The organism is Nostoc sp., from assembly GCF_036917315.1.
Classification (GTDB): domain Bacteria; phylum Cyanobacteriota; class Cyanobacteriia; order Cyanobacteriales; family Nostocaceae; genus Nostoc.
On the sequence record NZ_JBALDR010000039.1, the window covers coordinates 1 to 57,671 of the forward strand.

46 protein-coding genes and 2 pseudogenes (1 of these 48 running past the window's edge) are annotated in these 57,671 nt (G+C 42.5%); 25 read left to right on the forward strand and 23 right to left on the reverse strand.

Annotated features, from left to right (window positions below):
• From V7K84_RS17130 to V7K84_RS17140, 3 genes and pseudogenes are all read right to left on the reverse strand, one after another.
• Window positions 1-1,459: pseudogene (locus V7K84_RS17130) on the reverse strand (hypothetical protein); the annotation flags it as partial.
• Between the two features lie 23 nt (window positions 1,460-1,482).
• Entirely contained in the window at window positions 1,483-2,007 is a 525-nt protein-coding gene (locus tag V7K84_RS17135; protein WP_334839746.1) for a phage tail protein, read from the reverse strand.
• The gene (locus V7K84_RS17140) at window positions 2,007-2,246 is read right to left on the reverse strand and encodes a hypothetical protein (RefSeq protein WP_334839747.1); all 240 of its coding nucleotides are present in this window, start codon (window positions 2,244-2,246) and stop codon (window positions 2,007-2,009) included. The genes V7K84_RS17135 and V7K84_RS17140 overlap by 1 nt, the downstream gene beginning before the upstream one ends.
• Window positions 2,247-2,439: 193 nt before the next feature.
• Between V7K84_RS17140 and V7K84_RS17145 the strand changes: the two genes are divergently transcribed.
• From V7K84_RS17145 to V7K84_RS17155, 3 genes are all read left to right on the forward strand, one after another.
• A complete protein-coding gene (locus V7K84_RS17145) occupies window positions 2,440-3,699 on the forward strand; it encodes a hypothetical protein (protein WP_334839749.1) in 1,260 nt (419 codons plus the stop codon).
• Window positions 3,700-3,852: 153 nt separating this feature from the next.
• Window positions 3,853-4,842, forward strand: coding sequence for an eCIS core domain-containing protein (locus tag V7K84_RS17150; protein WP_334839751.1), 990 nt, complete (start codon window positions 3,853-3,855; stop codon window positions 4,840-4,842).
• A gap of 92 nt (window positions 4,843-4,934) precedes the next feature.
• On the forward strand, window positions 4,935-5,441 hold the full coding sequence (locus tag V7K84_RS17155; protein WP_334839753.1) for a hypothetical protein: 507 nt from the start codon (window positions 4,935-4,937) through the stop codon (window positions 5,439-5,441).
• A gap of 221 nt (window positions 5,442-5,662) precedes the next feature.
• Here V7K84_RS17155 and V7K84_RS17160 read toward each other — a convergent pair whose 3' ends face one another.
• From V7K84_RS17160 to V7K84_RS17175, 4 genes are all read right to left on the reverse strand, one after another.
• Entirely contained in the window at window positions 5,663-6,610 is a 948-nt protein-coding gene (locus V7K84_RS17160) for a LysR family transcriptional regulator (protein WP_334839755.1), read from the reverse strand.
• A gap of 235 nt (window positions 6,611-6,845) precedes the next feature.
• Window positions 6,846-7,649, reverse strand: coding sequence for a WGxxGxxG-CTERM domain-containing protein (locus V7K84_RS17165; RefSeq protein ID WP_334839757.1), 804 nt, complete (start codon window positions 7,647-7,649; stop codon window positions 6,846-6,848).
• 722 nt (window positions 7,650-8,371) lie between these two features.
• On the reverse strand, window positions 8,372-9,673 hold the full coding sequence (locus tag V7K84_RS17170) for a HEAT repeat domain-containing protein (RefSeq protein ID WP_334839843.1): 1,302 nt from the start codon (window positions 9,671-9,673) through the stop codon (window positions 8,372-8,374).
• 73 nt (window positions 9,674-9,746) lie between these two features.
• Complete coding sequence (locus tag V7K84_RS17175) at window positions 9,747-10,157, reverse strand: QcrA and Rieske domain-containing protein (protein ID WP_334839759.1); 411 nt, start codon at window positions 10,155-10,157, stop codon at window positions 9,747-9,749.
• Between the two features lie 541 nt (window positions 10,158-10,698).
• Here V7K84_RS17175 and V7K84_RS17180 point away from each other — a divergent pair.
• From V7K84_RS17180 to V7K84_RS17210, 7 genes are all read left to right on the forward strand, one after another.
• A complete protein-coding gene (locus V7K84_RS17180; protein WP_334839760.1) occupies window positions 10,699-12,324 on the forward strand; it encodes a ferredoxin--nitrite reductase in 1,626 nt (541 codons plus the stop codon).
• Window positions 12,325-12,596: 272 nt separating this feature from the next.
• Entirely contained in the window at window positions 12,597-14,099 is a 1,503-nt protein-coding gene (locus tag V7K84_RS17185; protein ID WP_334839763.1) for a NarK family nitrate/nitrite MFS transporter, read from the forward strand.
• Between the two features lie 238 nt (window positions 14,100-14,337).
• Window positions 14,338-16,572 carry a molybdopterin oxidoreductase family protein gene (locus V7K84_RS17190; RefSeq protein WP_334839764.1) on the forward strand — a complete coding sequence of 745 codons (2,235 nt, stop codon included), beginning with the start codon at window positions 14,338-14,340 and terminating at the stop codon, window positions 16,570-16,572.
• A 460-nt stretch (window positions 16,573-17,032) separates the two neighbouring features.
• On the forward strand, window positions 17,033-17,491 hold the full coding sequence (locus tag V7K84_RS17195) for a phosphate-starvation-inducible PsiE family protein (protein ID WP_334839766.1): 459 nt from the start codon (window positions 17,033-17,035) through the stop codon (window positions 17,489-17,491).
• A 189-nt stretch (window positions 17,492-17,680) separates the two neighbouring features.
• A complete protein-coding gene (locus V7K84_RS17200) occupies window positions 17,681-18,133 on the forward strand; it encodes a nitrate reductase associated protein (protein WP_334839767.1) in 453 nt (150 codons plus the stop codon).
• Window positions 18,134-18,351: 218 nt separating this feature from the next.
• A complete protein-coding gene (locus V7K84_RS17205; RefSeq protein ID WP_334839769.1) occupies window positions 18,352-18,954 on the forward strand; it encodes a DJ-1/PfpI family protein in 603 nt (200 codons plus the stop codon).
• Between the two features lie 436 nt (window positions 18,955-19,390).
• Complete coding sequence (locus tag V7K84_RS17210) at window positions 19,391-20,773, forward strand: PrsW family glutamic-type intramembrane protease (RefSeq protein ID WP_334839771.1); 1,383 nt, start codon at window positions 19,391-19,393, stop codon at window positions 20,771-20,773.
• Window positions 20,774-21,240: 467 nt separating this feature from the next.
• Here V7K84_RS17210 and V7K84_RS17215 read toward each other — a convergent pair whose 3' ends face one another.
• The 4 genes from V7K84_RS17215 to V7K84_RS17230 all read right to left on the reverse strand — a co-directional run bounded on the left by V7K84_RS17215 (window position 21,241) and on the right by V7K84_RS17230 (window position 26,960).
• Window positions 21,241-21,888 (reverse strand): hypothetical protein, encoded by a 648-nt coding sequence (locus V7K84_RS17215; RefSeq protein WP_334839773.1) that lies wholly within the window; start codon window positions 21,886-21,888, stop codon window positions 21,241-21,243.
• Between the two features lie 147 nt (window positions 21,889-22,035).
• Entirely contained in the window at window positions 22,036-23,610 is a 1,575-nt protein-coding gene (locus tag V7K84_RS17220) for a CHAT domain-containing protein (protein WP_334839775.1), read from the reverse strand.
• Window positions 23,611-23,758: 148 nt separating this feature from the next.
• Window positions 23,759-26,017, reverse strand: a complete 2,259-nt coding sequence (locus tag V7K84_RS17225; RefSeq protein ID WP_334839777.1) for a protein phosphatase 2C domain-containing protein — start codon at window positions 26,015-26,017, stop codon at window positions 23,759-23,761.
• A gap of 586 nt (window positions 26,018-26,603) precedes the next feature.
• Window positions 26,604-26,960, reverse strand: coding sequence for an NAD(P)H-quinone oxidoreductase subunit M (locus tag V7K84_RS17230; RefSeq protein ID WP_334839779.1), 357 nt, complete (start codon window positions 26,958-26,960; stop codon window positions 26,604-26,606).
• An 866-nt stretch (window positions 26,961-27,826) separates the two neighbouring features.
• Between V7K84_RS17230 and V7K84_RS17235 the strand changes: the two genes are divergently transcribed.
• Window positions 27,827-28,111, forward strand: coding sequence for an Npun_R1517 family heterocyst differentiation transcriptional regulator (locus tag V7K84_RS17235; RefSeq protein WP_094350942.1), 285 nt, complete (start codon window positions 27,827-27,829; stop codon window positions 28,109-28,111).
• Window positions 28,112-28,824: 713 nt separating this feature from the next.
• On the opposite strand, the gene V7K84_RS17240 is transcribed toward V7K84_RS17235, so the two are convergent.
• On the reverse strand, window positions 28,825-29,520 hold the full coding sequence (locus V7K84_RS17240) for a response regulator transcription factor (protein WP_251959533.1): 696 nt from the start codon (window positions 29,518-29,520) through the stop codon (window positions 28,825-28,827).
• 140 nt (window positions 29,521-29,660) lie between these two features.
• Here V7K84_RS17240 and V7K84_RS17245 point away from each other — a divergent pair, with 140 nt between their 5' ends.
• Window positions 29,661-30,236: a Uma2 family endonuclease gene (locus V7K84_RS17245; protein WP_334839782.1), complete on the forward strand. Its 576-nt coding sequence runs from the start codon at window positions 29,661-29,663 to the stop codon at window positions 30,234-30,236.
• Window positions 30,237-30,242: 6 nt separating this feature from the next.
• Here V7K84_RS17245 and V7K84_RS17250 read toward each other — a convergent pair whose 3' ends face one another.
• The 4 genes from V7K84_RS17250 to ctpB all read right to left on the reverse strand — a co-directional run bounded on the left by V7K84_RS17250 (window position 30,243) and on the right by ctpB (window position 35,497).
• Window positions 30,243-30,434 carry a hypothetical protein gene (locus tag V7K84_RS17250; RefSeq protein ID WP_334839784.1) on the reverse strand — a complete coding sequence of 64 codons (192 nt, stop codon included), beginning with the start codon at window positions 30,432-30,434 and terminating at the stop codon, window positions 30,243-30,245.
• A gap of 21 nt (window positions 30,435-30,455) precedes the next feature.
• The gene (locus tag V7K84_RS17255) at window positions 30,456-32,342 is read right to left on the reverse strand and encodes a sensor domain-containing protein (protein WP_334839786.1); all 1,887 of its coding nucleotides are present in this window, start codon (window positions 32,340-32,342) and stop codon (window positions 30,456-30,458) included.
• Window positions 32,343-33,018: 676 nt separating this feature from the next.
• Window positions 33,019-34,008: a glycosyltransferase gene (locus V7K84_RS17260; RefSeq protein WP_334839788.1), complete on the reverse strand. Its 990-nt coding sequence runs from the start codon at window positions 34,006-34,008 to the stop codon at window positions 33,019-33,021.
• Window positions 34,009-34,156: 148 nt separating this feature from the next.
• Window positions 34,157-35,497: a carboxyl-terminal processing protease CtpB gene (gene ctpB / locus V7K84_RS17265; protein WP_334839790.1), complete on the reverse strand. Its 1,341-nt coding sequence runs from the start codon at window positions 35,495-35,497 to the stop codon at window positions 34,157-34,159.
• A 312-nt stretch (window positions 35,498-35,809) separates the two neighbouring features.
• Between ctpB and V7K84_RS17270 the strand changes: the two genes are divergently transcribed.
• Complete coding sequence (locus V7K84_RS17270; protein ID WP_334839791.1) at window positions 35,810-36,508, forward strand: YdcF family protein; 699 nt, start codon at window positions 35,810-35,812, stop codon at window positions 36,506-36,508.
• Window position 36,509: 1 nt separating this feature from the next.
• On the opposite strand, the pseudogene V7K84_RS17275 reads toward V7K84_RS17270, so the two are convergent.
• From V7K84_RS17275 to V7K84_RS17290, 4 genes and pseudogenes are all read right to left on the reverse strand, one after another.
• Window positions 36,510-36,725, reverse strand: a pseudogene (locus V7K84_RS17275) (Txe/YoeB family addiction module toxin); the annotation flags it as partial.
• A gap of 89 nt (window positions 36,726-36,814) precedes the next feature.
• On the reverse strand, window positions 36,815-37,075 hold the full coding sequence (locus V7K84_RS17280; RefSeq protein WP_334839792.1) for a type II toxin-antitoxin system Phd/YefM family antitoxin: 261 nt from the start codon (window positions 37,073-37,075) through the stop codon (window positions 36,815-36,817).
• 263 nt (window positions 37,076-37,338) lie between these two features.
• On the reverse strand, window positions 37,339-38,259 hold the full coding sequence (locus tag V7K84_RS17285; protein WP_334839794.1) for a hypothetical protein: 921 nt from the start codon (window positions 38,257-38,259) through the stop codon (window positions 37,339-37,341).
• A 96-nt stretch (window positions 38,260-38,355) separates the two neighbouring features.
• Window positions 38,356-39,558, reverse strand: a complete 1,203-nt coding sequence (locus tag V7K84_RS17290; protein ID WP_334839795.1) for a 3-dehydroquinate synthase — start codon at window positions 39,556-39,558, stop codon at window positions 38,356-38,358.
• 476 nt (window positions 39,559-40,034) lie between these two features.
• Here V7K84_RS17290 and V7K84_RS17295 point away from each other — a divergent pair, with 476 nt between their 5' ends.
• The 8 genes from V7K84_RS17295 (at window position 40,035) to V7K84_RS17330 (ending at window position 48,426) form a co-directional block, all read left to right on the forward strand.
• Window positions 40,035-40,916 carry an EboA family metabolite traffic protein gene (locus V7K84_RS17295; protein ID WP_334839796.1) on the forward strand — a complete coding sequence of 294 codons (882 nt, stop codon included), beginning with the start codon at window positions 40,035-40,037 and terminating at the stop codon, window positions 40,914-40,916.
• Between the two features lie 131 nt (window positions 40,917-41,047).
• Entirely contained in the window at window positions 41,048-41,956 is a 909-nt protein-coding gene (locus V7K84_RS17300; RefSeq protein ID WP_334839797.1) for a TatD family hydrolase, read from the forward strand.
• An 87-nt stretch (window positions 41,957-42,043) separates the two neighbouring features.
• Window positions 42,044-42,976 (forward strand): UbiA-like protein EboC, encoded by a 933-nt coding sequence (eboC, locus tag V7K84_RS17305; RefSeq protein WP_334839799.1) that lies wholly within the window; start codon window positions 42,044-42,046, stop codon window positions 42,974-42,976.
• Window positions 42,977-43,123: 147 nt separating this feature from the next.
• Window positions 43,124-44,350 carry a metabolite traffic protein EboE gene (gene eboE, locus V7K84_RS17310; protein WP_334839801.1) on the forward strand — a complete coding sequence of 409 codons (1,227 nt, stop codon included), beginning with the start codon at window positions 43,124-43,126 and terminating at the stop codon, window positions 44,348-44,350.
• Between the two features lie 11 nt (window positions 44,351-44,361).
• Complete coding sequence (locus tag V7K84_RS17315) at window positions 44,362-45,735, forward strand: alkaline phosphatase family protein (RefSeq protein ID WP_334839802.1); 1,374 nt, start codon at window positions 44,362-44,364, stop codon at window positions 45,733-45,735.
• A gap of 193 nt (window positions 45,736-45,928) precedes the next feature.
• The gene (locus tag V7K84_RS17320; protein ID WP_334839803.1) at window positions 45,929-47,422 is read left to right on the forward strand and encodes a catalase; all 1,494 of its coding nucleotides are present in this window, start codon (window positions 45,929-45,931) and stop codon (window positions 47,420-47,422) included.
• 256 nt (window positions 47,423-47,678) lie between these two features.
• Window positions 47,679-47,891 carry a hypothetical protein gene (locus V7K84_RS17325; RefSeq protein ID WP_334839804.1) on the forward strand — a complete coding sequence of 71 codons (213 nt, stop codon included), beginning with the start codon at window positions 47,679-47,681 and terminating at the stop codon, window positions 47,889-47,891.
• Between the two features lie 64 nt (window positions 47,892-47,955).
• Window positions 47,956-48,426, forward strand: coding sequence for a hypothetical protein (locus V7K84_RS17330; protein WP_334839805.1), 471 nt, complete (start codon window positions 47,956-47,958; stop codon window positions 48,424-48,426).
• A gap of 239 nt (window positions 48,427-48,665) precedes the next feature.
• Here V7K84_RS17330 and V7K84_RS17335 read toward each other — a convergent pair whose 3' ends face one another.
• From V7K84_RS17335 to V7K84_RS17345, 3 genes are all read right to left on the reverse strand, one after another.
• Entirely contained in the window at window positions 48,666-51,686 is a 3,021-nt protein-coding gene (locus tag V7K84_RS17335) for a tetratricopeptide repeat protein (RefSeq protein ID WP_334839807.1), read from the reverse strand.
• Window positions 51,687-52,030: 344 nt separating this feature from the next.
• The gene (locus V7K84_RS17340; protein ID WP_334839808.1) at window positions 52,031-53,206 is read right to left on the reverse strand and encodes a hypothetical protein; all 1,176 of its coding nucleotides are present in this window, start codon (window positions 53,204-53,206) and stop codon (window positions 52,031-52,033) included.
• A 170-nt stretch (window positions 53,207-53,376) separates the two neighbouring features.
• Window positions 53,377-53,805 carry a hypothetical protein gene (locus tag V7K84_RS17345; protein ID WP_193946922.1) on the reverse strand — a complete coding sequence of 143 codons (429 nt, stop codon included), beginning with the start codon at window positions 53,803-53,805 and terminating at the stop codon, window positions 53,377-53,379.
• A gap of 510 nt (window positions 53,806-54,315) precedes the next feature.
• Here V7K84_RS17345 and psbQ point away from each other — a divergent pair.
• From psbQ to hemJ, 4 genes are all read left to right on the forward strand, one after another.
• Entirely contained in the window at window positions 54,316-54,771 is a 456-nt protein-coding gene (gene psbQ / locus V7K84_RS17350; protein WP_334839810.1) for a photosystem II protein PsbQ, read from the forward strand.
• A gap of 95 nt (window positions 54,772-54,866) precedes the next feature.
• On the forward strand, window positions 54,867-55,970 hold the full coding sequence (locus tag V7K84_RS17355) for an NAD(P)/FAD-dependent oxidoreductase (RefSeq protein ID WP_334839811.1): 1,104 nt from the start codon (window positions 54,867-54,869) through the stop codon (window positions 55,968-55,970).
• Between the two features lie 196 nt (window positions 55,971-56,166).
• Window positions 56,167-57,018: an alpha/beta fold hydrolase gene (locus tag V7K84_RS17360; protein WP_334839813.1), complete on the forward strand. Its 852-nt coding sequence runs from the start codon at window positions 56,167-56,169 to the stop codon at window positions 57,016-57,018.
• 240 nt (window positions 57,019-57,258) lie between these two features.
• Window positions 57,259-57,671: the 5' portion of a protoporphyrinogen oxidase HemJ gene (gene hemJ, locus V7K84_RS17365; protein ID WP_099103163.1), read on the forward strand. Its footprint extends 169 nt past the window's final position; the window shows 413 of its 582 coding nt (coding positions 1-413); the start codon lies at window positions 57,259-57,261; its stop codon lies beyond the right edge, outside the window.

Genomic DNA, 57,671 nt, shown 5'->3' on the forward strand with positions numbered 1-57,671 from the left:
CGGAAAGTGGTGCGATCGCGGTTTCACTAATCTCAGGCGATATGGCGCTAATTGCTGGTATTTCACCAATCTCAGGTGATGTGACGGAAAGTGGTGCGATTGCGGTTTCACCAATCTCTGATGATGTAGGAGTAATTGTTGGTGTTCCAGAAATCTCAGGTGATGTGGCGGTAAATGGTGCGATCGCAGTTTCACCAATCTCAGGCGATATGGCGGTAATTGTTGGTATTTCACCAATCTCAGGTGATGTGACGGAAAGTGGTGCGATCGCGGTTTCACTAATCTCAGGCGATATGGCGCTAATTGCTGGTATTTCACCAATCTCAGGTGATGTGACGGAAAGTGGTGCGATCGCAGTTTCACCTATCTCAGGCGATATGGCGGTAATTATTGGTATTTCAACAATTTCAGGTGGTACTAAAATGGGCTGACTTTCTGTAAACTCGCTATTAGTACTCTCAAGATAGCTGTCACGTTGTAGTGAAGTCAGATTTGCTGAGACATCTGAGACATTAACCACCATAGCAGACTGTGACTCTGAAATTACTAACGGTTCATTATTATCAGAGTTTCTGAATAAATTAGGTGTGTCTTCAATATCGGCTAAGGTAGGTGTTAACTGAATAGGTATATTAGCTAGAGTCTCACTTGAAACATTGGAATCAATTTCTTGTTGTATTACAATAGGATTTTTTGCAACGTAAGACTCAGAATTAGGTACAGCAATATACTCTCCTACAGTATTTTCATCATTCGCAAAAGGATGGAGTAAAGTAGGTGTATCATCAAGATCGGGTGAGGTAAGCGCTGACGGCAAAGCTAGAGAATTATCAACAACAGCATTATCCAGTTGCAATGTGGGTATTTCCAAATTAGCCTCAACAGACAGAGCTTCATTTGAGGCTAATAAGCTATCTTCTTGACCATTAATAGTAACATTACTTTGAATAATATTCTTAGCCACAGATGATTTGACTGCTTTTTTAGATTTGGATTTAGATTTTTTCTCAAGTGGCTTTTGAGATTTATTTATTTTTTTTGATTTAGATTTACTTTTAATACTTAGTTGTTGCGAGGTATCATCACTCGTTTTTTTATCAATTCGATTTGCCAGTATCTCTGGAATACTATCTTTTACTAGCTCACTATTATTAACATGACTAGTTTCGGATAGAGCTATTGAATCAAAAGAATCAGATTCAAATAATGGTAAATCACTATTTATATCTTGATTATCCCAACCTATTAATGGTTGTATTGATGGTTCCTGTTCACGAGATAAGAAAAATTTAGACGATGTAACTAATGGTAGTTTCGTTTGTATAGGACTAAGAAAATTACTTCGTGAATGCAGAGAATGAGACTGTTTTCTCAATACCATTCTATCAGGAGTAGATAAAGATGATATTACCCCAAGGGGATGAATATTGTTTCCTAGTGGAGATTGAATAAATTGCATAGTTATCGTTGAAAAATAGCCAATTAGCTAGAAACGAAATATCCACTTTTTTGATTCCGTTGTACAGAAGTGCCTCCTCCTGTAGACCTTGCAACTTGTAAACCCTCATAAGCTAAAGTTAATTCTTCAATGGCAACAGCCTTACCATCTGCTTGGAGTGCAGGTGTTTTCCAGGTTATAGGAATAGCACCAATCAAAGTCCAACTCATCATCGTTTCACCGGCTTGATTGAAAATCAAAATATTGACATTGCGTCGAGATGTTTTCTTTTTTTCATCAAAAACTGCATTCATCCAGTTCCAAAAACCTGGATGGTCGGTAACTCCACGTTTAAGAGTGATGTCTGCAAATTCTGTATGACCTAAATAAATTCTTTGTTGGTCGTTGACACCACCTTCCTGAAAAACATTTTTCTTAATTTGAATACTTAATCCTGTACATTCCGCAAAAGATGCAGCAATAGAACTGTCTATTTCTACATAGAAACGATTAGTAGTGACATAATTTAATTCGTGAGTAATGTTGCCATTATTAGCGCCTGTAGCCATCACAACCACCTTTGAGAATTATAATTACCTAGCCTTTCGCGCTGCGATCGCATATCTTCTAGTAAAAGTTTATATACGCGTTCTGTAAGCTGGTTCATCAGCCTTGAGTCGTTGAGATATTTACTTGCCGTTTTAGCCGCCTTGCTAGCATCAGATGCCGCCGAAACCCCGGCGTATCCAGCAGCACCGCCAACATCTCCATCAAATGTGAAAAAATTTTGTTGCTGATTTGAATCCATAAATAAAAAAACTCTCCCTAAATCAAGGCTAAAGGTACTGCATCAGAATCAAAAGTAGCCAAAAGTCGAACTTAGTTTTTGCCTGGATTTAGACTTTGGGTGAATTGTCTTGGAAGTGCGATCGCAGTACTCTAAATTGTGAGTAACAGTAAAATATTTATCTAGCTACTGCTTGGGCAACCAGGAAAAGAAAATGAGAGAACACGTCAGCCGAGAGAAAAAAACTACTACAGGCTTCTCAATTCCATCCCTGAAACACCCGACACGCGGCTTTGATTTGGAGCCGTCGGCAATTTCACGCCAAGCGGTTCCAAAAATACAACCACTCCATAAACCACTGACTCACGATATCAGTCGCATACCACTTCATACCCAAGCAAAACTCTCAATTAGCCAGCCTGGAGACATTTACGAACAGGAAGCCGATAGCGTAGCACAGCAGATAAAATCTCTGGACATACAACGACAACAAGCGCCAGAGGATGAGGAAGAATTACAGATGAAGCCGATGGTGCAGCGATCGCCGATGTTAATGATAGGTAGCGAAAAAAGAGAACCTATAATCCAGCGAGATATCGAAAATGCGACCTATGACAAATCCGATCCAACAAGCGCCGAGGCATCTAAGGCTTTCTTCACAGCCTATAATGAAACTGTTCAAAAGGCATATAACTATGCAATCACCGTACCTAGTTTAGGAGCTTATGGGGAGTTGAACGGTTATACCAAACTTTGGGTTCAAAAGTGGAATGAACATTTATCGCAAAAGCGCCCGAAGTTGATGGCAGCAGCCTTTGGATATGTAATCGAATCATTAGTGAGTGACTCAAACTCGGAGTTTCATCCCAACATATCTGGAGAGTATTCAGTGGATACACAGGTAACGGTGGGTGGAACCCGTCCTGATTTAGTTTTGCGGTTAAAAAAAGGAAGCAACTATATTGCATGGCTAGACTTAACAGCCTCAGATAGTGTTGACCATATTTACACGAAGGATAATTGGTCTTTAAAAGTTAGCAATTTTGCAGAAGTTACCTATCCTTCTCTTGATCTTGGCACTTTAGCCTTCATGCAACAAAATAAAGACAATAAGGGCGGAATCAGCGAAGCGGATCTCAAAACAAGATTGGCTGCTGCTCAGGCAGAGTATGGAAAACGTAAAGAGCAATGGAACGAGCTTGGTCAAAAGTTTGCTTTCAATCGGATTTGGAAAGAAATGAAGAAGAGTCGGGATATCTTAAGTATGATGCCAGAATATCCACGACAATTTATCTTGGAGAAACTAAAGAACGAATTCCAGGTTGCTGAATTAGATGAAAAGCTGGTGCCAAGTATCTTAATTGCTATGGGCGTATCGGCAGCACCTTGGGGCTATACAACGGGATATAGCAGCAGTGAAAAAGCAGGTGAGGCATGGCTGATAGATAATGCGCCTGCTGAAGCTTCAACTTGAATACGTGCGATCGCCCGATACTATAAAAATTGGGTTGGCGAAAATTTAGACTTTCGATGAATTGTATTAAAAGTGCGATCGCTGTACTCTAATTAAAGATATCAACTAGCATAGATATTTATCCACCGACTGATCGGGCATCAGGAGAAGTACATGAGAGAACGCGTAAGTCAGCCCAAAAAAGCAACCACTGCTTCCTTCTCAATACCTGCACTCAAACAACCGACGCGTGGTTTTGGTTTAGACTCCCCTGCTGCTTCGTCCCAAGCAGTTCCATCGGTGCAACCCTTCAACAAACCACTAATGCATGACATTAGTCGTATATCATTACGTCCCCAAACAAAACTCACTGTTAACCAGCCAGGAGATGTTTACGAGCAGGAAGCTGATAATGTAGCACAGCAGGTGATGCAGACGATGAGTGAGCCTGTTAGTAAACAGTCTGTGCAACGAGAAGCGTTACCAGAGGAAGAAGAAGAATTACAAATGAAATCTCTGGCAGATACCAATATTTCGCTGCAACGGGAAGCGTTGCCAGAGGAAGAAGAAGAATTACAAATGAAATCTCTGGCGGATACCAATATTTCACTACAACGGGAAGCATTACCAGAGGAAGAAGAAGAATTACAAATGAAATCTCTGGCGGATACCAGTATTTCACTACAACGGGAAGCATTACCAGAGGAAGAAGAAGAATTACAAATGAAATCTCTGGCAGATACCAATATTTCGCTGCAACGTCAGGGTGGTGGAGTTGCAGCCACATCTGACCTGGAAACTTCAATCCAACAGGAACGGGGAAGCGGACAGCCACTCTCAGACGATATCCGCCAACCAATGGAGCAAGCTTTTGGAACTGACTTCAGCGCTGTCAAAATCCACACAGATAACCGCTCTGACCAACTCAACCAATCTATCCAAGCTCGCGCCTTCACTACAGGGCAGGATATCTTCTTCCGTCAAGGAGAATATGCTCCAGAGAGTCATGGAGGGAAGGAATTACTTGCCCATGAGTTAACTCACGTTGTCCAACAAAATGGCAGTGCGCTTGGGCGTAAATTGCTTCCTGACCAGGAGATAAAAAAAAACAAGATCCCCAAGCCAAAGCCCTTTTTAACTCCCCTTCTGGGTATCAACCAGTAATCCAGCGTAACCCTTTTGAAAAGCTAAAAAAATTCTTTTCCAAAGACAGTGGCGATAGAGATCGCAGTGGCGATGAAATAGAAGAAATAGAGGTGAACGGGGAGGACTGGAAAAAATACTTGGAGTTAGATATCTTGACGATGCAGCCTAGCGATATCATAACGGACAGGCAATTTGGGCATAATTTATATATAAATATCAGATGGTACAACAAATCGCAGAAAAGATTGCGCCTTTTGACACCGCCACCATTGGAATATTTTGAGGAAATAACAAAGATTACGACAGACAACGGCGGCAATAGAACTACAGAAACAGAATCGCTGGATCAGTACGCAAACAGGCCAAATTCTAATACTTTCCGTAGCTACGCACTCGGAACTCAGGGCATGATTATAGATCCAGGTAAGTCGCTCACGGCAAGATTTCTCGATCCGCCGCAGATCACAATCACACAAGAGTATAAATCCCGCACTGTTAAGTTCAAAATCGGGTTACAGGGGTCGCAACAGTGGCTAACTGGTGTGCAGCGACTAACGTGCGAGAATAACAAGATCGTAGAGCATGAGTTTATCCCAACAAGACTCAGGGCTGGCTAAGAACTACGGCACAATTAGTTTTTATAAACTATTAATTATCTTGCAAAAGTCCCATCAGAAATTAAAGACCCTTGAATAATAGACCTCTTGCATAAGTCGAATAGACCTCCCTTTATCCCCCCAAAGTATCGGGGGGAAACTTGAAATCTTGCCCCCTCCCCAATACATACGGGGAGGGGTGATTCAAGGATTTTTGTAAGAGGTCTAATGACTAATAACGCTTAAGAAGCCGATCGCTGCTGGTCAATTTGCAGTGGAATATTTTCCCGCACTAGTTGCCAAAAATGTTTGATGGGGGGAATTTGCAGACGGTCTTGAGTTGTCACCATAACTACCCGACGTGTCAAACTCGAACCATCTGCTAAACCACCAGTATTATTGCTGGCTAAAGAACGAATCGCCAGGGTGGGGTCAAGACGAGCTTCCAGTAATGCTGATTGAGGTAGCAAAGCTATCAATTTCCCTTGGCGCACGACTCCCCGGAAGGCATCTAGGGTATTTACCTCTAAAGCCGACTGGAGTGTAGCTTCCATGCGCTCAAATCTATCTTGGATTAAGCGTTGCATCCCATAGCCATCTTTAAAAACCACTTGGGGATAACGAATTAGCTCCGACCAAGGGATGAATTCATATTGTGCCAGGGGATGATTGGCTGCGGTTAAAACTTCTATAGGTTCATCATAAAGTACTTCTACCACCATTTCTCTACTGGTAGTTAAAAAGCGATTATTCATCACAATTGCTAAATCTACCAACCCATCTTTGAGGACTTTCAGGGCGCGATCGCTCCCCAATGAAGTCACTCGCAATTGCACATCTGGATAATCATGACAAAATTTTTGCAACACTGGTGGTAAGTAAGATCCACATAGAGAGTGAATCACGGCAACGCAAAGTTCTGGTTGCTTTCCGGCAATTAAATCGGCTAATTCTTCTGTAGCAGTCTGCCACTCTTGGCAAATTTTGCGGACGCGGGGTAACAAACGTTCACCTCCTAGCGTTAGCTTGGCATGAGTGCTTCTGTGAAACAGTTCTATCCCCAAATCTGCTTCTAATGCTTGGATTTGGCGACTAATCGTCGATTGGGTAACACCAGATGTTCGCGCTGCTTGTTGAAAGCTGCCGGTTTGGGCGATCGCTAGAAAGGCTTGCAACTGCTCTAGGCGCATTTTTATGTAGCCTGAATTACATTTATCAGTTTTATTAAGTTAACGGATTTTTATCCACAATTTAGTAGAGTTTGTTACAGCTTTTTTTCTCCGATTGACATTTAAGTAAATCAGATTTGACCGCCTTTGTTGTCAATTAACCGCTTTGCACCGATTTTTTCGGTAAATTTCGCCAAAAAAAATAATAGAGGGCACAAACGATGTTTGTGCCCTCCTAAAGTGTGGTGAATACTATTTATTTTCTGGAGCGAGAACCTGCTACTTCATCAGGATCGCTATAAGCCCGGACTTTTTCGCGCTTACGTAGTCCAGCTAAACCAGCTAAACCTAGCAAACCTAGCCAACCCAAATTGAAACCGCGATCGGTAGTTCTTTCGGAAGTTGTGACGCCTGTATTTCTGTTAGTACCTGTGGCATCAGTGCCCGTGCCTGTGGTATCAGTGCCCGTTGTACCAGTACCTGTTGTGCCAGTTCCTGTGGTATCAGTGCCTGTTCCAGTACCTGTTGTGCCAGTTCCTGTGGTATCAGTACCTGTTGTGCCAGTACCTGTTGTGCCAGTACCTGTTGTGCCAGTACCTGTGCCTGTTGTGCCAGTACCTGTGGTTCCAGTACCTGTAGTTCCAGTGCCCGTTGTTCCAGTTCCAGTGCCCGTTGTTCCAGTTCCAGTGCCCGTTGTTCCAGTTCCAGTGCCCGTTGTTCCAGTTCCAGTACCTGTTGTTCCAGTTCCAGTTCCAGTACCTGTAGTTCCAGTTCCAGTTCCAGTGCCCGTTGTTCCAGTTCCAGTGCCAGTGCCCGTTGTTCCAGTTCCAGTGCCAGTACCTGTAGTTCCAGTGCCAGTACCTGTAGTTCCAGTTCCAGTTCCAGTTCCAGTGCCTGTTGTTCCAGTTCCAGTTCCAGTGCCTGTACCAGTACCTGAGCTACTGCCACCACTGCCAGAGCCTCCACTTTGGGCAGAAACTGAAGGAGGTAAGGAAACAGAGGCGAAACTGATGGCAAAGACAGTAGCTAAAACAGCTTTATATAAATCGAAAGGCTTCATGCTTATGGTTCCTTTTATGTTCTAGATTTGTGTGGTTAATTGATTTACAAAAGCAATATTATCTCTTCAATCCACTGCTAAATTAGGTAAATTCTGACAAGATACATTGAAGAGTGTTTTACTTAGCTTCTTCTGGAAAAGTCGAAAGAATTTGAAAATCTCACAACAACTTACTATTCGTCACATTAAGCAAAATAACTCATAATCAGTAATTACTATTTCAGGATTAAGAACCTACGAACAAACTCGCTTGTTCAGAAAAATAGAAACTAAATATTGTATTTACTTCTATTCATGCCATTTTATTTAATTACTTATTGTGAATTATTTTGTTCCTGTTAGATAGCATCAGTGTTAGTTTTTCGCCAGACTTTTACTTAACTAAAAACTTTACACAGCTAAATGCTGCTAGCAGTTGAGACTCTATTAAGAATACTTCACAATATTATTTCACCTGAGAACTTATAACTTCATACTCCAGATGTGTCTTGCTTTAGACTTAAGGAATACTTTTATTGTCAGTTAAGTAGGACGGCATAAATAATTAAACGTTTGTAGCAAGGATTTTAGTCCTCTGTTCTCTACGAAAGGCTGTACTTCTCTACGAGACGCTGCGCGTAGCTTGCTTCCACGTTCGCGCAGCGTGCCGTAGGCAAGTGGTACGACTCCGCTCAGCGATCGCGCTAACGAGACGCTACGCGATTAAAAGTTGACACTGAAATTTACCATTCGGCTAAAGCGATCGCTATTCCTTGTTTTAAATCTGGTGTGATTGCGTCATTATTTGCTAACTGCTGCAATTGTTGATGTGTAGCTTCCCTATCCAGATTTTTCAGTGCTGCGATCGCATGTAGTCTCACCGATGCATTAGAATCGCCTAGCAGCAAAATCAATGGTTCAATCGCTTGCATTTTGCCTAACTCTCCTAAAGACAAGGCGATCGCACTTTTGATGCTAGCAATCTCTGTGGCTGGATGTTGCGTTAGCAGTATTTGCAGTAAGATTTCTGTCGCTGGTGTAGTTAACTGCGGTTTTTGGACTCGTCCCAAAACTGTGACAATTTCTTGCCATACTGTTTCTGATGTACTTTGATTCAGTGCGGTTTGCAAATATTCCAAACTCGATAACGCCCCCACCCAACTTAAAGCGCGGATGGTTTCTAATTGCAGCGTTATCGGTGTCTGGGGTGAAATCAGCAAATCAAATAAGTGTTTGGCAGCGTCATCACTACCAATCCGAGAAAGGGTAACTGCGGCTGCACAACAAACATCAAGGTTAAAGTCGTAAAGTTTGGGTTGCAGTCTCGTTATTAAATCTAATGCTTGGTATAAGTCGGGGCGAAAACCTAAACCAAGCACTGCTGCACGCCTGACTGTGGCGGCTGTATCATCCAAAGCTTTTAACAATACTGGGGGTACGCGTTCGTCATCAAAACTTCCAAGGGCTTCAATTGCGGCGGCGCGGATTGCTGCTTGTGGATCTTGCACTACACTTAACAGCGGCGTGATGGTTTCTGGTTGCCGAATACAACAAAGCGATCGCACTGCTAACAATCGTGTATTTTCGTCTAATAGAAGTTCAGTTAGTGAAGTAATCGCAACAGTACCCATTTGTCCCAGTGCTGTAGCTGCGATCGCTTTGAGTTCTTCATCCCGATCATTTTTCAACAATTCAACTATTGACGCGATCGCTTCTGGGTGTTTAAATTCGCCCAAAGTTCTTGCTGCATACCAGCGCAATTCTTCTTCTGCGTCTTCATCTTCTAATATTTCAACCAGAGGTGGGATGGCAATATTTCCTAAGTTAGTCAATACTTTGGTGATTTCCCAGCGTTGCTGAAAATCCCCGATTTCTAACATGGAAAGTGTGAATTTCAGGAGATATTCTCGATTTTTAACTATCTCTGGATGTTCCGAGTCTGCCCCTAAAATTAACTGTTGCAAATATTGAATTAGTGATGACCAATCAGCGGCATTATGTGCTGCCTCGGCTTGTACCAAAAGCTGTTTGATGTTACTCACAATATCTTGCTTTAATTATCATCTCCTGCTCCCTACTCCCTGCTCCCTGCTCCCTGCTCCCTGCTCCCTGCCTCCATTAGCTCGGCTTAACCACAACCGCATTACCCTCAATTTTGGCGGCGTAAGTTTTCAGTGGATCTGTCGCTGGCCCTTTTTGCACTTTACCGTCAGCCCCAAATTCCGAACCATGACAGGGACAAGTGAATTTTTTGGCATCAGCTTTCCATGCTACAGTGCAACCTGCGTGAGTACAGGTAGGATCAACAGCAGTTATTCCGGCTTTAGATGTGCCGACTACCAACACAGGCCCAGCAGGTGAGTTTTTTGCCAACAATTGACCTGTTTTATCTAATTCTGCCGATGTACCTACTGTTTGCCAATCTTTAGATACTGGAGTTGTTTGAGAAGAACAAGCTGCGATCGCTACAGGTAGAGAAGTCGCAATCCAACCCAAACCTACCCAATTAATAAAGTCACGACGTTTCATAGCTGCTGAAATAATATCTAAGTTTTAGCTAACATCTGCAATTCAATTTTGGATTTTAGACTTCGGCTACGCTCAGTCGAACGATTTGGGATGAATCTATGGCGATCCAAAATTGCTTCACTCATCTCAAATACCGTTGATTAAGCGTTCTACATCGTTCATTGGTGACTTTAATGTAAAAAATGCATATTATTCATGCATTTTTTGGAGATTTTCCCAAAAAACGTAACAATTTATACGATTTTAACAAAAATATCATCTTAAGTTATGAGTATCGAAATTGTTACATGAACATTATCTAAACCTGCTTGACAAATTCCCAAGATGTAAATGGCCACAAGTTCCCTTTAACTAACCACGGATTTGAAGTTTCGCGTAGGAATGTTCTTGAGTAAAAATAATCAGCCGTAGTTAAATATTAAGTTTTTATTCCCTAACCCTCGTAGATACAGCACCTGATGTAACTACGGATTCATTGGTATTGGGAAATTACGACCACAGTTCCCGATTATATCAGTAATTTGCAACGAGATTCAGCCTCATGACAGACACAGCAACTACCACTAACCTTAATAAGTTTGAGAAATTAAAAGCAGAAAAAGATGGACTCGCCATCAAGAGTGAGATAGAGAAATTTGCCGCTTTGGGTTGGGAGGCGATGAACGAAACAGATCGCGATCATCGACTCAAATGGGTAGGCGTGTTTTTTCGCCCAGTGACTCCAGGCAAGTTTATGATGCGGTTGCGGATGCCTAACGGTATTCTTACTAGCAGCCAGATGCGTGTTTTGGCCCAAGTAGTGCAGCGTTACGGTGATGATGGTTGCGCTGATATTACTACCAGACAGAATATTCAATTACGGGGGATTAGGATTGAAGATTTACCAGATATCTTTAATAGATTTCACGCAGTTGGTTTAACCACTGTGCAGTCAGGAATGGATAACGTCCGCAATATTACAGGCGATCCTGTGGCGGGGTTAGATGCAGATGAGTTGTACGATACGCGAGAGTTGGTACAGCAAATTCAAGATATGCTCACCAACAAAGGGGAAGGAAACCCAGAATTTAGCAACTTACCACGGAAGTTTAATATTGCGATCGCAGGTGGACGAGACAATTCGGTTCACGCTGAAATTAACGATTTGGCTTTTGTGCCAGCATTTAAAGAAGCAGGGGAGCAGGGGAGCAGAGGAGCAGAGGAGCAGGGGAGCAGGGGAGCAGGGGAGCATTCCCACGACAAAATTTTCGGGTTTAACGTTTTAGTCGGTGGCTTTTTCTCTGCTAAACGTTGTGAGGCGGCGATTCCTCTGAATGCTTGGGTGGCTCCAGAAGATGTGGTAGCTGTATGTAGAGCGGTTTTGGAAGTATTTCGCGATCGTGGGCCACGTGCTAATCGGCAAAAATCGCGCTTGATGTGGCTAATCGATGAATGGGGTTTAGATAAGTTTCGAGCAGAAGTAGAAAGCCGTTTGGGTAAATCATTATTACCCGCAGCACCTAAAGACGAAATCGACTGGGAAAAACGCGACCACATTGGGGTATATAAACAAAAACAAGCAGGATTAAATTACGCAGGTTTGAACATTCCTGTTGGTCGGTTGTATGCCGAAGATATGTTTGAAATCGCTCGTCTAGCAGAAGTTTACGGCACTGGCGAAATCCGTTTCACAGTTGAGCAAAACATTGTTATACCCAACATTGCTGATTCGCGTTTAGCAACATTTTTAACAGAGCCTTTACTGGAAAGATTTTCTATCGATCCAGGTTTGCTGACGCGATCGCTAGTATCTTGCACGGGCGCACAATTTTGCAACTTTGCCCTCATTGAAACCAAAAATCGCGCCCTGGCAATGATTAAAGTCTTAGAAGAAGAGTTAACCTTCACTAAACCAGTGCGAATTCACTGGACAGGTTGCCCCAACTCCTGCGGACAACCCCAAGTTGCAGACATCGGCTTGATGGGAACTAAAACTCGCAAAAATGGCAAAACCTTGGAAGGTGTTGACATATATATGGGCGGCAAAGTTGGCAAAGATGCCCATTTGGGAACTTGCATCATCAAAGGCATACCATGCGAAGACTTGCACCCAATATTACAAGACTTACTCATCAACAGCTTTGGCGCAAAACTCAAGCAAGAAGCCTTACTAGTTGGTAACTGCTAGTACCTATCGGGGGTATTCGGCATTGGGCAAAACTCATACTTCAAACTTAAAGGCTTAACCTTCAACCTTAAAGGCTTAACCTTCGACCTTAAAGGCTTAATCTTCAAACTTAAAGACTTAACCTTCGACCTTAAAGGCTTAATCTTCGACCTTAAAGACTTAACCTTCAAACTTAAAGACTTAACCTTCGACCTTAAAGGCTTAACCTTCGACCTTAAAGGCTCATCTTCTCGTACCTCTTCACCGTATTTTATTCAATTAGAAAGATTGGAATGCTTAAACAATTATTTTCATTCAGCGATCGCTACCGCATCTTACATCAGACTTGGTTTGCTTTCTTTCTCACCTTTGTTTGTTGGTTTAACTTTGCCCCCTTCGCTACAACCATTGGCAGAGAACTACATCTAGCGCCTGAGCAAATCAAAACTTTAGGCATCTGTAACCTTGCTCTGACAATTCCCGCACGACTAATTATTGGGATGCTTCTGGATCGTTTTGGCCCCAGAATCACCTACTCAATGCTGCTAATGTTTGCGGTTGTTCCTTGTTTAGCGACGGCGCTAGCGCAAGACTTTAATCAACTAGTCATCAGCCGTTTGCTGATGGGAATTGTCGGATCTGGGTTTGTTGTGGGTATCCGTATGGTGTCCGAATGGTTCCAGCCGAAGGAGATGGGAATTGCTCAAGGTATTTATGGCGGTTGGGGCAACTTTGGGGCTTTTGGCGCAGAATTTGCCTTACCGATGATTGCAGTTTCTACGAGCTTTCTCGCTGGTGGTGCTTCTAACTGGCGATTTGCGATCGCATTTACAGGGATTATTGCAGCTATCTACGGCGTAATTTATTACAACAACGTCCAAGATACGCCCACAGGTAAAGTCTACAAAAAACCTAAGAAAAATGGTTCTCTAGAAGTAACCAGCATTAAAAGCTTCTGGGCGATGATTGTCTCAAATTTTGGTTTAATTTTCGCCTTGGGTTTATTGGCTTGGCGTCTGGAACAAAAAAACATTCACTTCCTAACTTTGAGCCAAATGTATCTGACTTGGTTACTATTAGCAGGATTATTTGCTTACCAAAGTTACAAAGCTTGGCAAGTAAACCGAGAACTTTTAATTGGCAAGAAAACTTACGCTCCATCCGAACGCTTCCAATTTGGTCAAGTAGCCTTACTCGAATTCACTTATATAACTAACTTTGGTAGCGAATTGGCAGCCGTGTCCATGCTCCCGGCATTCTTTGAAAAAACCTTTGCTTTAGAACATGTTGCCGCTGGGATGATTGCCGCTACCTATCCGTTCTTAAATTTGATTTCTCGTCCTAGTGGTGGCTTAATTTCTGATAAATTTAACTCACGTAAGTGGACAATGACAATTATTAGTGTTGGCATTGGTGTTAGTTATTTGATGGCACATTTTATTAGTAGTAGCTGGCCGATTCCAGTAGCGATCGCAGTCACAATGTTAGCCGCCTACTTTGCCCAAGCTGGCTGCGGTGCAACCTACAGCATCGTCCCCCTAATTAAGAAAGAAGCCACTGGACAAATTGCTGGAAATGTGGGAGCTTACGGTAATTTTGGCGGCGTAGTTTACCTGACAATTTTCAGCTTAACTGACGCTCCAACGCTATTTTCCACAATGGGTATAGCTGCACTAGTCTGTGCTTTTATGTGTGCCTTCTTCCTCAAAGAACCAAAAGGTTCCTTTGCCGCTACATTTGAAGGTGAATTACCAGAAACCGCAACGAAAAACCCTATTTTATTAACTGAAGAATAATCAATTCAAGGATGAAGTAAAAAATTCACTATCAAATCTGAATTAAAGAACTTTACACTTCATCCTTCCATAGCAATCCTAATTCATGAAATTTTTTCTCTCTGCGCTCTTGGCGTCCTTGGCGGTTCGTTAAAAAAAATTTATGAAAAACGAACCGCCAAGACGCCAAGGACGCCAAGGAATAAAAATTTAAAAGAGTTTTTACATTACACACAAATTTCTCAACCTGTCGCTAGCCATGAGTGAATTTACCAAAACCCTTTGTCCCTACTGTGGTGTTGGCTGTGGACTAGAAGTTTCACCCCCAGCCCAACTTGGCAAAGCAACTAATCGAGATAGCCAAGGAAATCCAACTTGGCGGGTGCGCGGCGATAAAACCCATCCATCCAGTCAGGGAATGGTTTGCGTCAAAGGCGCAACGATCGCAGAATCTTTAGATAAAAATAGATTACATTACCCAATGGTGCGAGACTCCTTAGATCGAGAGTTTCGCCGCGTTAGTTGGGATGAAGCTTTCGATCTGATCGCCAAACGCATTCAAACTGTACGCTTCACCCAAGGGCCAGAAGCCTTATGTATGTATGGTTCCGGTCAGTTTCAAACCGAGGATTATTACATCGCCCAGAAACTCATGAAAGGCTGTCTGGGTACTAATAATTTTGATGCCAACTCTCGTTTATGTATGTCTAGTGCTGTGGCTGGGTATATTCAAAGCTTTGGCTCAGATGGGCCCCCATGCTGTTACGAAGACTTGGAGTTAACCGACTGTGCATTTTTAATTGGTACCAATACAGCCGAATGTCACCCCATCGTTTTCAACCGTCTAGAAAAATATCACAAAAAGAACCGCAAAGTCAAAATGATTGTGGTCGATCCCCGGCGCACACCAACCGCAGAAGCCGCCGATTTGCATTTAGCCATTCGTCCCGGTACAGATATCGACTTATTGAACGGCATCGCCCATTTGTTGATGCGCTGGAACTACATTGATACGATGTTCATGGACGACTGCACCAGCAACTTTCCCGCTTATGCTGAGGTTATTCGCCACTATCCGCCGGAAGTAGTAGCTCGTCAATGTGGGATCGGTATTGAAGATTTAGAAACAGCAGCCCGTTACTGGGGTCAATCGCAGCGCGTACTGTCTTTGTGGTCAATGGGTGTGAATCAATCCTCAGAAGGGACGGCTAAAGTAAGAACGATTATTAACCTGCACCTGATGACTGGACAGATTGGCAAACCTGGAGCTGGCCCTTTTTCCCTCACTGGTCAACCGAACGCGATGGGAGGACGGGAAGCCGGAGGCTTGGCGCATTTATTACCGGGTTATCGGGCGGTGAAAAATCCGCAGCACCGTGCAGAAGTTGAAGAATTTTGGGGACTCCAGCCGGGACAGATTTCGCCCAATCCCGGTTTGACTGCTTGGGATATGATTACTGGGTTGGAAAATGATGCTGTAGAGTTATTGTGGATTGCAGCTACCAACCCAGCTGTAAGTATGCCAGATTTAGAGCGGACTAAAAAGGCATTGTTGCGATCGCCTTTCACCATTTACCAAGACGCATATTATCCCACAGAAACCTCTGCCTACGCTCACGTTCTACTACCAGCTGCCCAGTGGGGTGAAAAAACTGGCGTGATGACAAACTCCGAACGGGTGGTAACTCTGTGTTCGGCATTTCGTCAACCACCAAGAGAAGCTAAAGCCGATTGGGAAATTTTTGCCGAAGTTGGACGTAGATTAGGTTTTGAGAAAGAATTTGCCTTTGCTAACTCTGCTGAAGTTTACGCTGAGTTTGTCAAACTAACTAAAAATCGCCCCTGCGATATGACAGGTCTGAGTCACGCGCAATTACAGACAGAAGGGCCTACTCAATGGCCTCACCCAGAAGAGAGCAGGGGGAGCAGAGGAGCAGGGGAAGCAGGGGGAGCAGGGGGAGAAGCATCTGCCAATTGCTCTGGGAAAAGACTATACACTAACTTGCGCTTCCACACCCCTGATGGACGCGCTCGATTCGGGGCATATTACTCCAAAGGATTGGCAGAACCGCCAGACCCAGATTATCCGTTTGTGCTAACGAATGGACGACTTTACGGACACTGGCATACGCAGACACGCACAGGTCGAATTGAAAAAATTTGCAAAATGCATCCCGAACCGTTTATCGAAATTCATCCCCGTGATGCTGCTCGGTTGGGTATTGTCGATAGTATGTATATAGAAGTGCGATCGCGTCGGGGTAAAGCGAAGTTTCCTGCTAAAGTGACAAAAGCGATCGCGCCTGGTACAGTTTTTGTCCCCATGCACTGGGGTTCGCTGTGGGCAGACAATGCCGAAGCTAACGCCCTCACCCATCCAGAATCTTGCCCCGATTCGCTGCAACCAGAATTAAAAGCCTGTGCTGTGCAGCTAACACCAATTTCGGTAGAAGTTCCCATCAAAGATTATCAACTCCAGTCTTCACAATGGTAAGCTGCTAAATGTAGCTCGAAAGTGTTAATTTACAACCAGCAATAGGTAATTTCGTCAATAATCAATAGTCAATAGTTATTATCATTTTTTATAACTCTCTAATTTTGACTGTTACCAATTACTATATCTAAAGAGGTAAAATTCTAGCAATAAAAGGTTTTACTAGAGTTTGTTTTAGTTATGGATAAAGAATAAAACAAAGATAGAAAACTTACAGAAAATCAGCAAGTAATCTTTTTTGAATCCTCTAGATTTATCTATATAGCGGTTCTCGACAAGCGTGAAGTACAATTTTGAACTCACTTCCATTCCTCTCTCCTAAAAGGAGAGAGGCTTTGAATTGTTCCCGCTTCCCGCGACGAGTTGGGGGTTAGGGGGTTAGGTCTATTTGCATACCTGTGCCTCACCGGATTGAAAATGGCTATAGGATTTTCTTTTATTTTAGAATCGGGTGCAGCAGATGAAAAAGTTACTGAGGGAAATACTAGGGGCTACCAAAGATGAGAACTTCATGCACATTATTGAAAACATAGAAGTGCTAGTTTCTAAAGTTCTATCTATTTTTATGGTGGTGGTAATTTTGGTAGCGATCGGAGATTTAGGAGTATTTATTGTTAAAGAGTTATTTACAGCTCCTTATGCAAAGTTTAACACAACATTATATAAAATTTTTGGGCTATTTTTAAATATTTTAATCGCTTTAGAAATTTTAGAAAATATTACAGCCTACTTACGAAAACACGTTTTTCAAGTTGAATTAGTTATTGTGACTTCTTTAATTGCTGTTGCAAGAAAAATTATTATTCTTGATTTAGAAAAAGTTGGAGGGATTGATATAATTGGTTTAGGTATAGCTATTCTTGCCTTGTCAATTAGTTATTTGATAATCCGTCTGAGTAATTCCAAAAATACAGGTTGAAATAATTCGTAATTTGTAATGTGGATTTAGACCTCGACACAAAACTTGCTGCTTTTCCCATTTCCCACTCCCTATTTCCCATCAAATTTAGGTTTGTCGAACAATGACCGAAAACAAAAAGGATACAGAGCAACTAAATTTATTGATAGGGATTATTAATTTTTAATTTTTAATTCGGAGCGAAGCGACGTGACAGATTTTTTTCAATTTGAAGCAGACTTTGTTGATTCTCTGCGTTGCATCCCCATGCAGGTACGTTGCAAATTAGATACCTGTGGCATCAAGCTAAAATTGCCTGACTGGAATCAAATGACTACAGCCGAGCGTCAAGCTTTAGCCGAATTACCTTGCACTACAGAAACGGAAATTCAGTCTTACCGCGAGTATATCGAGCAATTAATCATACAACGCACAGGTATACCAGCTACAAAATTGCCCATCGAGCCTCATCCTGCATGGCTAGACTCTGCCACTGTACCAGCTAGCCTTCAGGAAAAAGCTCAAGAAATAGGTGTAACCCTGACACAGCAACATTGGGCAGCTTTAACGCCCTTGCAGCGTTTTGCTTTGATTAAACTCAGCCAGCCAGGACATGAAAACAAAAACTTTCCTAGAGCGATCGCAGAATTTCATCTGCTTTAATTTACCATTCGATCGTAATCGTTGAATTATGGTCGTGTTCCTATAAGATGTATTAATTTTTGTTAGCTTGCCACTCTGAAATTATACATGACAGCACAGTGATTGATGTCATGTATCAAAAACTCGTATATAAACTAACGCCGAAAAAAGCTGACTCTAAATTAATATTTACTTTAGAAACAACTATTTGATGACTTATAAGTGAGGGTAACAAATATATGGCTGCAAAGAAACTTTTGATGCTTGTTGGCGACTATGTAGAAGACTATGAAGTAATGGTTCCTTTCCAGGCATTACAAGTGGTGGGACACACTGTCCACGCAGTTTGCCCCGACAAAAAAGCTGGCGATAAGGTACGGACAGCAATTCATGACTTTGAAGGAGACCAGACTTACAGCGAAAAACCCGGACACAATTTTACTTTAAATGCAACGTTTGCAGAAGTAGAAGCCACAAACTACGATGCCTTAGTCATTCCTGGAGGAAGGGCACCAGAATATATCCGCCTCAATCAGCAGGTACTAGAAATCACCCGTCACTTTGCCCAAGCGAATAAACCGATTGCTGCCATCTGCCACGGCTTGCAGGTATTAGCGGCTGCTGATGTACTGCAAGGCAAGAGATGTACTGGCTACCCTGCTTGTAGCCCAGATATCAAGAGTGCTGGAGGAATCTATGTTAATATCCCTGTCGATCGAGCAATAGTTGATGGTAACTTAGTGACAGCACCAGCTTGGCCTGCTCACCCACATTGGCTAGCAGAATTTCTCAAAGTACTTGGAACTAAGATTGAACACCCAGAACTGACTACAGTTGTTTGAGATAAGATACCAGAAATATTTTGGTTCACTTCATAACAGTTTCTTCCCCTACTCCCTACTCCAAAAGAGCTTTGGCAAAAACAACTGACAACAGACGACTAAAAATTATATATTTTTGAAATGGAACTAAATGCAGTAAAAAATACTATTTTTTAATAAATTGCAGTGGGTTTAATTTGCAGCTACGATGTCAAAAGTACAGCATCGAGACAATCTGATTTATTCGCTTAACAAGTCAGTTTTAGGGCAAACTCTCAGCAGATGGAATACTTCTTTACATGAGGTGAAACAATTTGAAATTTTGCACCAATAATTTTAAATTTCTTAGCAGTAAGTGAAGCTATAGTGGATTTAGCAATGCTGCTGCTAATGTGGCTAAGGTTAGTCCTGCTGCCAAATTATGTGAAGAATTAGTTTAGAAACGCACTTCTTATCGATGACAGGCAAAAACGCAAGACATAATGCATTTCTGCGGCTAGTGTCTGGTAATGGGGCAGCTTTGGGAGCAGAATCTCGCTACTCGCTGCCCCCCAGTAAAGAGATGGTAATTGGACGCGACCCCAGCTGCCAAGTTGTCTTGGATGCCATGATGTACCGAATGGTATCTCGTCGTCATGCAGTGGTTCGTCCCCTCTCTCTATCCCCAGATAGCAAATTTAGCTGGGTGCTTTGTGACTTGAATAGTGCTAATGGCACTTATTTGAATGGACAACGCTTATATGAATGTCAGGAATTGCACCCAGGCGATCGCATTTCTCTAGGTGCTGATGGGCCGCAATACATTTTTGAATACGAGTATACCTCACTAACCCCGGCGACGACAGTCAACCAAATTACACCACTGCCTTCGGCAACTAACTACCACAACCACACGCAATTAAAGCAGCCAGATTCTGTTAGCTTCACCCAGCTTTTTCCAATTATTTCCACTGGTAAAGATTTAACTAGTAAAGCTTACCTCGTACCGGGAATACTGACCGTAATTTTTGTGGTGCTGATGTTCGCTACAGTCGGTCGGCCCCAAGCTAATCAAGTGATCGTCGCAAGTTACATCGCTTTTGCTGCCTACTATTTTGTTTACCAGCTTTGCGGTAAACAGAAGCCTTGGTGGGTGCTAATGGCTACCTCATTGGGTACAATCCTGATTTTGCTCAGTCCGCTGTTGGATCTATTTATTTTCGTATTTCGCGGCATCTTGCCTGGAAGCTTGCCCACACCCCAAGAATCTATCACCTTCACAGAGTTGCTGGTGCGGATGTTTTTTGGCGCTGGGTTGATGGAGGAATTACTCAAGGCATTACCTGTACTAGGGGCTTTTGCCATCGGTAGAATGTTGTCTTCACCTTGGCGAGAACGCATCGGTATCTGGGAACCTCTAGATGGTATTCTCCTGGGTACGGCTTCTGCCGTTGGTTTTACTCTTTTGGAAACCCTCGGTCAGTATGTGCCTGATATCACTCAAAATGTCACGCAACAGGTGGGTATAGGGGCTGCTGGTCAACTGGCAGGTTTACAACTGCTAATTCCGCGAATTTTAGGCTCTGTAGCCGGACACATGGCTTATAGTGGCTACTTGGGTTATTTTATCGGGTTGGCTGTCCTCAAACCTAGTAGAAGTTGGCAAATTCTGTCTATTGGTTATTTGAGCGCCTCTGCACTCCACGCTCTCTGGAATGCTACAGGGTCAATCAATGCCTTGCTGTTGGTAGTTGTTGGAGTGTTATCTTACGCCTTTCTGATGGCGGCAATTCTCAAGGCACGGGCGCTGTCACCAACGCGATCGCAAAATTTTGCTACCCGATTTCTTGGCCCAAAATAGCGGGAGCAGGGGAGCAGCACTTCGGCTTCTTTCGACTTTGCTACCTCGGCTCCGGTTCCATCGACCGACTTGTCCTGAGCTTGTCGTAAGCGCAGCCTCTCGCAGAGAAGGGCTAGTCGAGATGCTCGGCACAAGTCAAGGCAAGTCGCTCTGTAACCGAGGAGCAGGGGGAGATGGGGGAGAACAACCAATGCTTGAGTATTTACGTCTTGGGATAGATGGCCTAATTTGAAAATCAGCGTACTGTTAACCTATTGTGGAGTAAATATACTTACAAAAATAAAAATCATTAAACTTCTTGCACAAAGTCTTGATTTTCGACTCTTCCTTTGCGTAAGTCAAACCAGCATCTTTGCAAAAGACACCTCAAAATAGAGTAAATAGCAAAGCGCGGGTTACACGAACACAATGCATAATGAAAACTTTTCTTATCCCCTACTCCCTACTCCCTAGACCCTACTCCTCATTCATACTTCAGACTGAGACTTGTTAAGTTCAGTAAAAGCATAAGAAGCGATCGCTAAACTAACTTTTGCTTTATCTACTTCTGATAAAGCTGTCCACTCGCTATTTTGAAGATTACTGAGTGCAGATGCCGCGTTTTGCGATTCGCTGCTTCGCATAGCGTAAGCAAAAGGACGAGCCAAAACAATAAGATCCTCAGTTCCCCAAGCAGGTAGCACTGTCTGAACGCACTCAACCAGTTGCTCGCTGATTAATTGGCGAGCAGCAAATATCTCAGCAGCTTTGCTGGCGATGGTGTTGAGCAATATTTGGGGGACACAGGCAGAAAAATTAGTACGTAATGTTTCTTGGAGGTTAAGCACTACTGCCTGTTGTAGGTTATCATTTTGGTCAGGTGTAGGAGTAATACTAGACCAAAGTGTATCTAGATGTCCGTAAAAATCTTGCGATCGCCTCATTAGTTCAACGCCCTGCAAATCTTCCATTCCGAACTGTTGTTCTAGTTCTTGAAAATAAGCTTCTGATTCCTCATCACCTGGATTCCAGGGATAGTTCGCATCTTCTGGTTCTAGTAACGCTTCTAATAACTCTAAATCTACTTGAGATGGCAAAGATGGGAAAGTGTCTGAGCCGTTAATTTTGTGAGCCATATTTTCTTCCCTCATGATTATTTGGTGGTATTGACAGCTACAAGTTCTAAGAGGAGATTTCCGCAAAAACTGTTGATTTTTTCTCCAAAAAAAACAGATTTTAAAAGCTAATGCTAAAGACTCAAATTCATTTATGCAATAGCTCCGCTAGGAGTCTTCAATCACAAACTCCCAGGTTTCCCCTCTAGCACTTCCAAACTTTAACTGCATCCCCGATTTCAAAGGGACTTCCTCCCGGAGGATTTGTTGCCAGCCATTAGGGCCTAAAAACCAGGTTGTCCCGTAGGTGGAAAAATCTTGCAAGTAATAAGTTCGCATCAGTGTAGCATCTGTAAGAGTGTTGCGGCAGAAGATTTCGGCGTGGCGTTTGGATACAGATGGTTCGGGGATGACAATATCATTATCTTTCGTGCGGCCGATGCGGGTAACTCCATAACGCAGTAGCCAGGTTTTACCTTTTGGAGTCAGCGATCGCAAACTTGCAGTCGGAAGTGAGGAACCGACCTCAGGAATGGCTGTATCTGGAAGTTCGGTAATACCTTCATCCAGATTTTTAATCAGTTCGCCATTAAAATCTGGATGCAGGTAGAGAACAGGCAAAGTCCAAGCAGGTTGATTAAATTTATACAGTGTTAACAACTCTTGCCTAGCCTGTGCTACGGCTTCATCAATTGGCTTGTGCGATCGCAAAGCTTCGGTAAAAGCTTGAATAAAACTGTGGCTTTCATGGTCAGCGATTTCATCGCGCATCCCCAAAACCGCAGGCACACCATGACGAATCAATACTTCTGCTAAACTACTGGCAGGGATAGCTTGATGATTGATTGCAGCTGGTTGTGCGCCCCAACAAGCGTTGAAAACCGCTAATTTCACACCCGTACGGGTCAATGCTTGCGCCAATTCTATCCCATTGAGGGGCATATCTGCTCGCAAAAACAGTAACCCTCCGTCTGGGTCTGGCAAACCATGTCCAGCGTAAAAGAAAACATTGTATTCTTTGGTTTCTAATTCATCAATCAACTGTTGTGGAGTTGGTTGAATGAGTTGATTCACTACACAAGGTGCATATCTTTGGGAGTTACCAGGCGTATCTGCAAGAGCTTGCTGTAAGATAGCGCCTTCTTGTTCTAGTTGCAGCTTGTCATCATGACCTAAAACCAGCAAAATACTTAAAGCTTGGTCAGTTCGCAAATGCGGTAAAGCGTCAACTTCTGTGGTGGTGCGACTAAATAACAAATCTTGCGAGAGAGACATCGCCGATTGGCCAGGCTCACGCTGCATAATTTCCCAAGGGAAAGCGATCAGATCCGGGTCGCGAATTTCTAGTCGAAAGCGCAAACGTGTATGCTGACCCATAGCAATACCGCGACTGCGTTCTAAACTACCAAGAATTTGTCCGTCGAATACCCAGCGCCATAAATTCATTCCCAAGTATTGCATCAGACGACTGCTGTAGGGACCAGTAGGTTGACCTGAAGGGGATGAAATCCAATCTATGGGAAATGGGTTGCTCTTTTGAGATGTTGAGTTAGGGGAAATATCTAAGCGACCATGACCAGCAAACATCTGCTGCCATTCGTGCCACACTTGGGTAAGTTCAACAGGCCATACACAGTCATGTAAAACGTAGCCACTGGGATACGGAGCCTTGACCACCCAAATGGCGAAGTTGTCAGTGCCAGTGTTTAAGAGACGGGCGATCGCCAAATTCAGGGATGGCATGGATTCATTAAATTAAAAGTTAAAAAAAATAATTTCAAATAACAATTCTCCAAGGTGAAAATTTTCTACTTTTTTGACCTTGTAAGTTTTTTAATCTGATTGTTACCTGTTATTATTCCAGGTTTTTACCAGTTTATCGAGTATTTGATTAAGTTGGACTGGTGTCAGCTGGTTCGGTAACTGGCGGTTGCGTGATAGTTCTACATGGATTTGGTGCGTCTGATTGTAAAACAATGCCAAAACGGTTGACTTGGGAGGAGTTTAGCAATACTGTTGCTGGCAAAGGGTTTGAATTTGGTGGAACTGAGGTAGTTACAGCTGGGCTATTAGTATTAGCTGGAGTTTGTGTACTTTTATTAGCACAGACTCGCATAGACACCAAAAAACTCCCAGAAGCAGGATTTGGATTTGATTTTTTCTCAATAACTTCTAAAAAAGCCCCACGGGGAAGTGATTGGTTGTTTCCCAAGGAGATGTCATTATTGGTTTTAATTACCCAACCAGGAGAAAGATTAGCCAGCGATCGCGGTGTAGGTGTCGCTTCGATGGTAGGATTTTGGGTTTGTAAGGGATTGGAAAAAATTGGAGAGGTTCCTCGCAGTTGCCTGACGAACAATCCTAAAAAACCTGCTGCTAGCACAAATATTAATGGAACTATCCACTGTAGGGGGAATTGACGAGTAATAGCCGGTTCAGTGTCTGGAATTACCTGAGTCTTGTGGTTTGGACTGCCTAAAACTGTCGCATCTGTGGCCCTGGATGCTAAATCAACTGTTTTGGCAGAATGACTCTGAGGAATTATTGCTTGGATGGTGATTTCTGGTTCCCAATATTGGACTTGATAGTGAACTAAAGCGACGGTGACATTATCGTGTCCATTTTTAGTATTAGCAATTTCGACTAATCGATCGGCAACAGTTGCTATATTTGCTTCCCCAACTAAAATCGGCAAGATTTCTGTTTCCCAGTACTCCTCTACCCGATCGAAGTCACTCAAACCATCGGATGTGAGCAGAAAAACAGCATCTTCATCGAGCATAAACCGTCCCGATGTGGGATGCAATGAAGTGCTAGAACCCATCCCCAAAGCTTGGACGAGAGAGCCAGCGGCACTTTGTTGCACTGCCTCGCGGTAAATGGCATAACCTAGCCGCACTTCGCGGGAGGCGACATCATCATCAAGGGTAACTTGATAACAGCCGTGGCGTGTAATCCAGTAGGCACGACTATCGCCGACGTGGGTAATGTACATTTCATGAGCAACAGGCAATGCCATGACTAAAGTCGTGCCCATGCGTTGACGCCCTTGGCGATTTTCACTGTCATTGCGTTGACTGATTTTGTCATTGGCCATTGCCACTGCTTTATCTAGGTCATTCAGCAGCATTGCAGGGTCTATGTGGTCGTAAGGAACCTTTGTTAGTTGTTGCACCTGCTGCTGGATGGTTTCAATGGCTAAATTTGAGGCGACATTGCCGCCCTCGTGTCCACCGATGCCATCACAGACAATTGCTAAGGCTGTTGGCTGGGGTGGTTTGCTCACTGGAGTTCCACTGGGGGGACTACAGGCATCTTCGTTACGTTGACGACTGGGCCCGGTGTCGGTTTTGGTGATAATTTGGATCGTGGGTGTTTGCGATCGCCCTAACCCAGCCAGTCCCCGATCTAAAACTCCGATTAATTGATCGGTGGAATTAATCTCTCCCTGAATTAAAGCCAGACTAACGCGATCGACAAATTCCGCGATCGCTGGTTTGGCAGTGCTGACCAACTGCTGCCAAAATTCACCTAATTGGGGCAATTCTGGGGATGTGGTGCTGTCAAAACGCAATTCCAACAACCGGACTAACGATCCTTCTACCCGTAATACATAAGAGTCAAGTAAGCTAGAAGCGACACCTTCACTTACAAGAGGTTGCCACAGATGAGCTATTTGCCATAACCAATTTAGTTGGCGCATCGATGTTGCATCACGCCAAGCGGTGGTTAACTCGCTGCCTAAATGTACTTGTTGGGTAGTGTCATCTACTAATAGTGGCGGTTTTTCTAAGAGTAATATTTCTCGGTGGGAAGACCCGTCAGCAACAAAAAGCACTCCATATACCTCCGGTACGTGTAGACGGTAGGGAATCAGTCTCAGGTACGCTTTTAGAGGCTGCAAATTATCTAACTCAGGCGTTAGCGCTAATAAACCAGGCTTCGTATCTAAAAGAAGAAATTTATCAAGGATTAAATAGCGATCGGCTAATATTTCTCCTGGGCTACCCATACTTGGGCTATCTACCACAGCCCAGAGATAATTTTTGGGTAGGGGCGTGGAACATCGCTGGCAAAACTTGTGAGTCAGGGGGTTGGCAGCCTGACAATTTTCGTTTGGACAGTAGAGCGTTGCCGCGTCATTTTCCATAGTTTTCGCACCGATCAGCGATTGGCAATTTCTTTAATAGCATTAGTAGGGACAATCTAGACCGCTCATCTTTCTTAAACTTGACATACCCAGACTTCAGATGATGATTTTAGCTGGCGGATATCAGCAGGTGCTAATACTTATCCGAATCCAAAAAATACGCTCCTAACTCAACCCTACAGCCTAATCATAGCTTCTATTGCCCTGTGACTCTCCATCGCCAAAGCAACTAACTCCAACCCTGTCACCACAGCATAACCCAAGCATAACTGCGCGATTTTTTTTTGCGAAATTACCCCATCATTAACAGGCAGAGAATATTGGTATTTATTTAGTTTATAAGTAGGATAGCAAGAATTAACTTTAATTAAGAATTAAGAATAGCAAATATTAATTTTGGCAAAAGTACCTGATAAATGCAGTGACTCTAAGAATCTCTTGAGGACTGCTGTTAGTGGCAGCGCGGGGTTAGCCAGTGCTGAGTTAAAAAGTAGACTTATGAATTTTTCCACTCTCAGCCGAAACACTTTTAACTCAGCACTCTTTGTACAGAAGGGTTCAGGCAGTCCGCTACCAACTCATTGGCTTATTTGTCGTCAATGGCAACTTGAGGGACTCCCATGCTGTAATTAGTAACACGGGCAGAAAGATTGTAGCTGACTTCGCCGAGTTGCAGAAGCGATCGCAGATAATGCTCTAAGTCTGACCCCACACGGCGCAAGTTGTAGTCCGTGAGGTCTGCGCCACTAGATGCTTCTACTAGTTCATCAAATTTTCGATAAATTTTTTGCAGTGCATCTTCATTCCAATTAAATTCGTTATCTGGGTCAACATCTAAGGTTAAGACTTGTTGACTAGGAACTAGATCGCCATCTCGGTCAATTTCACCTGCAAAAATGCGGATGTGCCGGGTTGTGGACTTGAGCAGCATCGGGTTATCCATAAAAAGGTGTAAGATTTGCGTGGATTACACTGAAATTATTGTAGACCTTATATCCGAGCTTGAATGCTCCCAATTTAAAAGCTTTGAATCCTGTTTTAAAAGGGTATATTGAATGGGCATAAGTAAAAATATCACCTTTACTGATGAGTTTGCTACTTCTGTTATGAGTTGAAGATATATTTAACTGCTAGTACTGACAGTAGTCGAATTATTTTTCTGTAAAAATTAATTGGTAGAGTATTTTCATTTAGTCTACAAATCTGACTTACTGCTAATATTTTTGGACTCAATCAAGCCCAAAACACAGTAGGGCAAGGCACTCAGCATAAATAATTTGCTCTGTGTGCTTTTTTTATAGAGAACAAAAGTTTTGACATTAATAATTATGCCGAGCAATTTATCCTGAATTTTCTATCGCAAAAAACGTACATCAAGTAATTTCACGCAATAGCGCTACATCGACTGCTGGCTTTAAGAAACTCAAAAAAAATCAGCGGTTTTACTTACGTATAAACACCAAAATTAAAGTAACAAGTCAAACTGTTATTGACGTTCACATAAAGTTGATGTAAAAACCTTTAAAAAGGTTGAACAACTTCTTACAGAAACTTTATTGTGTAGAATCTTAAAAACTGAATAATAGTTATGGCTTACCATAAGCTACATCTGGCACAGAAACGTCAAAATCTAGACACTGAAAATCTAGCTTGAAAATACACCACAGGAGAGTGAAATGGAATACAAAGGTGATTGATGAAGAAAAATTCTTAATTCAAGCACTTTGGATTCAAAAGAGATATAAAGAATTTTGCTGGACATCTACCTCCTTACCCTCATAACAACCAAGTAAAGGAATCTCAATAGTTATGAACTCCAAAGCATTACCACGCCAGATAAATAATCTCGAAGTAGGTGTTTATGAGTGTGAAATACATCTCAAATTCCGGTTGATTGAGGAAAAGAGTCTATTGAGCGATCGCGAGCAACTCTTACAGGTGCTACTTGATGCTTTAACCGAAGGTTCTGATGACTTTCTAGAAACGCTCCAAGCGTCCGTTAAAGCCCAGGAGGTATCTGAGTTTAAAGCCTCGCCTCAAATGCGGCGTCAGCTAATGCGCTTGCGTAATGTAGCGGAAAATTCTCCAACCTAAAGGTGTAATTTAATTGGTGAAAAACGTGAATTGGGCATCAAATCAAATGTTGATCCCATACCCCCATTGCCATAAAAACTAAGCAGTCAGTAGATTTCATAAAATATTTTGATTTCTACCTTGTGAAAGTCTTATTTAGCAGCACAAAGTCCCAGGAACAGTTTCCGCTATTAAAAACTTTGTAGCAAAGGGTACTGGTAGAATCTGAAAGCAAATTCAGCCGGGTGCATTTTACCGAGTTTTTATCAAAACATTGCAGAATAATAAAACCCTGTGTCTTTACAGATGGGGAATTGGATAACAGGCGCAAATCAAATGAAAATCTAAAAGACCAAAGTAAAAATAAATAACCTTTCTTTTAGCTTTTTGCTTAAGCTAAGTGCCTGATTTGCTGAAATACTTATGTCTTATCTATTACTGGTAATAGGTAATGGTTTAGCAGCCAGTTAGCTATTATCAATTACCCAGAGGCAAGGGAGATGAGGGAGACAAGTCTCTCTCTTCTTCCTTGTCCACCTTGTCTAAGTTGCGATCTTCTCCATACCCAATACAACTCTTGGAGAGGCTGCGCCAATGGCTTCTCTACGGGACGCTACGACACAAACGCGGTTCTTGAGCGTAGTCGTACCACTTGCCTACGGCATGCTGCGCGAACGTGGAAGCAAGCTACGCGTAGCGTCCCGCAGGGAAGGGCAGTACAAGAATTCCCATCCCTATTTAGCAAGACCGTGTTCCAGAGCAAAACGAACTAACTCTGTACGGCTATTGGTACCGGTTTTACTAAACAAACGGCTGACGTATTTTTCTACATTACGGACGCTGGTTTCTAAGCGACGGGCGATTTCTTTGTTCATCAACCCTTCAGCGACCAAATTTAAAACACTTTGTTCTCTGGGAGTCAAATCAATTTTAAAAGGGGCTGGCGATTGGGAAATGGCATTTCTTTGAGTTAACAATGCTTTAATTTGGGCAATCTGATTGGCTAGTTCAGCAAGATCGGGGGTTTCAGCGTCATCTCCCGTACTCGCAGCCTTAGCAGCGCGGCGGGCTAGCAAATTTTCGACTATAGCCACTAATTCGTCTGGATCGAAGGGTTTGGGTAGATAGGCATCAACACCAGCGTGATAACCTTGGATGCGATCGCCTGTCATACCTTTAGCAGTTAAAAATACTACCGGTAGTGCTTGGAAACGGGGGTCTTCCCGTAGTTGCTTCAGAAACTGATAGCCATCCACTTGAGGCATCATCACATCGGAAATCACTAAGTCAGGTGTATTCAGCTGCATCCATTCCCAACCTTCAAGGGCGTTACTGGCGACTTGAACGCTGAAACCGCTCTCTTGCAAATAGTCTTTCACGGCTTCCCGTATCCCTGGTTCATCATCCACCAGTAACAATTGTGCTGACATTTAAAATTCCCTTAAGTTTACCTTTTTCCAATTTAGCGAAAGTTGACAGGCATTGAACAAAAGGATAGAAGGGAAGATGAACTCCAATCTGGTAGCAAGTTAACCATAATAGTGATAATCAAGACAGGAGAAACTGCAAGATGAATGCTATTACCCTGAACTTAGAACCATTAATCAATCTCACTTCTGAGCAGTTTTATCAGCTATGTCAAGTCAACCCTGATGCTAAACTAGAGCGCACAGCATTGGGAGAATTAGTTGTAATGGCACCAACTGGTGGAGAAACTGGTAGTCGAAACCGCAGACTAACTCAACGCTTGGGAACTTGGACAGATGAAGACGGGACTGGAGAAGCTTTTGACTCTTCAACGATGTTTCAGCTTCCCAATGGAGCTTTACGTTCGCCTGATGCGGCTTGGGTTTATTTAGAGAGGTGGGAAGCACTGGCTCCTGAACAACGAAGAACTTTTTCACCCATCTGTCCTGACTTCGTAGTACAATTGCCCTCTGAATATGATACGCTCAAGTCCCTCCAAGACAAAATGCAAGAGTATATGGAGAATGGTACGCGCTTGGGCTGGCTGATTGACCCTAAAGGAAAGCAGGTAGAAATTTATCGCCAAGGAAAAGAAAAGGAAGTGCTACTTTCACCAAATCAGTTATCGGGGGAGGAGGTACTGCCAGGTTTTGTTTTGGATTTACAAGGAATTCTTTAATAATTTTTACCCTTTAGCGAAAATAGCCGTGCGATCGCGCACAATCCATTGGCTTAAGGTTTCTAATTCAGTAGTACGTCCATAGAAGCGGGAAACGTCGATCGCCTCTCCCCAATCGATATGAGGCGTCAAGGTTGGAGAGGTGTTTGCAGCATTCCATTGTGTTGCTGTGCTGTTCGCGTTCGTAGAGAGCGTCATTACGAATTAGTTAAATAACCCTTACCATTGAGGATTTTCCATAATTAATGCCTCTACTGCCGAGCTATTTAACGGAACTGAGAAAAAATGTCCCTGGCTATATTGACAGTTTAACTTTCTTAGAAGTAATAGTTGCTCTTTTGTCTCTACCCCTTCGGCAAGCACATCCACACCTAGCTTGTGTGCCAAGGCGACAATTATCTCAATAATTTCTAAATTCTTACTATTAATGCCCATCAAACTGATGAAAGAACGGTCAATTTTCAACACACTAATCGGAAAGTTATAAAGACCACCTAATGAGGAATAGCCCGTACCAAAGTCATCAATTGATAACTCAATGCCCATCTCTCGAAGTTGCAAGATTGCGGCAGTTACGTTATTACCATTTTCCACAATTGCGTTTTCAGTAATCTCTAGCATTAAAGTGCCAGCATCAAGGCCAGTTGAGTGCAAAATTTGTCCAATCTGCTCTATCAAATCCGGCTGAGAAAATTGCTTGACGGAGAGATTAACACTAATTTTATCTAGTAATTTAGAACGATGGCATACCCGCCAAACTTGCATCTGGCGGCAGGCTTCATGCAATGCCCATTTGCCAATGGAGAAAATTAGTCCAGTTTCCTCTGCTAGGGGAATAAAATCTGCTGGATTAAGCAGACCACGCTCTGGATGCTGCCAGCGCAATAGAGCCTCAAAACCTATAATAGAGCCACTAGTTAGCGAAACAATCGGTTGGTAATAAACCCGAAATTCTTCGCGTTCAATTGCTCGGCGCAAATCAGTTTCTAACTGCAATCTCGCTAGAGCATCAGCATACATATCTGAGTTGAATAACTCATAACGCGCTCTGCCTAGCACCTTGGCTCGGTACATTGCTGTATCTGCATCCCTCAACAGTTCTTCTGGGTGTTGATAGTCTACTGTCGAACTCAACGCGATGCCAATACTTGCCGTGATGAAGACTTCTTGTCCGTCAAGCTCAAAGGGTAATGTCAGTTCCTTCTGAATCCGTTCAGCGACTTTGATGGCATCTGACATATCCTGGATTCCCTCAAGCAGGATTGTAAATTCGTCTCCCCCAAGCCGTGCTGCTGTATCTATGGAGCGTACACATACTTGTAGTCTACTTGCAATAGCAAGCAGCAATTGGTCTCCATTTAGGTGTCCAAGGCTGTCATTGATCACCTTAAACCGATCTAGGTCGATAAATAGTACAGCATATAGATAATCTGAATGCCGTTTTGAATAATTTATCGCATGTTTTAGGCGGTTCATAAATGCAACGCGGTTTGCCAGACCCGTCAGTGTATCGTGAAAAGCAAGGTGCAGCAGTTGTGACTCGACTCGTTTACGCTCTGTAATTTCATTGAGCAATTTCTGATTTGCTTTTACCAGTTCCGCTGTTCGTTCCGCCACCCGTATTTCTAACTCACTGTAAGCTCGGTACAACATTTCTTCAGCTTGTTTGCGTTCGCTGATGTTGCACAACAGCCAACGCCAGCCAAGGTACTTCTCTTCAAGATCGTATACTACAGACGCTTTCACATTAGCAGGGAAAGGCTTTCCTCTCCGTGGCTGTAAGTGAATTTCCCAGTTCACTATCTCTTGCAAATTGTTTATTTGATAGTTAAAGGACTGGCGGTCTTGTTGACCAATAAAAAGAATTAATGGTTTACCTACTAAATACTTTTGTTGGACACCGAGCAAAGTTGCTGCTACATGGTTAGCCTCTTGGATTATTCCGTGGGTATCAGTTACCAAGTAACCATCTGGAGCAAACTCGAACAAGTCTTGGTAACGTTGGCGCTCTTTCTCTACTGCCGCTCGTGTTACCTTTAACTCCTCGGAAGCTGTCAATAGTTCTTCCATTGCGGTGTTAAGTTCCTCGAAAGCCTCTGTTATCATCTCCTGTTGTGAGTTCAGCTTAGTTCCATAGCATTTTAATAGTTCCTGTATCTGTGAGCATAATTTATCTATTTGTCGATCAAATCCATCCACTTTCATGTTGCTCAACTCACAAAACTATAAAGCGTAAGTGTGAATGAAGAAAGCAGTGGAAACAAACCTCATGCTTTCTTCAAGACTTCAGACGCTATTGAGCAGGCAAGGAGAGAAGGTTACTTGAAAGAGCGGACACTCTATAAATAAATATTAAAGAAGTTGGTTTTTTGATTTACTAATTTATCTTTCAATAATCACGAAGCAATCAAATTTGTGTAGCCTCAATCAACTTTTAGCCATATTTATTGCCAACCAAAGTCCTGAGTGGCAACAAGCCCTACCTACTGAAATTTTTATTTTATTAAATACAAGGTACTAAAGTTCAAAGATTAATAACAGCATATTTGCTTTACCTGCTTTTGCAAATACTTCTTAAGATACATTCGCTTTTGTGAGCTAAGGAAAGCATAAGGTTGTCAGTCAATGCTTTTAGACTGACAAGAACGTTTTTGCTCAAGTGTTACTGAATTCAGGTATGAAAATGATTTTGCGTAATTTCAAAACCTTTCTAGAGACTAGCAATTGCAACGTCTCTATACCAAGATTTACACATCTAAATCAGCAACGCCCTTTTTCTTACTTACAGTCGAGCAATTATCTTGGCATTCTCTGGTAGCTTGGCGTCTCTTTGTCCAGCAGTACGCGCCCTAGCTGTGAACAAACCAATGGGAGTACTTAATAAATCTACAAGGGTGGCTTGGCTAGCGATGCCTGGGGCGGGCTTCACCAAAGCCTTTTTAATATCTCTTGGTACTTCCTTCAATAGCCAACGTGCCAAACGATAGCCGTATTCTCTGGGTGTCATCTCTCGCATTAAATCTACACCGTACAGTTCGTGCAGATAGCGATTTGAGCGTCCATAACGCCGCCATTGACTTTGCAGTTCTTGAAGTGTAGCGCGGTGGCGGTGCTGAACGATCGCATTTGGGGCAAATTCCAAACGCCCGATGTTTTCCCCCAAAATCCGCCAACAAATATCAGCATCACCACCAGTAGTCAGATAGGGACGAAATAAACCCACTTTTTCAAAGGCAATGTGCCGAATCGCCAAATTAGCTGTTTGACCATAGGGACGAAAGGAATGGTTAAGAGTATGCTTTTGCGATAAAGTTTCTTGACGGTCTGCGTGTTGTTCTAGCAGAGTTGTGCCTAGTAGTGCCAAAATTTCACCAGCAACAATTACTACTTCTGCGTTGACAAAAGGCTGAATTAGTGCATTTAACCATTGCGGTTGTGGGCGACAATCTGCATCGGTAAAAACCATAATTTCACCCGTAGCGGCGCGAATACCAGTATTACGAGCAGCGTAGGAGCTTTGAATTTGGGTTTCGCTTAAGGGGCGAATTGTAATTGGGCAATTTTCGGCAGATGTTTTCAGGATGGTGAGAGTGCGATCGCTACTGTTGTTGTCCACCAACAAGTATTCTACCCGGTCTTTTGGGTAAGTTTGAGACAACAGACAATTGATTAACTCTGGTAAATCTGCCTCACCGTTATAAATAGGAACAACCACCGACACCATTGGTAAAAAGCTGGTGGCGGTGGTTGCGTCAACTGGCTGATGATTCATAAATCTGAGATTTTGGAGATGGGATTAATAGCTAGTATTCCCAAACCAAAATCCTGGAACGGCATATTAAGCAGTTTTCATAACTCCAAAAATCTGGATTTGGGAATACTACTATATAAACACCTGGTAACAAATCATTCGCGTCAATTTAAAATTTCAGGTTATCGGCGCGGCTCATGGGTCGAGTCGGTTGATTTGCTGGCGGCTGGGCAAAGTTGTTATTTGATAGAATTGCGATCGCTCGAGCGTATTGGGGATCGCTCTTAGTTCCGATTAAATTTGGATTAGAAGCCAACTGCCGCTCTTGTGCTTCTGTCAAGTCTAGCTTGATATCTGGGGCAATCCCTTTATGGTTAATATCTGTTCCCGCCGGGGTGTAGTAATGGGCTATGGTGACAGCCAAGCCGGAACCATCTGCCAGTTCATGAACTGACTGCACTAGGGCTTTGCCAAAAGTTTGACCGCCTACGACTACCGCCCGCTTATTATCCTTGAGTGCCCCTGTGAGGATTTCGCTAGCACTAGCTGAATTCCCATCCACTAAGACCGCCAAAGGACGATTTGTTAAAGCAGTGCGATTAGCTTTAGTTTCCTCAGTGCCGCCCACACGGTCTACTGTCTTGACAATTCCGCCGTCATTATACCACATCCGAGCAATTTCAATGCTCGCTTGCAACAAACCGCCAGGATTTCCCCGCAAATCCAACACATAAGAATCAACTTTCTTAGTGTTCAAATCGCGGATAGCTCGTTGCATTTGTTCTGCGGCATGGGCGCTAAATTCTCGCAAACGGATATAGCCAACGCGGCGATTCCCTTCTTGCTTGAGGGTATAGCGTACCGTTGGCACTTCAATACTTGCCCTTGTCAGCTTCAAATCAAAGGCAGTTTGGCCTGGGCGTCCCAACCGTAGCTTGATGGGAGTACCCGCTTTGCCGCGGATTAGCTTAGAAGCATCATCCACTTTCATTTTGAGAGTGGGTTTGCCGTCAATTGCCAAAATTTCATCGCCTGCTTTGATCCCAGCTTTCAGTGCCGGAGAATTTTCTATGGCTTCGACAACAGTGAGGCGCTGAGTTTTTTCGTTCACTTCCATCCGAACGCCAATACCAGAGACTTCCCCTGATGTTTGGCTAGTCAGAGCTTCAAACTGTTGTGGATCCATGAACCGAGTGTAAGGATCTCCCAACTTTTGTAAAGCTTCACGGATGGCAGTGTATGCTTCTTCTTTAGAAGAGTAGTCTTTGCTCAACAGGCTTTGCCTGGTTGCTTGCCAATCTTGTTGATTAAATTTACCATCAACATATTCATGATTTACCAGTTGCCAAACTTGGTCAACTATCACTTTTGGGCTGTCTTGTAGGGCTAGAGCAGCACGGACACCACGAGTCCAAGCGGGGCCGAACACGGATATGGTAGCAGTTGTGGCGATCGCTCCACCAATCAAGGCTACTTGGAGCGGTGAGTAACTTTTCGCAGATTGGTTCATGTATACTTAGCTGGAATAATTGTGTTGTTGACAGTTTAGCAATCAGGCTTTCCAGAAATTTTTAAGTTTTTATACCCCAGAATCAACTATGCTCCTTCATCATTTTTATCTTTAAATGATGCCAAAAATGCCGCATTAGTTATTAACAATCATTTCTCAGTTTGTTAGTCTTCTCCGGAAGGCTATACTGAGTATGTGACACTTTAATTAGCGTCATCTTTGCATTCTAGATTACTTTTATAAGATAGCACTTTGCTCACTGAATTGCAGTACTGTTATACAGCAATAAAATCAGTTTTTCTTACTTAAGTCATGAAACGCAAATTTACCATCAAATCATTAATTTCTATTAAAAAAAAATCTGTTAATCTGTGGCAATTGTTACAAAAACTCAGTGGTGGATTCTATCTTGTCCTGGGTGTTTGGCTGATTTTCACTACTATAACCTTACTTTTTGCTTCTTCGCAGCCAATAGATGCCTTCTTTGTGCTGGGTGGTAGTATTCGTCGAGAAACTTATGTTGCCCAACTGGCAAAACAATACCCGCAAACCCCAATTTTAATTTCTCATGGTTCCCCAGATCCGTGTATACGGTTAATTTTTCAGGCGGAATTAGCAGAGGTACAAAACGTTTGGTTAGAAAACTGCGCGAATTCTACCTTTGAAAATTTTTATTATAGTATTCCAATTCTGCGCCGTTGGGGAGTGCATAAAGTCATGTTGATTACTTCGCCCAGTCATTTACCCAGAGCTAAATGGATGGCACAGATTCTTTTGGGCGCTCATGGTATTTGGGTAGAGCCAGAAATTGTTCAAGAATTGGGTATTCCTGGTAATCAGGAATCTTGGACTAAAACTGGATTAGATGTAACACGCAGCTTATTTTGGGCGATTTTAAGTCAAATTATTCAACCGCAATGCTCAAATGTGACAAAGCTTACTGATGTAGATATGCAAGCTTGGGAGCATCGAGGTTTTCATTGCGAACACCAAGGGGGGCTGAGGAGATAACTTACTCGTAATGCGTCCACATCCGAATTATCTTGACTACTTGCTCGGATTCGATGACCTCATATACCAACCGATGCTGTATATTAATCCTACGAGAATAAGCACCGGATAAGTCACCAACCAGCTTTTCATAAGGTGGAGGATTTTGAAAAGGATTTTCTTTAAGGACTGCGAGTAATTCCTCGGCCTTTTCCTTTAAGTTACTAGAAGCTAATTTCTTCGCGTCTTTTTACGCTTGTTTTGTGTAAAGCAACTTCCAACTCGCTCCTTCGGAGTTTGCAAGTGGCTCCTCAGAAGCTTGCTGACTCACCAATCCAACTTCCCATCACATTCTTGGATCGGGGTTGCTAGTCCTTCTTTTATAGATTCTCGCATTCCAGGGAGAGATAATAAGTAAAGAGTCTCCTGAATTGCAGACCAATCTTTTTCTGCAAGCAGAATTGCATTACCGCGATCGCCTCGAATGATCGCAGGTTTACTCTGCTCTGCAACTTGATCGACGATCTCTTGCAAATTATTTTGAGCGTCGTTGACGGGAAACGAAGACATCATAACTTTTTTACTCATGATAACTTTAATTTAGTATAAAAGTTGAGAAACTTACCACATTATCAACGAAGAAGAAGAGGAACTAAAAAGTATTTTGCAATTTGGAACCACGAAGTAGCGATCGCTTTAAAAATTAAGCTATATTTTTGCATAATAAAAGAATCGCAATTAGGCATAGTTTAAGAATTTTTCACTTTTATAAAAATAATTTAGCTATCTGCATGAAATGGGACACTTCGCAGATTTTATATCGAGCTATAGCGAATTTGGTTATTAGGCTACTAAGGGTTGTAGTCCATGTAACTCCAATACTTCAAGCCAACCCAATCTCCATGTTCAGTAAGACCAAACTTGTACCCATATCCAACATCCCAAAAGCAAAACATATATCGTTGAATTTGTTGGAAATTGTTACGCATGAATTGGGTAACAGATTTTTCCGATGAACCTCCATCATACTTAACTTTGAAATAGTAAGGATCGTCATCAAACATCTTTCCTGCTTTTAAGGCAAGTTCGATTGCGATCGCTTCGTCAGAGGAGATTGTGCAAAAAATTTGGTGGTTGTAGATGACGTAATCGTAATACCCGTAACACTCTATCGGCTTTAACTTTACTAGTACCTTACTGATTTTTTCATGTATGTCTCGTGCGACTGGCTTCGTCGATTGACAGGCAGTTAATGAAGCAAGTTCTGGATGGAAAGAGTTCGTGTATCGATTCCAAACCTGATCGGGAACCGTCGGTGCAAGGCAGATCCACTCTAAATCTGAAGTTTGACCAACGATGATAAAAATCTTAAATTCTTGTGCCCAAGAAACGTTAAGGCTCCGATTAATGCTGCGAAGACTGTAGGCTCCAAGGTTTTGTAAGCTGCTTTTGAGAAAATAAGCTAGAGCGTTGTAGTACTGGTTTTGCTGTGATTGCAAATAAGGACTCCAGGAATCATCTTTACGCTCACGCCGAGAAGAAGCGTACTTGTATCCAGGATACTCTTTTGGGTCTGTTGGCATCCCCCGACGTGCTATCCCTTTCCATGTTGCGATCGCTTGATCGAAATCAGTAGTTTGAACAAAGCCTTCGGACAATAATAAATTCCAGCAATTCAGTCCTCCCCTATTCTCTGTATTCCAGACAAACGGCTGACGATTTTCTGTATAATTTCTAAACCGACTAATAAGGTCTTGCGTTTCTGGGTGCATAAATCATCCAGGTGTAAATTTGTGCATTAACAAGCACATTTTAGTGTAATGGCTTGTTTCTAGACATCGCTTCTGCTAATTTTACCCAATGGATAATTAATGCAAAAGTTCCCAATCTTGCAGCATCAAAATAGCATCTCTATACAAAGACAAATCCACGTGATTAACTTCAATTCCCTCTCCGATTCCTTGTAGAAGGGTAATTGTCAATTTTCCTCCCAAATGTTCGCGGAATTCGGTAAGCCCCCTAAACAGACAATGCGGATGGTCTAGTCGATCTAACTGCTCTGTCAATGCCGATACGTACAAGGTAAAGCCTAATTTTTTGAGTGTAGTTAGAACCCTTTGCCACTCTGATTGCAAGAGTTGCCCTGTTAAATATGAATAGGTTGTATCTAAAGCGATGCCGATCGCAACAGCTTCACCGTGACGTAGGCTGTAATTAGTTAAATGCTCTAGTTTGTGAGCAGCCCAGTGTCCAAAGTCTAAAGGACGCGATGAACCCATTTCAAAGGGATCGCCACTACCAGCAATATGCTCTAAGTGCAACTGAGAACAACGATAGATCAGTCTTTCCATTATGTTCATGTCTCGATTAGCCAATTTATCGGCATTAGTCATAATGAAATCGAAAAAATCTGCATCTTTAATCAGCGCTACTTTCACTGCTTCTGCAATACCCGATCGCCAATCTCGATCGTCGAGGCTAGTAAGAAAATCAAAGTCATTCAAGACAGCATAAGGTGGCATGAATGTACCCAAAAAGTTTTTCTTACCGAAGGCATTGATTCCGTTTTTTACTCCTACACCCGAATCATTTTGCCCTAATACTGTTGTCGGTACTCGTAACAGCCGAATTCCTCGATGAGCCGTTGTTGCTGCGTATCCTGCCATGTCTAGGACAGCTCCACCTCCAATTGCTAAGACGTAGGAGTGACGGCATAATCCAGCTGCATTGATCCGTTGATGAATTTGCTCTATAAATCTAGAATCGTTCTTGACTGCTTCTCCACCGGGAACTACTATCGGCTCACCGCTCAGTGTTAATATATCTTCATAACATTGGGCATAGGCTGATAATTTTTTTAATAGCCCATCTTGATACTGTAAAAATCCTCCATCTACCACTGCTAGTACTTGCTTTGGGGTTGTTTCCCCATCTGCGGCGATCGCTTGTGCAAGTAAAGGATTATCTAACTCAAACAAACCTCTAGTGAAGTGAACATCATAATTGAAGCTAACACGGACACATTGGTTAATTGGTTGTAGATTAAGAGCGCTTTTTTGTTGAATAGCCATTTGAATATTATTACTTTTTAAGTACCTGTAAATAAATACACTATTGCAATTAAAATTAACAGCAATATAGACAGAATAAATTCATAACGTAATTCAATATTTAAAGGAACTACTAGACAAATCTATTTACTCAATTAATCATACTCTTGAAGTGTTTCGCCTAATAGATAAAGTTTAAAATAACATGATTTTAAACTTTATTATATTAATGCCTATACTTTATATCTAAGGTTAGTAATGGGGATCATTATTACATAAAATTCTAATTTTTTTCCGTAAGATAATTTGAGGATTTATCTAATCAAAATGGTATCTTTACAGTATCTTCTTTAAAGTCAGGAGATTTTTATAGATTCAGTGAAGTTACAATCCCAGTTAGATATATCTAACTGCTTCAAACCCAAAATATCAGGTTTAGTGCTATATTTTATACTTGGTTGTCACAAAGAAGTTGGGCAACTTATCCTGAATTTATCATGAGTAAAGTAAACAAATTACTGCATCACTGGCTGTTAAAGTCTGTTTCAGAGAAAGCTTTTACTTGGTTGGAACAGAAGCAGGCACAGATTGCTAGCGGCGCTGCTGAGAGAGTGTTTTTTACGGCTTTTAGTGCTGTGCCGCGTTATCTAGGTAAACAGGATTTGCAGCTAACATTCCAAGACTTGGAAGCAGCAGAGGATCTGATTCCCGGCTGGTATCCTGGTAATTGGAGTGTAGATCGAGCAGGTCGCACACTTTTGCTTTTAGCTTTGCCCCACGATGATGCTGAGGGTTATGTGCGATCGCTCGATCGAGTCTTCTCCACTGCCGATATGGGGGAGTTAGTTGTCCTTTATCAAAGTTTGCCGCTTTTACCACACCCAGAGTTACATCGCCATCGTACTGCTGAGGGAATTCGCAGCAATATGAGTAATGTCTTTCAAGCGATCGCACTACGTAATCCTTATCCAGCAAATTATTTAGATAATGCTGCTTGGAATCAGATGATACTGAAGGCTGTCTTTGTCGGCAGTCCGTTGCATCTAATTTGGGGACTAGATCGGCGTGCTAACCCAGAATTGGCCAGGATGTTAGCAGACTATGCCCATGAACGTTGGGCAGCTAAACGCTCAGTTACACCAGAACTTTGGCGACCTGTAGGACGGTTTGCAGATAGTACAATCATCACAGATTTGGAAAAAGTACTGGCTAATGGGGATATACACGAGCAAGAAGCAGCAGCGTTAGCTTGTGCTGAGTCTCCTTTACCCCAAGCGCAAGCATTACTTTCTTATTACCCAGATTTACAGTCATCCATTCAACAAGGTAATCTGACTTGGAGCAGTTTTAGCCGCGATGCCTGCGGCGAGCTGCGCTAAGGCCTCTTTGTTTACAAATAAAAGGGAGTGGCGAGTGGGAATGGGGGAGAAATCAATTCAAAATTAAAGTACTTCTGCCTCCTGCCTTCTGCCTCCTGCCTCCTCTTTCCCAATGCCCAATTATTAAAACCATGATGTTTATCGATCCTCACATTCACATGTGTTCCCGTACTACTTACGATTACTTAGTAATGCGGGAATATGGAATTGTCGCCGTTATTGAACCAGCCTTTTGGTTAGGACAACCCCGAACTAACGCTGGCTCATTTAAAGACTATTTCAGTAGTCTTGTGGGTTGGGAACGGTTTCGTGCTAGTCAGTTTGGCATCCAACACTACTGCACAATCGGCCTAAATCCGAAAGAAGCTAATAACGAAGCGCTAGCAGCTGAAGTTATGGAACTGCTACCACTTTATGCCTGCAAAGAAGGAGTTGTTGCTATTGGTGAAATTGGCTATGACGACATGACAGAGGCAGAAGATAAATACTTTTGTCAACAGTTAGAATTAGCCAAAGAACTCGATACGTTGGTACTAATTCATACTCCTCACCGTAATAAGAAGGTGGGTGCTAGTCGGAGTATGGATCGCTGTATTGAATATGGGTTAGATCCTTCACAAGTAGTTATCGATCACAACAACGAAGAAACTGTTGAAGAAGTATTAGGACGTGGTTTTTGGGCGGCTTTTACGATTTACCCACAGACAAAGATGGGTAACGCCAGAATGGTAGAAGTTGTCCGCAAGTATGGATGCGATCGCATCATTGTAGATAGTAGCGCTGATTGGGGTATTAGCGATCCTTTGGCAGTCCCAAAAACGGCTCAATTGATGTTAGATAGGGGCATTCCTGAAGAACATGTGCGAGCAGTTTGTTATGAAAACGCTCTAGCTGCTTACAGTCAAACTGGGCAGATGAAAGCTTCAGATTGGCTCAATCCTCAATCTATCGATCAACGTCAAATGTTCAGTGGTAATTCTGTGCTACGGGGACAAGAACCAGGAATCAAATCAGTTTCAGATTTTGTGTTGATTGAATAGAAAATTGGCAGTGAGGAGTGTATAAATATCTGGTTAATTTGTAATAAGCGGTTTATTTTGAGAAATACTAGGCACGGAGGCAGATAAGTGAATGTTGCAAGCTTAAATTTTCAAAGCTGGCGGGGTTATCTGGAATTGATGCGTCCTGCTAATATTGTTACTGCGTGGGCGGATATTCTTCTAGGTTTTGCTGCTTCCGGTTCTGGAATTATTTTTACCAAATTAATTAATGGCGAAGCAACTTTTGCCATACTAATTCCATTAGCTTGGTTGTTATTAGCTACAACTGGTTTATACGGAGGTGGGATAGTTTTTAACGATGTTTTTGATGCAGAGTTAGACGCAAAAGAACGACCAAATAGAGCAATTCCCAGTGGTCGTGTATCTCGTCAAAATGCTACTTTATTAGGAAGTATACTATTTGCGATCGGGATTTTAGCTGCTTTTCAAGTATCGTTGTTGAGTGGTGCGATCGCTATTTTTATAAGTCTTTCATGCCTCCTCTATAACTCACTCGCCAAACATCATCCTTTTTTCGGCCCTTTAAATATGGGTTTGTGTCGTGGCAGTAACTTATTATTAGGTGTAAGTTCTGTACCAGAAATAATCGGAGAACGTTGGTATTTAGCGCTGATTCCTATTCTTTATATTGCTGCTATCACCGCAATTAGTCAGGGTGAAGTTCATGGAGGTAAGAAGATTACGGGAGTACTCGCGCTACTACTGATTGCAATAGTTTTGACAGCAGTTTTAGCTTTAGGATTATTAAAAGAGTATACAGCGATCGCAGCCCTACCATTCGCTATTTTCTTAGCTATCAGAATCTTGCCTAATTTTATCAAAGCTGCGCGAGAACCGATAGCCGAAAATATCCGAAATGCTGTGAAAATAGGCGTTTTATCTCTAATAGTCTTAGATGCAACCGTTGCATCTGGTTTTGCTGGTTTGTATTACGGTTTATTCGTTCTAATCTTGCTACCAATTTCGATGAAGTTAGCAAAAGTATTTGCTGTTACTTAAATTTGAATGTATACACCCAGTAATACCATTAATCGGCTGTAGGGGCGCATAGATGTGCGCCCCTAACCATGAATATGTAGCAAGTAGTTTGAGAAATAGTTTAAGTCAAAGAAAACAGATTACATATACAAGGGATAGGGCTAGAAAATGAAAATTACAAAAAATAATAATTTTCACTTAACTTATTGCAGCAATATTCATCCTGGTGAAAGTTGGCTAGAGGTTTTCGCCAATTTAGAGAAGTATATTCCCGAACTCAAATCACGTTTATCGCCTACAGAACCTTTTGGTATTGGTTTGAGGTTAGCAGATGTAGCTGCAAAACAACTTTTAGAAAGTAATAACTTAGCTCAATTCCAAACTTGGCTGAGTCAACAAGATTTATATGTTTTCACCTTAAACGGATTCCCTTATGGCGGATTCCATCGACAAGTGGTAAAAGACCAAGTTTATGCACCAGATTGGTCTACACAAGAACGGGCTAATTATACATTAAACTTGGCACATATTTTAGCTAGTTTATTACCCCAAGGACTTGATGGCGGAATTTCTACACTACCATTATCCTATAAACCTTGGTGGGTAAAAGACCAAGCAACTTTCGAGGCTGTTCTGAAAAAGAGTTGTTTGAACATAGCATCAGTTGTTGTAGAAATGATTCGCATCTCTGAAGAAACAGGCAAGATCCTTCATATTGATTTAGAACCCGAACCTGATGGATTAATTGAAAATACTTCAGAAGTAATTGATTTCTATCAAAATTGGTTATTGCCAATTGGTGGTAATTACTTATCAGAAAAATTAAACATTGAGCAGAATTTAGCAGAAACGAAATTGCTAGAACACGTTCGGGTTTGCTATGACACCTGTCATTTTTCAGTTGAATATGAAGAACCCCAATCTGTGTTTTCGCGTTTTCAATCAGCAGGGATTAAGATTGGCAAAATTCAAATCAGCGCTGCAATTAGAGTAAAAATTCCTGCTGATGTTGAAAAGCGTCGTTTGATAGTTGAACGCTTACGTCCTTTTGCAGAATCTACCTATCTTCACCAGGTAATAGAACGTCGCAGCGATGGTACACTCCATCACTATCCTGACTTAATAACTGCATTACCACATTTAGAGCAATCTCTAGCTGAAGAATGGCGTACTCACTTCCATGTCCCAATTTTTATTCATGATTATCAGATTTTGCAATCTACGCAAGATGATATTGCTACTGTTTTACAATTACTTCAGACAAATGATGCTTGCTCACATTTAGAAATTGAAACTTACACTTGGGATGTATTGCCGTCAGAAATGAAGATAGATTTGCTGACTTCTATTCAGCGAGAATATGAGTGGGTATTAAAAGAATTCGCTGCAAATTAAAAAGTAAATTTATGAAAAAGACAGTTATTCTAAATGTTGTCGGATTAACGCCCAGCTTACTAGGAGAAAACACGCCGTTTTTATCTTCTTGGGCGGCTATTGGGCAAATGGTTCCCATCAAAAAAGTGCTACCTGCTGTAACTTGTTCGGTTCAAGCTACTTATTTAACAGGAAAATTGCCTGATGAACATGGAATTGTCGCTAATGGTTGGTACTTCCGCGATGAGTGTGAAGTGAAATTTTGGCGGCAATCTAATAAACTAGTACAGGCTCCCAAAGTTTGGGAAATAGCTAAATCAATCGATCCAAATTTCACTTGTGCCAACCTTTTTTGGTGGTACAACATGTACTCTACGGCAGATTATGCGATTACGCCGCGCCCAATGTATCCCGCAGATGGGAGAAAATTACCTGATATTTATACCCATCCTAGTGATGTGCGATCGCAAGTTCAATCCGATTTAGGAAACTTCCCTCTGTTCGATTTTTGGGGGCCAAAAACTTCCATTAGTTCTAGCCAATGGATTGCCAATTCTGCAAAATGGATTGAGGAACGCTACAGCCCTACATTATCACTAGTTTATTTACCACATTTAGATTATTGTCTGCAAAAGTTTGGTAACAATCAAACAGAGATTAAAGCAGATTTGCAAGAAATTGATGCTGTTTGTGGCGATTTAATTAAATATTTTGAAGCACGTAATACTCAGGTAATTATTCTTTCTGAGTATGGCATTACGCCAGTTTCTAAAGCTGTGGATATCAACCGTGTACTACGGGAAAATGGTTTAATTGCTGTGCGGGAAGAATTAGGGCGAGAACTGCTCGACTTCGGTGCTAGCATTGCCTTTGCTGTTGCCGATCATCAAATTGCTCATGTATATGTCAACGATCCGGCGTATATCCCGAAAGTGCGATCGCTTTTAGAAGCGACTGAAGGCATAGCCCAGGTATTGGATGAAGAGGGTAAACAAACCTACCATCTCGATCATCCTAGATCGGGAGAGTTGGTAGCGATCGCTCAATCTGACGCTTGGTTTACCTATTATTATTGGCTCGATGATGCGAAAGCGCCTGATTTTGCTAGAACTGTAGATATCCACCGCAAACCTGGTTACGATCCTGTAGAACTTTTCCTCGATCCACAAATAAAATTTCCTCAAGGAAAAATTGCTCTCAAGTTACTTAAGAAACAACTAGGTTTTCGCTACTTAATGGATGTGATTCCTCTGGATGCTTCCCTAGTGCGTGGTTCTCACGGTAATATCACCACTTCTCCAGATGAAGGGCCTTTATTTATCACTCATCAAACTCACTTAGTTAACGAACATCAAATTGAGGCGACAGATGTTTGCTCGTTGATTCTCAAACATTTAAATACCTGAAAGGTAGCATCGAGGCTGTATATTGCCTCTATATCCTCCCAAAATACAAAAAAGTTTATGGTAATTCATAATCATATCGAGTATGATTTATATATAAACTCGTTATGACTATGAATTAAATTGTTCTATCAGTAGGCAACCGTCAATCTACTGTGGGCAATCTGAGTAACTTACATGGAGAGCTTCTTTACGCATGACTGAACCCCAAAACTTGACAACTGCTGACGGTATTCCAGTTAGCGATAACCAGAACTCACTCACGGCTGGAGCGCGTGGCCCTGTATTAATGCAGGATTTCCACCTTATAGAAAAGCTGGCTCATTTCAACAGAGAACGTATTCCTGAAAGAGTTGTCCATGCTAAAGGTGCTGCTGCTCACGGCACTTTGACTATTACCAATGACATTACCCGCTACAGTAAAGCCAAACTTTTTGCTGAAATTGGCAAGAAAACGGAACTTCTCTTGCGTTTCTCTACAGTCGGAGGAGAAAAAGGTTCAGCAGATGCCGAGCGCGACCCTAGAGGTTTTTCCCTCAAGTTTTATACTGAGGAGGGTAACTGGGATCTTGTAGGTAACAATACCCCGATTTTCTTCATCCGCGACCCTTTGAAGTTTCCTGATTTTATCCATACCCAAAAGCGCGATCCCCAAACCAATTGTAAAGACCAGAATGCAAAGTGGGATTTTTGGTCACTCAGTCCAGAATCGCTTCACCAGGTGACAATCCTCTTTTCAGATCGGGGAATTCCCAAAACCCATCGACACATGGACGGTTTTGGTAGCCACACCTTTAGTTTAATTAATGCTGAGGGCGATCGCGTTTGGTGTAAATTTCACTTTAAGACTCTGCAAGGGCATCAAACTTTGACGGAGGAAGAATCCGCGAAGATTAAGGGTGAAGATCCGGATCATGCGACTCACGATCTGTTTGAAGCGATCGCTAAAAAAGACTATCCTAAGTGGCGGATGTGTATTCAGGTGATGACTGAGGAGCAAGCGGAAAAACATCCAGATAATCCTTTTGACTTGACCAAAGTTTGGAAACAAGGGGAATATCCTTTAATTGAAGTCGGGATATTAGAGCTAAATCGGAACCCTGAGAATTATTTCGCCGAAGTTGAGCAAGCCGCTTTTAGCCCTAGTGCCGTGGTTCCTGGCGTTAGTTTTTCTCCAGACAAAATGCTGCAAGCTCGAATTTTTTCTTACCCAGATGCTCAACGGTATCGCTTGGGTGGTAACTATCAGCAACTACCCGTTAACCAGCCCAAATGTCCAGTAATGCATTATCAGCGAGATGGCTTTATGGCATCGGGGAACAACGGCGGTAGCGTTCCTAACTATGAACCGAATAGTGCTGAGGGTACGCCTAAAGAAAATCCAGCTTATGCAGAACCACCTAGTCATTTGGGCGATGTCACAGTCGATCGTTACAGTCATCGTGAAGGAAACGACGATTACACTCAAGCAGGTAATCTGTATCGGTTACTAACTCCTGAACAGCAAGAGCGTCTTGCTAAAAATATTGTCGGTAGTCTCTCTCAAGCAAGGGAAGACATCCAAATGCGCCAACTTTGCCACTTCTTCCGGGCAGATATTTCTTATGGTAGTCGTGTAGCTGAAGGATTGGGCATTTCAATCGATCCCTCAATGTTTTCTCCAACTGCTCAACCTGTAGGTAACTGGTAAGCCTTATCCAATTTTGTGGGGTGGGCATCTTGCCCGCCTTAGAGGATGTTTGAAAAGTTCTCTTCTTGGTAGCAAAACGTTTTAGATCCCCCTAAATCCCCCTTAAAAAGGGGGACTTTGATTCCGGTTCCCCCCTTTTTAAGGGGGGTTAGGGGGGATCAATAAGTGCCTAATAATCACAGCCAACCACTTTTCAAACAACCTCTTAAAGCAAATTCCTTTGATTAACTTACAAACTAAATCGAGGTAATTAAATATGAAATTAACAGCAACAGAAAAAGGCTTATTAATCCCTAAAGAACTATTAGGAGAAAACCAAGAGTTTGAGATTATTCAAAAACATGGAAAAATTATTATTACTAGCATTAAACAAACATCTTCTATTTGGAATTTAGGTTCAAATCCTGTGGAATGTGATGTAAAAGATGGTGCAGTTAACCACGATCGCTATCTCTATAATCTTAGATAATCATTTTTATCAAGCTGGATTTCAAATTTAACTATCATAAATTAAGTATAAATAACAAAGCCTCGTGAACGGAGATAAAAGACTCGTTGACGGAGATAAAAGCCTCGTGAACGGAGATAAAAGACTCGTTGACGGAGATAAAAGCCTCGTTAACGGAGCTAAAAGACTCGTTGACGGAGATAAAAGCCTCGTTAACGGAGCTAAAAGACTCGTTGACGGAGATAAAATACTCGTTAACGGAGATAAAATACTCGTTAACGGAGATAAAAGCCTCGTTAACGGAGCTAAAATACTCGTTGACGGAGATAAAATACTCGTTGACGGAGCTAAAAGACTCGTTGACGGAGATAAAAGCCTCGTTGACGGAGATAAAAGCCTCGTTGACGGAGATAAAAGACTCGTTAACGGAGATAAAATACTCGTTAACGGAGATAAAATACTCGTCAACGGAGATAAAAGCCTCGTTAACGGAGATAAAAGCCTCGTTAACGGAGATAAAAGCCTCGTTAACGGAGTTCAGAGGCTCATTAAGTAGATAAACAAAAACATTTACAGTAATTGCGATCGCACCCTTCGCAAAGCATATCGTAGAGAAGTAGTTTTAGGCGTTGCGATCGCATTATTTTGCTTCACTGCATTTGCAATGACATTGTGTAATTAATTATGTTGCCTACTTATTAGACTAGGATTTGAATCCCAGGCGGGTAATGCAGCCGATACAGATTACCGAAATTACCGAAACCAACGCCAGACAAAAGCAACCATTCTCTTGAATCAAGGCTGACGATTCCGCCGCAACTCTTCCAGATTTTCACGGTAGTTTATTGTATTGGGATGATTTCCCCCCAACCGTTTTTCAGCAATCTCCAAAGCTTGGATTAACAAAGGTTCGGTATCGCTGTACCTTCGCTGTGAATAGTAGAGTCCTGCCAAATTGTTCAAGTTAGTTGCCATATCTGGGTGTTCATCCCCCAGCAGACGTTTTGTTATTGTCAAAGCTTGGATTAACAAAGGTTCGGCATCGCTGTACCTTCCCTGTGATTTGTAGAGTTGTGCTAAATTGTTCAGGCTAGTTGCCACATTCGGGTGTTCATCCCCCAGAAGGCGTTTTCTCATCGCCAAAGCTTGGATTAACAAAGGTTCGGCATCACTGTACCTTCGCTGTGAATAGTAGAGTCCTGCCAAATTGTTCAGGCTAGTTGCCACAGAGAGGTGTTCATCGCCCAGCAGATGTTTTGTTATTGTCAAAGCTTGGATGTACAAAGGTTCGGCATCGCTGTACCTTCCCTGTGATTTGTAGAGTTGTGCTAAATTGTTCAGGCTAATTGCCACAGAGGGGTGTTCATCCCCCAGCAGGCGTTTATACATCGCCGAAGCTTGGATATACAAAGGTTCGGCATCGCTGTACCTTCCTTGTAAACAGTAGAGTTCTGCCAAATTGTTTAGGCTAGTTGCCACATCTGGGTGTTTATCCCCCAGCAAGCGTTTATACATCTCCGAAGCTTGGATGTACAAAGGTTCGGCATCGCTGTACCTTCCCTGTGATTTGTAGAGTTGTGCTAAATTGTTCAGGTTAGCTGCCACAGAGGAGTGTTCATCTCCCAGCAGGCGTTTTGTTATTGTCAAAGCTTGGATGTACAAAGGTTCGGCATCGCTGTACTTTCCCTGTGAATAGTAGAGTGTTGCCAAATTGTTCAGGCTAGTTGCCACATCTGGGTGTTCATCTCCGAAACGCTCTCTAGCAGCAGATAAATGTTGTTCACGCCAAGGTAAGGCTTGCGCGTAGGCTCCTTGTCCTTGGTAAAATCTAGCCAACCCTACAAAAGGCCAGATTAAATCATCATCGCTTAACCAAGCTTCGTAAACTGTCGCAGTTTCCGCAAGGTGAGGGATGGCAAGAGTTACTTTAGCAATATCTATCAATGTGGGTGTCTGAGGAATATCTTTTGCTACGGCTACCATTGCTTGACAAAAGCCGCGCTTGAGTTCATCTGCTTCAGCTAACTCTTCTAACTTGTCACTCAGAAATACTCGAATCAGCTGATGCAGTTGGTAAGTTTCTTCTCCAGTGCGCTGAAGTAAACTCAGATTCACTAGGTAATCATCTCTAACATCTTCTAAATCTTCTGAGTCTTGGTTGGGTAAACACCTTTCCACTAAATACCAAGGAATGGGAGCTAGAGCAAAAATACTGAGCAAACACCCCAATTTTTGGGCTTGCTTATCTAGTTCCTGCCAACTTAATTCAAAAGCAGCAACAACTCCTAGTTGTGCTGTCATTTCTGCCGATGGCTCTTGCATTGAACGATGTGTTAGCAGCTTATCTGCTAATCTTTGCCGCATTTTAGCTAGAGATATATCCGGTTTCTTTTGCAAATATCGTGCTACTAACTCTAAACCTAAAGGCAAAAATCCTAAATCAGCACAGAGTTGTTTTGCTTCGTCTAGTTCCCTTTGTATCCGCTCATCCCCAACAAAGGAAACTAACAATTCCAAAGCAGCTACTTGCTCTAACACCTCTAAGCATAACCGCTCAAAAGACTGCCCCAACCACTGTTGCCGTGTGGTGATCAGTATTTTAAACCTTGGCTCAGTTGGCGGTAGGTAGGGTTTTACCTGCTCATATTGACTAACATCATCGAATACTAACAGCACATCGCCTGCTTGCCATTGCCGCCAGATGTAATTAATCTGAGTTGGTAAATCTTCATCCTCTGGTAGCTGCAAACCTAACTTGGCTCTAGCAAACGCCACAATCTGAGTTCCCAAATCTTCATCCCTCACCCGCAACCAGCAAACCCCGCCTGGGTATGTGGCTTCTTGCCAATGATGTTGAGCATATTGCAGCGCTAGTTCACTTTTGCCGATACCACCCATGCCAGCAACAGTAGTAATGGCGACTCGTTGCGTTTGCTGCAACTGTTGGTGTAGGGTTGCAAGTGCTTGTTCTCGTCCGACAAACTTTTTAACGCCACTGCGGGGAAGATTTTGTGGTGAAGTGAGCGTTCCTACACGATACTCTTCTCTATCTCCATCCCAATTTTGCTTATATAAATAGATGGGAGCTTGGTTTTTGTTTAATTGCTCCAAACGCTGTTTAACTTGTTCCGCAATTATTTTCATATTCGGCGGAAAAATCTCAGTAGATGCTTGCTCTAAAGCCTCCCGCACAGCTTGAGAAAAGTATCCTGTTTTAGTTTCAGAATTTACCTGAGCTTTTTCTCCTTCTCGCGTAGCCAGTAAGACAAATTGTTGACTATCTGTCCTTGGCTGTCCACTCAAAAAAGCTTTCCCACCTAAGTTAGTTGGTCTTCCCTTAAACTCTGAAAAATAATTGGCACAGGCATCAATAATACAAATATGATTACGAATCTGAAATTTATCGGAACCCAACAAAACTAATAAAGAATTTAAATCTAAATTCTGCCAATTCTGTTTATTAGCGTCAGCACAAAGCAACCGACGCTCTCGTTCTGAGGTAATCAAACCATGTCCCGCCCAAAAAATGTAGAGTAAATCCCCCGACTTTGGGGATAAAAAGTTAGTCACAATGTCGGAGATATTTTGCTCTGTTGCTAACTCTACAGTTAAGCCACATTCCCCAATTAACTGATGATTTTCTTCCAGCGCTGATAAACATAACCGGATATTTTCTTTCGGTACACCGTGCAGATGCAGCCAATGAGCAAATTTCAGTGCGTCATCGGCTGGCCCCCCACCTGGGACGTTCCAAGCAGTTTCGTGGTACTTTTCAATACCTACAATTAACCCAAATGTCCGCTCAGGTTTAGCCATCAACTGCATGATGACCTAGCCTCTCACGTTATGGGGAAAATGACCTAACCCATTAGGGCGTGTTTTCAAACATTTCTTGAAGCACCTGAGTCTTTGGAGATCCCCCCAACCCCCCTTAAAAAGGGGGGCTTTTAGAGTTTCTTTTCTCCCCTTTACAAGAGGGGTTAAGGAAGCTTTTAGAGTTTCTTTTCCCCCCTTTTTAAGGGGGGTTAGGGGGGATCTTCCAGTTTGAAAACAGTCCTGAACACCCTTCCTTAGTAGGAAAGGGGGAAAATTTAAAGCCTCTCTCCTTTTAGGGGAGAGGTTTGGAGTGGGTTTTTCTAGATACCGTAAAAAGTAAACCATTATGGCAACCTCGAAATAATCGCCTCCCAGGTTTTGGCATTTGTCCAATAAGCACCGTGGGAACGGGGAAACGGTTGTCTGCTATCCACTCGCACATCCTGCACTCGCTCAGGGAAAATTCTATTACCCACGTAACTGAGAAAATCCCGTAAATCGTAGATATTCAACCATTGCGGGAAATGCTCTGGCAATAACTGCCCATATTCTAAGCTGTAGAGAGCGTTAATCTCATATAAAAATGGTGCTTGGGAACCAACTGTTACCAATAATTCCACCTGAGACAACTGCTGCTGCACTAGCAAATCTACACAAGCGATACCTCCCAAACTATGAGCGATTAAAACCACTGGCGGTTCTGCTTGGGCAATCTGTTCCTGGATAAACGCCCTGATTTTTTCACCCCGCGTCTGATACAACAAAATATCACCAGGCATAGGCGAAATTTTATCAGTTAACTCAAGGCGGTTTCCTCTGACATAATTTGTTCCGCCGTGCTGTGCTAATTCAACAAGTGGCTTTAATAACCAGCCACCCAATCCCAACTCCGCCTCTCCCAAAGCCAGAGTCAGCAATTCCACAACTTTATCGCGCAATTGGGCATCGGTGAGTATGGGGGGAAATTTTTCTTGCTGTTCGCTAATAAACATTGCTTGAGCCACAACTGCTCTAGCTATTGGTGCATAATATTCACTCAAATCAGATTCGGAAACTGTGAGCAACGCCTGATGATACGGTTCACTGTGGATAACCGCCTCTCGTGCTGGCTCAAATACCTCTGCAACTCCCGCCTCTTGCAACTTAGCTTGCAGTTGAGATGCCGGAGTGAGACTCGCTACACGAGATTGTAAAACATCCCCTGGTTCTTCCCCAAAAGGATTTCCTGCCTCAATCGCTTTCAAAGACAACAGCCGCAATTCATACAGAGGGTCGCGGTATAATTGCCCCCACAATACAATATCTGCGTCTTCTTCTCCTTGAGATAAAGCCAGTGTCGCATTCTCCAAGGGTACTGATGCCCGATTATCATTGAACTTTGCACCTAATACACCCCAAAGGCAGGGAGAAACTTTGATATCAGGACGTTGGGCGTGAATCTTTTGCTCAATTATCTGAAAAGTTTCGTTGTATTCTCGTTCCCTAATGCCCGTGCCATGTACAAATATTACGGTGGTCAAGTCGCTTGGCTCCAATTAAAAATAAAAAATTATTAATTAAAAATTGCAAGATGCTCTCTACAAGGTGCTTCGCGAACATGGGAGAGGTTTCCTCCTGCCTCACCTCGGCTGCGCTCGGCGACCACCTGCCTGGTTGTTGAGCGTAGTCGAAACACTGCCTCCTGCCTGCTTCATTCACTTGCTTTATTAAATACTTCTAAAATCTGTCGGCAAATCTGTTTGAGCTTATCCTCAATTTCATCAGAAGGCGAAGATGCGCCGACAACACTCCAGTTTTCTACCGTTGAAAGTCGCCACGCTTCGCCGCGATGATCGAATCCAGCCACCTCCACGCCGATCGCACGCCGGGAATTATTGATGGGATCTTGATAAAATCGGATTTGAATTAAAATACTACGACTTCGCCAAGATTTGCTGATACCAGGAAAGTGAAAGCCAATATCTATAGAATCTGGATCGACTAACTCCCTAGTCTCCGGGTCATTTTTCCAGGGTTTTAGATCGGATTTGGCATCAGGAAACTCGAATTTGAACAAATTAACTACCGTGGCAATGTTGCTGGCGAGTTCAAGGTTCGTTGCCTGTTCAGCTGCGTTCACTAAAAAACACTCCTATATCGCGTCGGCATCTTCCGGGATGTGAAGACAGAAAAACCGCCAGAAGGCTTATATTATTGGTGTTTCAGCTTATCAAGACCTTTGAGATTTAGCAACTCTAAATCATATTTCCCTAACAATATCAGTTAACGTGAGTTCGACAAGTTTTATTTGACCTCTCCCCCAGCCCCTCTCCGACACGGAGAGGGGAGCAAAAAGCTGAATTTTTCCTTGCTCCTCCCTCTCCGAAACTGAAAGGGAGGCTGGGAGGGAGAGGTTCATCGAACTCACGTTCAGTTACTAACAGAAACCAAAAATCGCTTCTTGTTGGGACTGACAAACACCTATTAAGTAATTGTACTTAAAAATTACTCAAAAGCAGATGGAACTCTGCTCTTTAGAGAAAATCTCAAGATTTTCTGCAAAATCCTTGGCTGACAAGAACGATTAACTGCGCTAGCGATCTAAAATGACACTGTGAATCGGTAAACCAAAAGCAATTAAGTTGAATATATGGTGCGTCAACGCTCGATTTTTTCATTTTTCCTAGTACTATTGGCCACATTCCTGATTAGTTGTGGTGGCCCTGGTGTTGCGGTAGCACCTCCGACTTACACAGCAGTACAACTTGAAAAAATTCAGGCTTATGTTCCTGAAATTCAGGCTGTGCGCGATCGCTCTGAAGAATTGACAACTCTGATTAAAAAAGGTGATTGGATCAATGTGCGTAACTTTATACATGGCCCGATAACAGAAGCAAAGCTGAATCTGACTTATGTCACTCCTAACCTTCTACCCAAAGACCAACCCAAAGCACGTCAAATAACGCGAGATTTTTTTAAAGACCTGGTTAAACTCGATAAAGCTACTAGTGCTAGCAATCCTCTAGTTGCCTTGAATGAATCCCAAGCTGCTTTCGCAGAGATTGACAAATTCCTCGACCTGCTTCCGAAAACAGAAGAGAGTTAGGAATTAGGAGTTAGGAGTTAAGAGTTAGGAGTTAGGAGTTAGGAGTTAGGAATTTTTAACTTCTCACTTCTAACTCCTCACTTGAAACACAAGTTATGAATGTAGTTATTATCGGTTGTGGTGTAGTCGGGGCTGCGATCGCTTACGAACTGAGTCTAGTAAAAGGGCTGAAAATTACAGTTTGCGATCGCCAACCACCAGCACAAGCTTCCACGGGCGCTGCACTTGGCGTTTTGATGGGCGTAATCAGCCAAAAAATCAAAGGTAAAGCTTGGCAGATGCGACAAACCAGCATCCAACGCTATGAAACCTTGATTCCTGAACTAGAAGCTTTAACAGGTCGCAAAATCCCTTTTAATCGTCAGGGAATTCTCATGCTTTTATCTGATTCCTCGCTAGAGGGGATGTCAGCATGGGAAAAACTAGTAGAAGTTCGCCATTCTCAAGGCTGGGATTTAGAAATTTGGGACACGGCTAAACTCCAGAATATCTGTCCTCAAGTTGACCAAGAAAAAATTACTAACGCTATCTATTCTCCCCAAGATCGCCAGATCGATCCAACTGCCCTGACATTAGCTTTAGTTGAGGCTGCCCAGCAAAATGGTGTAACTTTCAAATTTGGCGTAACTGTTTTGGATGCCCCAACCTCAACACCTGAATTTTGCAATCAACTAGAGACTACAGAAGGAAAAATAACCGCTGATTGGTTTGTAATTGCAGCAGGGTTAGGTTCAACACCGCTAACAGCAAAATTAAATCAGATAATTGATATCTGCCCCGTACTTGGGCAAGCGTTGCAAATGCGTGTGGGGCATCCATTAGGTAATCCCGACTTCCAGCCAGCGATAACGGGTAACGATGTCCATATTGTTCCTGTGGGCGGTGGAGATTATTGGGTAGGTGCAACTGTGGAATTTCCTAGCAATGGCGATGAGATACCGCCAAATCAAGAACTGCTGGAATCTGTTAGAGAACAAGCGATCGCATTTTGTCCAGAATTAGCCACAGCAACTATTCTCCGCACTTGGTCGGGGTTACGTCCCCGCCCTGAAGGCCGCCCAGCCCCAGTTATTGGTAAGTTGCCAGGGTTTAGTAACGTCCTCCTAGCTACCGGACACTATCGCAACGGCGTTTTACTAGCGCCCGCTACAGCTTATGCGATTCGTGAGATGATTATTTCTCAGGGAATGGGGGGATGAGGGAGCAGGGGAGGCAGAGGAGCAGAGGAGCAGAGGAGCAGAGGAGCAGAGGAGCAGAGGAGCAGAGGAGCAGAGGAGCAAGAGAAGAATAACAAACAATGCCCCATACCCAATTCCCAATTCCCACTTGCCCTGAGCGACTTGTACTGAGCGTAGTCGAAGTAAGCCGAAGGGATGCCCAATATAGGAAAATAACGTGTCAATAACAGAACATAAAATCAATGTAGATTCACTGGAATGGTTTTATCGGGAATCTTTACCAATCGGCAGAAGTGACTTAGCGCCTGTGGTGTTGCTACACGGCTTAGTTTCACAAAGTTACAGTTGGCGTCATATTATACCTGCGTTGGCGAATCAGGGGACAAGAGCGATCGCTCCTGATTGGATTGGTTACGGCTTTTCTGCCAAACCAGAAAAACGAGATTTTGCTTACACTCCCGATGCTTTTATCACAGCTTTAGAAGGATTTATCAAAGCTTTAGAACTTGAACATTTTTCTTTAGTTGTCCAAGGTTTTTTAGGTTCTGTAGGACTACAATATGCTTTGCGTCATCCAGAACAAATTGCTAATTTAGCTATTTTAAATACACCAATTTCAACTGCTGCTAAATTACCCTGGAAAATTAAACAAATGGGTTTACCTTTAGCAGGTGAAGTCATGACCCAAGACCCCTTATTAGTCGATCGGACGCTAGAAGGCGGAAGCCGTTATCGCATAGGAGATAAAGACTTAGATGTTTATCGAAAACCATTTTTAACAGCTTCTTCATCTGGTCGAAGTCTCTTAGCAAGTATTCGCAATTTACAGCTTGATTCAGCCATGACAGAAATACAAACTGGCTTTAAAGAATGGCAACAACCAATTCTGATTCAATGGGGTATGATTGACCCTTGGCTACCTGTAGACATTGCCGAAACCTTTACCAATTCCGTACCAAATACTGAATTAATAAAACTTAATAACGTCGGACATTATCCTCAAGAACACTACCACGAGACGATTTTGCAAGACCTTTTACCCTTTGTGCGTCGTAAAGATGCTCATTGACAATATAGCTCTGGCAAAAATCGATATTATAAAAATGAATGTCAGAATTCAGGAGTCAGAATTCAGAATCAATCAGTCGAGGATTCTAAATCACTACTAAATAGAAGATGAAGCAGCTAACTTGAAAGATTCTTTATTATTAAGACTTCATCCTTTCTCGGTTGGAAAATTATGAATTCTGACTCCTTTTTATTACCATTAAAAATGGATCTCAACCAGAAGTAAAGGAGATTATGATTCATGGCTTATTCATGGTTTAAAGCTTTTCATATTGTCGGATTTGTAGTTTGGTTCGCTGGTTTATTTTACTTAGTACGTCTTTTTATCTATCACGTTGAAGCTAACGAAGAACCTGAACCAGCACGAACGATACTGAAAAATCAGTATCAAATTATGGAAAAGCGCCTTTACTCTATCATCACTAACCCAGGAATGTTTGTGACGATCGCAATGGCTATCGGTTTAGTAAGCACTGAACCGGACGTTTTAAAAGAGGGATGGTTGCATATCAAACTGCTGTTTGTGGCGATTTTAATTGGCTATCATCATTACTGCGCTCGGCTGATGAAGAAATTAGCAGTAGATGAGTGTGGCTGGAGTGGTCAGCAATTACGGGCTTTAAATGAAGCGCCTACAGTTATGTTAGTAGCGAT

Coding starts and splice junctions, on each gene's coding strand:
- V7K84_RS17320 (WP_334839803.1), top strand. CDS start 45,929: ATGACTGAACCCCAAAACTTGACAACTGCTGACGGTATTCCAGTTAGC.
- psbQ (WP_334839810.1), top strand. CDS start 54,316: ATGGTGCGTCAACGCTCGATTTTTTCATTTTTCCTAGTACTATTGGCC.
- V7K84_RS17300 (WP_334839797.1), top strand. CDS start 41,048: ATGATGTTTATCGATCCTCACATTCACATGTGTTCCCGTACTACTTAC.
- V7K84_RS17235 (WP_094350942.1), top strand. CDS start 27,827: ATGAACTCCAAAGCATTACCACGCCAGATAAATAATCTCGAAGTAGGT.
- eboE (WP_334839801.1), top strand. CDS start 43,124: ATGAAAATTACAAAAAATAATAATTTTCACTTAACTTATTGCAGCAAT.
- V7K84_RS17140 (WP_334839747.1), bottom strand. CDS start 2,246: ATGGATTCAAATCAGCAACAAAATTTTTTCACATTTGATGGAGATGTT.
- V7K84_RS17175 (WP_334839759.1), bottom strand. CDS start 10,157: ATGAAACGTCGTGACTTTATTAATTGGGTAGGTTTGGGTTGGATTGCG.
- V7K84_RS17325 (WP_334839804.1), top strand. CDS start 47,679: ATGAAATTAACAGCAACAGAAAAAGGCTTATTAATCCCTAAAGAACTA.
- V7K84_RS17355 (WP_334839811.1), top strand. CDS start 54,867: ATGAATGTAGTTATTATCGGTTGTGGTGTAGTCGGGGCTGCGATCGCT.
- V7K84_RS17210 (WP_334839771.1), top strand. CDS start 19,391: ATGACAGGCAAAAACGCAAGACATAATGCATTTCTGCGGCTAGTGTCT.
- V7K84_RS17335 (WP_334839807.1), bottom strand. CDS start 51,686: ATGGCTAAACCTGAGCGGACATTTGGGTTAATTGTAGGTATTGAAAAG.
- V7K84_RS17240 (WP_251959533.1), bottom strand. CDS start 29,520: ATGTCAGCACAATTGTTACTGGTGGATGATGAACCAGGGATACGGGAA.
- V7K84_RS17225 (WP_334839777.1), bottom strand. CDS start 26,017: ATGGAAAATGACGCGGCAACGCTCTACTGTCCAAACGAAAATTGTCAG.
- V7K84_RS17160 (WP_334839755.1), bottom strand. CDS start 6,610: ATGCGCCTAGAGCAGTTGCAAGCCTTTCTAGCGATCGCCCAAACCGGC.
- V7K84_RS17150 (WP_334839751.1), top strand. CDS start 3,853: ATGAGAGAACGCGTAAGTCAGCCCAAAAAAGCAACCACTGCTTCCTTC.
- ctpB (WP_334839790.1), bottom strand. CDS start 35,497: ATGAACCAATCTGCGAAAAGTTACTCACCGCTCCAAGTAGCCTTGATT.
- V7K84_RS17185 (WP_334839763.1), top strand. CDS start 12,597: ATGCTTAAACAATTATTTTCATTCAGCGATCGCTACCGCATCTTACAT.
- V7K84_RS17315 (WP_334839802.1), top strand. CDS start 44,362: ATGAAAAAGACAGTTATTCTAAATGTTGTCGGATTAACGCCCAGCTTA.
- V7K84_RS17255 (WP_334839786.1), bottom strand. CDS start 32,342: ATGATAACAGAGGCTTTCGAGGAACTTAACACCGCAATGGAAGAACTA.
- V7K84_RS17270 (WP_334839791.1), top strand. CDS start 35,810: ATGAAACGCAAATTTACCATCAAATCATTAATTTCTATTAAAAAAAAA.
- V7K84_RS17135 (WP_334839746.1), bottom strand. CDS start 2,007: ATGGCTACAGGCGCTAATAATGGCAACATTACTCACGAATTAAATTAT.
- V7K84_RS17250 (WP_334839784.1), bottom strand. CDS start 30,434: ATGACGCTCTCTACGAACGCGAACAGCACAGCAACACAATGGAATGCT.
- V7K84_RS17215 (WP_334839773.1), bottom strand. CDS start 21,888: ATGGCTCACAAAATTAACGGCTCAGACACTTTCCCATCTTTGCCATCT.
- V7K84_RS17220 (WP_334839775.1), bottom strand. CDS start 23,610: ATGCCATCCCTGAATTTGGCGATCGCCCGTCTCTTAAACACTGGCACT.
- V7K84_RS17245 (WP_334839782.1), top strand. CDS start 29,661: ATGAATGCTATTACCCTGAACTTAGAACCATTAATCAATCTCACTTCT.
- V7K84_RS17145 (WP_334839749.1), top strand. CDS start 2,440: ATGAGAGAACACGTCAGCCGAGAGAAAAAAACTACTACAGGCTTCTCA.
- V7K84_RS17290 (WP_334839795.1), bottom strand. CDS start 39,558: ATGGCTATTCAACAAAAAAGCGCTCTTAATCTACAACCAATTAACCAA.
- V7K84_RS17165 (WP_334839757.1), bottom strand. CDS start 7,649: ATGAAGCCTTTCGATTTATATAAAGCTGTTTTAGCTACTGTCTTTGCC.
- V7K84_RS17260 (WP_334839788.1), bottom strand. CDS start 34,008: ATGAATCATCAGCCAGTTGACGCAACCACCGCCACCAGCTTTTTACCA.
- V7K84_RS17190 (WP_334839764.1), top strand. CDS start 14,338: ATGAGTGAATTTACCAAAACCCTTTGTCCCTACTGTGGTGTTGGCTGT.
- V7K84_RS17285 (WP_334839794.1), bottom strand. CDS start 38,259: ATGCACCCAGAAACGCAAGACCTTATTAGTCGGTTTAGAAATTATACA.
- V7K84_RS17280 (WP_334839792.1), bottom strand. CDS start 37,075: ATGAGTAAAAAAGTTATGATGTCTTCGTTTCCCGTCAACGACGCTCAA.
- V7K84_RS17205 (WP_334839769.1), top strand. CDS start 18,352: ATGGCTGCAAAGAAACTTTTGATGCTTGTTGGCGACTATGTAGAAGAC.
- V7K84_RS17180 (WP_334839760.1), top strand. CDS start 10,699: ATGACAGACACAGCAACTACCACTAACCTTAATAAGTTTGAGAAATTA.
- V7K84_RS17295 (WP_334839796.1), top strand. CDS start 40,035: ATGAGTAAAGTAAACAAATTACTGCATCACTGGCTGTTAAAGTCTGTT.
- V7K84_RS17195 (WP_334839766.1), top strand. CDS start 17,033: ATGAAAAAGTTACTGAGGGAAATACTAGGGGCTACCAAAGATGAGAAC.
- V7K84_RS17230 (WP_334839779.1), bottom strand. CDS start 26,960: ATGGATAACCCGATGCTGCTCAAGTCCACAACCCGGCACATCCGCATT.